Raw genomic sequence first — 57,671 nt, forward strand, 5'->3', positions numbered from 1 at the left:
GCGTTGCATGAGCATGAGCCGATGATGGCGAACGCTGTCCTCGAGGGTCACGTCCGTCTCCCTCCTTCCGAAACCCGCCAGGTCTCGGTTGGAGTATTCGGAGGTTGGACTGTGACCCTCTTGCTGTCACGGGAGGTACCCTTCCAAGTGTCAACACTACATCCAATCAGTACATCCTAGGGGGCGCTCACGCGCCCGCGGCTTCCGTCGCGGACGGCCTCCGAGACGCTCCCAGCGGCAGCGCCACGGTGACCGCGAGCCCTCCCCCACCCCGGTTCTCCGCCCAGATGCGCCCCCCGTGGAGTTCCACGATGCCCGCCGCGATCGTCAACCCGAGCCCGACCCCGCCCGCGTCGCCCGGCCGGCGGATGCGGTGGAACTTGTCGAAGATGCGGTTCAGTTGGTCGTGCGGCACACCGGGTCCGCGGTCGGCAACCTGGATGCACACCTGCCCGTCCTCCCACCACGCGCGGACGTCGATGGCGGTGGTCGGCGGCGTGTAGCGCAGGGCGTTGTCGAGGACGTTGATCAACGCCTGGATCATCAGCACAAAGTCCATCGGGATCTGGGGAAGGTTGGGTTCCACCGCGACCTTGATCTCGCGTCCCGTGAGCGCGTCGCCCATCTGCGTCAAGACCGCACCGACCAGGTCCTCGATGTCCGCGCGCTCCAGCCGAAGCCTGACGGCCCCTCCCCCGAGCCGCGTCATCTCCAACAGGTTGCCGACGAGCCGGTTGAGGTAGTCCGCCTGCTCCTTCGCGGTCTCCAGCAACTCCCGCCGCGTCTCGGCGTCCAGCACCGCGTCTGCGTCGACGAGGCTGCTGACCGCGCCCGTGATCGAGGCGAGCGGCGTGCGCAGATCGTGCGAGATCGAGTTCAGCAGGGCCGACTGGAGCCTCTCCGTTTCGCGCGACAGCTCCAGGCGGCGCGAGACGTCCGCGAGGTTGGCCCGCTCGATTGCGAGCGCGGCCTGACTGGCGAACGCCTGGAGCAGACGCCGCTGCTCCTGCGTAAGATGGTCCCCCTCGTCGGGCGGGCGCGTGATCCCGAGCACGCCGACGACGGCCTGGGCGGTCTTGAGGGGCAGATACCGCGCGCGCGCACCCGGCAGCGTGTCGGTGCCGTACCCGGCGGGCTCGCCGTGCCGGAACGCGTACGTCGCCACCGCCAGTTCGTTCTCGTCGAGCGGAAACTTCGGCGCCATCAGCGCCGGCCGGAGCGACTCCCCGGCCGGCAGGAGGACCGCGCCGTCGCGCCCGAACGTCGCGGCCAGATGCCGAAGGACGACGTCCACGATCCGGTCGACGTCTCGCGCGGCGGCGAGATCGTTGCTGAGCGCGTACAAGACCGTCGTGTACGCCTCGCGGCGCCTGACGGCCTGCGCCTGTTCCCGCGCGCGGCCCGCCAACGTGCTGATCACCAGGCCGACGACGAGCAGGCCCGCAAACGTGAGCAGATACTGCGTGTCGGACGCTCGAAACGAGAAGCGCGGGGGCGCGATGAAGAAGTCGTACGCGAGGACACCGAGCGTGGCGGTGGTCACCGCCGGCCCCCGTCCCCACTGCAGCGCAACGATCACGACGGCGAGCATATACAGCATCGTCAGATTCGCCGCGTCGATGAGCCCGCGGACGAGCAGGCTCACCGCGGTCACCGCGGCGACGATCGCGATGCTGTACAGGTAGGGCCGGCGCGGCTGTGACCGCCGTGCCGGCCGCGCCACCGCGGGGAGCGGGCCCGCCTCGGCCGGGCTGCTCACGACGTAGACATCCATGGCGCCGCTGGCTCGCATGACGCGGTCGACCACCGACTCCCGGAACCACTCGACCCAGCGCGGCCGGTGCGAGGCGCCCACGAAGATCTTCGTCACGTTCTGCGCGCGCGCGTACCGGATGATCTCTTCGGCGGGGTCAACGCCCGGCAGGGTCACGGTCCGCGCCCCGAGTTCCTCGCCGAGCCGAAGTGTGCGGGCGATCCGATCGAGCGCGGCCTCCGACAGCGAGCTCTCCTTGCTCGTCTCCACGTGGAGCACGATCCATTCCGCATCGAGCCCGGCGGCCAGTCGCCGGCCGGCACGCACGAGCCGCTCGCCGATCGGCTCCCCGTTGACGCACACGAGCACCCGCTCGCCCGCGGGCCAGGGCCCGGGGATGGCGTGCGCGCCCATGTACGCGCGCATCGCCTGGTCCACGTGGCCGGCCAGGTAGCGCAGCGCCAACTCCCGCAGGGCCGTCAGATTTCCGGGGCGGAAAAACTTCTGAATCGCCTGGACGGCCTGCCCCGGCACGTACACCTTGCCTTCGCGTAACCGCTCGATCAATTCATCGGGCGAGACGTCGACCAGCTCCACCTCGTCGGCCGTCTCCACGATACGGTCGGGGATCGTCTCCCGTACGGTGATGCCCGTGATCTGCGCGACCACGTCGTTGAGGCTCTCGATATGCTGGACGTTCAGAGTGGTGAAGACGTCGATCCCGGCCGCGAGCACCTCCTCGACGTCCTGACACCGCTTGGGGTGCCGGGAGCCCGGCGCGTTCGTGTGGGCGAGCTCGTCGATGATCGCGAGGTCCGGGCCTGCGGCGAGCACGCCGTCGAGATCGAGCTCCTCGAGCGCGACCCCCCGGTACTCCACGCGGCGCCGCGGGAGCATGGGCAGCCCGGTGAGCAGCGCCTCCGTCTCCGCCCGGCCGTGGGTTTCCACGTACGCGATGAGCACGCGGCGCCCGTGCGCCACTTGCGCCCGTGCGGCCTCCAGCATCGCGTACGTCTTCCCGACGCCGGCCGCGTACCCGAGGAACAGCTTCAGCTTGCCCCGCTGCCGGCGGCGCTCCTCGGTCTCGGCCTCGCGGAGGAACGCTTCCGGACGCGGCCGCTCGGCTTCACCGCTCCGCACGGCTACTCGCCTCGTTCCGAGATCCGGCGGCGCTCACGTTGCCGCGCGCAGCCGATACCCGACCCCGGGTTCCGTCAGGATGTACTGGGGTCGCGCAGGATCCGGCTCGACCTTGTGACGCAGCTTGCTGATGTTCACCCGCAGCAAATTCGTGTCGGGGTCGTACCCGGGGCCCCAGACTTCGCGCATAAGATGCCGGTGGATCAGGACCTTGCCGGCGTGCACCGCGAGCGTCTTCAGCAGGACATACTCAATCGGCGTGAGCGAGATCTCCCGCCCCGACACCGTCACGACGCGATGCGCGACGTCCACGACGAGGTCCCCCGTCGCGATTACGGGCTCTTCCGCCGGGCGGGCGGCGTGCCGCAAGGCCACGCGGACGCGCGCCAGCAGCTCGCCGGTGCTGAAGGGCTTGGTGAGGTAATCGTCCGCCCCGGCGTCCAACGCCGCGATCTTGTCCTCGTCCTGCCCCCGCACGGACAGCACCACGATAGGAATTGCGGACCACTCCCGGAGCCGCCGGGTCACCTCGATGCCGTCCGTGTCAGGCAGGCTGAGATCGAGAATGATCAGGTCCGGCCGCTGCGCCGCCGTGGCCTCTTCACCCTCCTGCGCCGACGCCGCCTCGAGCACGCGGTAGCCGTGCGCGGTCAGCGACACGCGCAGGAACCGGCGGATCGCCAACTCGTCATCGACCACCAGAATGCGGGGTCCGTCCTCACCCATACCGCGGATCTTCATCTCCTTCCGTCCGGGAGCCCCCCGCCCGGCACGGCGCGCCGGGGGTCACTATCCACCCGGTTCAACTCTAGCATAAACGGTCGAGGAGCGACGCGGCCAGCGTCGAACCCCCCGGTATCAGACCCATGAGGAGGGCTCGACGTGCTGGTCGTGGACAGTCATCTCGACCTGTCGATGAACGCGCTCCAATGGAACCGCAACCTGCTCGCCTCGGTACAGACGATCCGGACCCAAGAGAACTACACGCCGGGCAAGGGCCGAGGCCAGGGCACCGTCGCCTTTCCCGAGATGCGGCGCGGGCGCGTCGCGGTCAGCTTCGCCACGCTCATCGCGCGGTCGACGGGCAGGCCGGCCCCTCACATCGACTACGCGACGACCGCCCAAGCCTACGGCGCGGCGCACGGCCAGCTCGCCTACTACCGCGCGCTTGAGCGACAAGGACACGTGCGTATCCTCGGCGACGCCGCCGGGCTCGACGCCCACGTGGCGGAGTGGGAAGCCTGGGACGCCGCGCACCCGAGTGACAGCCCGGCCCCCACGCCCCCGCTCGGGTTCGCGATCAGTCTAGAAGGGGCCGACCCCATTCTCGACCCCGACGATCTCGCCGCGTGGCACGCGGCGGGACTGCGGATGATCGGCCTGACGCACTACGGCCCCGGACGCTACGCGGGCGGCACCGGCACGGAAAACGGGCTCTCCGACCTCGGCGTCGCGCTGCTGGCGCAGATGCAGCGGCTCCGCGTCGTCCTCGACCTCACGCACTCCTCCGACCAGGCGTTTTGGCAGACGCTTGACCGATGGGACGGCCGCGTCATGGCCAGTCACAACAACTGCCGCGCGCTCGCGCCCCATCAGCGCCAGTTCTCCGACGACCAGATCCGCGCCATCATCGAACGCGACGGGGTGATCGGGGCCGCGCTGGACTGCTGGATGATCATGCCCGGCTGGCGGCACGGCGACCCGAACGAGCACATCACCCTGCGTCACGTCGTCGACCACATCGACCACGTCTGCCACCTCGCCGGCAACTGCCGGCACGTCGCGATCGGCACCGATCTCGACGGAGGCTTTGGCCGCGAAGGCACCCCGCACGACCTCGACACGATCGCGGATCTCCAGAACATCGCCGTCCTCCTCGAGGAGCGCCACTACCCGCCGGCGGACATCGCCGCGATCATGCACGGCAACTGGCTCCGATTCCTGCGGGCCGAATGGGCGCACCCGTAACGGGTCCCGGGACGATAGCACGCTGCAGCTTGGGCCGGTCGGCGGCGAAGCCGTGGGGCGTCGGTCGAGTCTCGGGAACGGCCGCGGCGGCGTTTAGGCGTCAGTCGAACTCCCGCCTCGGCGGCGCTTGATCCACCCCCACCCGCCCCGCGGTGATTTCGGCGACGAAATAGTTCTCCCCGCGCACGGGAGCGCCGGCCAATCGCCGCCGGGTCGCGATCTGTCCGACATGCGTCAGCGCGTCGGCGATGGGACCCTGAAAGAGGCGCTCCACCGGAGCACGCAAGGGCGCATCCGAGGCAAGGTACGCGTCGAACGCTTGGAGCGAAACGAAGAAGCGCTCGATTTGCTCGGGCCATGCCAACACATGGGAGTTGTGCCACGCCTGCGTCCCCTTCGCCAGCGACAGCGCCCAATCGAGCAGGTCGCCCATGTGGGCGAGGATCTCCCCCGGGGTCCGGGCCGTGTCCGAGATCCGGAACTCCCCGAAGTCGGCCGGCGCGCCGCGCAGGGCCTTTGCGGCCCGGTACGCCAACGTGGCCACGCAGTGGCGAAGAACGCGCCGGCCGGAGCCGGCGGCCGCCTGTTCGATATCTGTCATGATTGGTCGGCCTCCTTGGACACTCGCGCTCCCACCGCACCATCGACGTGAGACACGCGCAGATAGACGGTCTGCCAATTGCGAGGGAATGCAACGATATCGACGCGTAGTTTAGCAGCGAACCCGCGGATCTCCTGGCAACGCCACTGCCCGTGGGGACGCGACGCCGTCACGTCCCTGCGGCCGACCGGCGAGGAAGGCGCGCTGATTGTGGAGAGGCTGCGCGGCGTTTGGGCGAGAAGCGGTGGAGGCGCGTACACGCCCGCCACAGTCCGCTGCGGGACGGCCGTGCGCATACCACCACGGCAGCGCATGCGCCGTCTCGACACGCGCCAGCGCGGAGCGCTGACAGAACCGGGGAGCCAACGGAGACGGTTGAACGGCGCGAGGATCTCGTTCTGAGCGCGGGGGGAGGTTGAGATGGGAAGGCTGCTCGGTCCCGACGTCCTCGTCCGTCTGGAGGGGCTTGTCGCACTTGTGCTAGCGGTGTGGGCGTACGGGATGCAGGGGGACGGTTGGTTGCTCTTTATCGCGCTGTTCCTCGTCCCCGACGCGGCGATGCTCGGCTACCTTGCGGGGCCGCGGGTGGGGGCAGCCATCTACAACGTGTTCCATACATACGCCCTTGCCGGTGCCGTGGCCGGCCTGGGTGTCGTGACCGGCCGCGATCTCATGGTGTCCTGCGCGCTCATCCTGACGGCGCACATCGGAATCGACCGACTGCTTGGCTTTGGTCTCAAATACCCGAGCGGATTCTAGGAAACGCACCTGCAGCGGCTGTAGCCAACCGGGTCAGGCAGCAGAGTGGGGCCGCCGCGGTCGCCCCGCTACGCCCGTAGTCCGTCGTACACCCACAGCACCGCCCACACATACCACTGCGTCTCTGCGTACGGAGGGATCCCGCCCCAACGCCGCACGGCCCCTCCGCCGGCGTTGTACGCGGCCAGCGCAAGCGGAAGACTGTGGAACTCGTCGACATCCAGCCGCAGCAGCCACGCTGTCCCCATCAGGTTCTGCAGCGGGTCGCGGGGGTCGACGCCCAACCCGGCCGCGGTCTCGGGCATGAGCTGGCCCAGGCCTTCAGCGCCGGCGGACGAGACGGACTGGTGGTTGAACCGACTCTCGATGAAGACGACGGAGGCTACGATGCGCGGATCGATGCCGTAGCGCGTCGCCGCGCTGAGCAGCGTGGAGCCGAGCCACTGCGACTGTGCCGCGGACAGCGACGGGTTCACGGCGTGCACGAACACGGCATACTCTGCGGGTGAGCGCAGGTGCCAACGCGGGCGCGCCACTTCGACGCCGAGCTGCCGGAGCCAGGTGATCGCGCAACTCTGCTCGGCCAACGACGGATGTCGGCGGAGCGCCTCGTTGAACCACGCCAGGGCGACCGCACGATCCCCGCGCGCCATCGCGACCGCCCCGAGCCAGAGCGCCGGGCGCGCCGCCCCGGGCGCTTCGCTTGCCGCCTGGGCGAACGCGGTCCACGCCTCTTCGAGGCGCCCGCTCTGGTAGAGCGATTGCCCGCGGGCCAGCAGCGCCCACATGTCGGCCGCGTCGCTCCGCGCAGCGGCGCCCGCCACGAGAAGCGCGGCGAGCACAACGGCGGCGGCAATGCCGCGCCCTCTCCCCACGTTATCCGGCGACACGGCTCACGTACCAGCGCAGGAGGCTGGGCCCCCACCACAACGCGAGCAGCGCCCCGCCGGCGAGCATCGGCCCGAACGGCACGTAGTCGCGGCGCCCCTTTGTTCGGCTGGCGAGCAGGACGACCCCGACGACGCCCCCCACAAAGATGCCGAGCAGGATCGCGAGCGCCCCGATCGGCCACCCGAGAAAGGCACCGATCATCGCCGCCAGCTTGACGTCGCCGAGCCCCATCGCTTCCGCCCCGGCGATCATGGAGCCCAGCACGGTGACCAGGAAGAGGCCCCCGCCGAGCGCGCCCGCCGTAAGCACCGAACCGGCGACGGCGCCCCACCCCGCCGGAACGGCGCCGAGGATCCCCAGGGCGATACCGGGATACGTGATCGCGTTCGGGATGATCCGGTGATCGAGATCGATGAAGAACACGATGACGAGGAGCGTTTCCAGCACCATCGCTCGGAGCGCCTCGAACCCCGGGCCGAACAGGAGCGCCGTCTGCGCGAACACCACGCCCATGAGCACCTCGAGCAGCAGGTATCGCCGCCCGATCGCGCCGCGGCAGTGGCGGCAGCGGCCGCGCAACAAGAGGAAGCTCAGGATCGGGATGTTGTCGTACCAGCGGACGGGCGCGCCGCACCCGGGACAGTGAGATCCGGGCCACACGATCGACTCATGCCGGGGCATCCGGCTGATGCACACGCTCGCGAAGCTGCCGACGATCGCCCCGAGGCAGAAGGCGTAGATCCAGAGACCGAACGATATCATCGTCTAGGCCGCGGCACGTCCGCCCGACCCGTGCATCCGGCGCCCCGTCGAGGCAGCGGCCGGCCGGGTCACGGGCACTGTTGCACCAGGGTGTACCCTCGGGAGACAGCATCCCACTTGTCGAGAAAGATGACAAGATGCCGCATCGGCGGGAGGTGGCACGACAGCGGGTACAGCTGCTTCGTGTCGGTATCCCCGGCGTAGACGAAATCCGACGCCCGGAACGCCGGGTTGGCCGGCGCCAGCGTGCTCGGCGCGGGCGGGATCACCACGGTCGGTCCGCCCCGCGGTGCCGCCGGCGGCATCGCGCCCGTGTATTGCGAAAGATCCACGCTCAACGCATTCAGCCGATCCCCGGCGTCAAACGACTTGTCCACGTCCCCGGCCGTATAGTACGCCTCCTCCAGCAGCAGCCAGGCGCCGATGTTCTTCGGGTTCAAGGACACGGCGCGCTCCAGGGCGGCGATCGCGCGCTGCAGGTAGTCCGCGCCGTACGAGATCGTCCCGTTTCGGTTGAGACTGGACGCCTGCCAGTACGCCACCCCGAGCCAATAGTACGCGTCCGCGTCCTGATCGGACGCGGCGACGGCCTGCTGGTACACGGCGATCGACTGCTGGAACTCGGCCTCCGTCGGATGGATGACAGTGTCCGCGTACGGAGGCACGGCGGCGCCGGCCGTGGTCACAAACGCGACCACGGCGGCGACGCACAGCCCCACAACCTGTCCGACAGGTGACCTCATGTGCCCACCTTGGGCAGGATGTGCGGGGTGATGATGAAGATCACTTCGTTGTCCTCGTGATCGGTGTTCGTCTCACGGAACAGCCACCCTACGATCGGGATATCCCCGAGCAGAGGCACCTTCACGGTCGTCCGCGTGTCGTTCTTCTGGATCAACCCGGCGAGGATGATCGACGTCCCGTCCTTCACCGTCAGCGACGTCGTGGCTTCGCGGGTGGTGATCGTTGGCGGCACGCCGTTCGAGGGCGGCGTCGCGATCGCGCTGACCTCGGGGTGCATGTTCACCGTCAGGTTACCGTCGCGGTTCACGCGCGGCGTGATGTTGAGGATCACGCCGGCGTTGATGATCACGACCGACGGCACCCCCTGGGAGTTCAGTACCTGGAACGGGATCTGGCTGCCGATGTTCATGGACGCGGTCTGGCCGTCGAGCACCGCGAGCCGCGGGTTCGCGAGCAGCTTGGCCTTGCTCTGCGAGATCAGCAGGTTGAGCTGCGCCGTCACGGGAGCCGTGGTCGAGAACCCGAACGACAGCCGGCCGGTCGAGTTGTCCGTGCCGGTGCTGTTCAGGTTGAACGGAATCGGATTCTCCCACTGCACGCCCAGGTTCTTCGTTTCGCTGGTGGGGATCTCCACCACCGACGCCTCGATCAGCACCTGCGCCAGCGGCAGGTCTGTGCTCTTTTGGAGCGCCGCCACCTGCGCGATCTGCGCCGCGCTCGCGGTGACGATCACCGAGTTGCTGGCCTTGTCGAGCTTCGCAGTCTTGATGACGGCGTCGGGCAACTGCGAGCCCATGAGGTCAAGGAACGTCGAGGCGTCGATGTAGTCGAGCTTGAAGACCTGGGTCACGGTGCGCGCCGACGCGACGTCCACGCCGCCGAGGAGCGCCTGCACCTTGGCCTGGTCCTCGGCCGTCGCCACCACGTAGACCGTGTTGTTCGACGCGTCGACGGACGTCTGCTCCTTCTTGATCCCGGTGACGGGGAGGATGTTCGCGACAAAGTCCGTCGCCAGGATGTTCGTCAAATGGTAGGCGCGCATGAACGGCTTCGCCAGCTTCGCCTGGTTCTCGACGATGATGTTGTTACCCACGGTCGTGTAGCCGAGCCCGTTGGGCTGCAGGATGAGCTGCATCGCCTGTTCGAACGTAACGCCCACGAGCCGCACCGTGATCTTGCCCTTGACGTCGGTGTCCGTGACGATGTTCTTCCCGGTCAGTTTTGCCAGCGCGGAAATCACATCGGCGATCTCGGCGTCGTGCAGCTCCAGGTTGATGGTCTGCGGCGAGGCCTGGGCTTGGGCCTGGGCCGCCGCGGCGGCGGTGATCGGACCCGGGGGCGTCGCGCCCGATGCGGGCGCCGCGGCCGGGCCCGCGGTCACGGTCTCGACCGGCACGCCGACCACGATCGAGCCACCGTCTGCCGGGGTCGTGACCGCGATCTTCGTCGGACGTGCGAGCTCGAGCACGAGGCGAACGACGTCTGGTTGGAACTGACCGATGCGTACCTGCCACACCGGCCCCTTCGCCAGCGGCAAAATGCCGCCCGGCATCCCGAGGACCGCCCCCTGCACGTCGATCACGGCGGTGGCAGAGCCCCCGTTCACGACCTGGTAGTGTACCGGTCCGGACACCTCGGCCGTCACCAGGATGTCGGTGGGCGTGCTGGTCAGCGTGACACCGGTCACTCGGGCCGAGTCGGCGAGCGCCGGCGAGGCCGGCCATGCTGCGAACGCTAGGGCGACGGCGACCCCGATGACCAAGGGCAACGACAGCCGCCGACAATGAGTCCTCACTATCACACACCTCCCAGTGGCAACTCGAACGTCACGCCATCTCGCTTCAGCACAACCTTCTCCGGTTGAATCGACACGACCACCGCGCCGTTCACGTTCTCCCCCACGCCGACAACAAACGTCTGCCCGGCCGATTCAATGATCGCCACGCGCGGCTGATTGCCGACGATCCCCGTCACCGTCATGCCCACGCCGGGTGAGGCCGGCGCCATGCCGGCGCCGCCGGCGCCGGGCGGCAAGGGCAGGCCGACTCCGGTACCCGAACCCGGCGTCGACGTGCCGATCTGCGGTGCGGATCCCGCGGGTCGCTCGGCCGCGAGCGGCACGAACGGATCCGCGCGCCCGGTGGGCCCGGTCGGGATCGCCGGGGTGGCGGAAACGGCGGCCGACGACGCCGTCGTCCCCTGCGCCGGTCCGCCGCCCGCTGGCGGCGTCCCAACCGTCTGCTGCGACGCCGCGGTCTGGACCGTGGCCGACGCCGCAGGATGCGCCGCACCGGTGTACACGAGGCGCGGCGACGAGACGTGCGCGGTTCCCCCGCCGCGTACGTTGACGTACAGCGCGGCGAGCGCCGCGACGACAAGCACCCCGATCAGCCAGGGGAGTGACTTCGTGGACTGTCGCGCAGTCATCGCGCCCCTCCCGCGGGTGCGACGTAGGCCGTGGTCGAGATCTGCATCGACAGGATCGGCGTGGACGACGGCGCCTGCCCCTTGCGGGGTTGCGCGGGCGTCAGCCGGAGGTCGGAGATTGCGAGAAACCGGGGAAAGCCCTCGATCCCCTTCGCAAACTTGAGCAGCGACGCGAAGTCTCCCTCGGCCGAGATGTCCACGCTGAACTGCTGGTACCCGGCGAGCGGTGCGGGCGCATTCTGCCCGGCGGGCGCATTCTGGGCGGCGGGCCGCTGGGCCCCCCCGGATGTCGACGGGACCGTGGCCCCGACCTCCCCAGTGATCGAGGGCACTGGCGTGCCCGTCGCTCCCGGCTGCGGCGCCACTGCCGGCTTGAGCGCGCTCGGCCTGATGGATCTCAGGTCCACGCCCGACTGGTGCGCGAGGGCGTCGAGCTGCAGGAGCAGGGTCGGGATCTCCCGGGCGGAGGGCAGCTTGCCCTGAAAGGCCTGAATGCTGCTCTGCATCTCGGCGATCTGTTGCTGCAACGCATCTTTCCGCTGTGCCTGGCCCTGTAGTTGCGTCAGATCCGCCCGGCTGGCCACGAGGCGCGCGGCCAACTCGGCGTTGACCTGGCCCCGGGGCACGTACACGAACATGTAGAAGACGACGACGAGCACGAGGAGCCCCACACCCCACAGTAGCGCCCGCTCACGCGGTTGAAGGGATTTCACCGCGTCACCCCCTGCTGCGCCTGCGACGTGACGGGATGCGCACTCAGCGTCCCGACCACCTCGAACCGCACGACATTGCGATCACCGATCGAATCTGCGTTCGTGCTGCTCAGATCGACGTTCTCGAAACTCCCGGACGCGCCGAGCTGGACCATGAACCGAGCCACCTCCGGATACGAGAACGCGTAGCCATCGAAGGTCGCGAGGTTCGCTCCCGACGTGGCCATCGACGTCAACCAGACGTTCGATGGGATGACCGCCTGGATGGTCTGCAGCGACTCGGCGGCCGGCATCTCGAACGCGAGCAACTGGCGAACCACCGCCTCCTCTCCCTGGAGCGCGGCCGCCTCCTGTGACAGCTGTTGCACCTGCAGCGCGACCGGGCGGAGCGCATCGGTCTGGTGTGCGACGTCGTTGATCTGCGCTTGAAGCTGCCCGCTGCGGTGAATCAATAGGAAGCTCCACACCAGGAGAATGCCGACCACCGCGACTGTCGCGCCAATCCACAGTTTGCCGCCCGCCGGTGCCGGGCCGGCTCGCCGCCGTTCGGACGCCAGTAGGTTGATCGTGATCATCGTTCGCGCGCTCCTCTCAGGGCCAGCCCCACGGCGACCGCCATCATCGGCCCGACCTCCGCCAGGCGGTCCGGCGGGAGCGCCGCATCCACCTGGTGCGTCTCAAACGGGTTGCCCACTTCGACGGGGACGCCGAGTTCGTCGCCGAGGTACCGGGCGAGGTTCGTGAGCTTCGCCGTCCCACCGGTCAGCACGACCTTGGCGATCGCCTGTCCGCGCGACCGGGCGGTGTAGAAGTCCATGGAGCGGCGCACCTCAGTGAAGATGCTGGTGATCACCGGGAGCATGGCCTCGTGCACGTGCTGTACCACCATATCCTCCGCCCGCTGGCCCTCCACCAAGATCTGCGCCTGCCGCTCCTTGAGCGTCTGGGCGGCGTCGAACTCGATGCTCATCGCCTCCGCGACCGCCTTGGTGACCGCGTTCCCGCCGATCGGGATGTTACGGGCCAGACGGAGACGATCGCCCTCCATCACGATGATGTCCGAGCTCTCGGCGCCGAGATCAACGTAGACCGTCGCATCGCCGTGCGGCTCGGCCGAGTCGTGGGAGCCGTTCGAGCCGTTTGTCTCGAACGCCCGCACCATGGAGAACGATGTCACCTCCATGACCGACGACGACAGGCCCACTGCCCGCAGCGGCGCGAGCTGGCGATCGACCAGTTCCTTGCGCGCAGCGACGAGGAGAATGTCGAGCTGTTTCTCCTCCAAGCTCTTACCGAGCACCTGGAAGTCCCGGCTCACGTCCTGGACGCCGGCCGGCAGGTACCGCTCGGCCTCGAACGCGACCGCGCGCTCCAGCTCGATCTGCGGCATCTCCGGGAGCTTGAGCTCTCGGATGATGACCGCCTCGCCGCCGACGGCCGTGACCACCCGCTTCGTGCGGATCCCGCCTTCCTCGAGCAGCGCGCGAATCGCGGGCGCCAGCACCGCGGGATCGGTCGCCACCCCTTCCGTCACCGCCCCGGCCGGGGTGGGCGCGAGCGCGACGCGAGAGATCTTCAACTTACCGTCGGCGGGCACGACCTCCACGGCCTTCAGCGCATGACTGCCGAGGTCCAGCCCTACCGATGTCCGGTGCCTGTGTAGACCCATTGGCTCCTGTCTCCCTGACGGACCCACGCGGGTCCCAGAATCACTGCTTCTTGCCGCTGCCGGAGCGCGTCCAGAGTGGAACACGCGTTCTCACACCTCTGGCACGTCCCGCCAACAGTACCTGATGCCCAAAAGAGAGGACACATAGACGACACACTGGGTCGATATCCGCCGAACTTTTTACGGGAATCTCTGCGCACTTATGGAGAAATCCGAAAACTCCCTAGGAACGACAAAGCCGAGATGCGTGACGCGGGGCGCGTGTGGTGGCCGTGATCAGTAGGCGCAGGGTTGCCCGCCGGCGGTGACGAGGCACGTCACCTCACCGCTGGCGCGCACCGTGATCGTCCTCGACCCGGCGCTGTTGCTGATCACGACCGTCTGGTCCGTCGTGTACGCCGTGGCACCGGTGTTATTGAAGGGCATTCCGAGACACGAGAACAACAGCTGATTCGACGTGAGCGACGTGCTGTTCACCGTCACCCCGGACGGCAGCAGGTCGTTCTCGGCCGTCGACCACGTGCCGGAGACCGGGAGCGCGCACCGGTTCGTGATGGCGCCCCCGGTCGGCGACAGCGCTTCAACGGCGTACGCCCCGCTCGCCGCCGTAAACGAGACCAGGCTCAGGTAATGTTGCGTACGCGCGCGATCCTCCGCGGCGCGGAGGTCACTCACGAGTTGCTGGCCCCCGAGATCGAGGTTCCTGGACGCCTGGTACCCCGACAGCAACGGGATCGCGATAATAATGAGAAGCGCCATGATGGCGAGCGCCACCGTGAGCTCGATCAGGCTGAGCCCGGCGTCCGCAGGGGCGCTCCCGGGCGTGCGCGGCGTCCACGCCGCGCCACGACTCATGCGTCCCATCGCCCGCGCCTTAGAACACTTCCTGCCACGTCGCGTGGCTGGCCGGCGTATCGGTCAGGCCGGGGAAGTTCGCGGAGTAGTTCCCCGCGACTGGGAAGAACGGCGGCACGATGCCGTTGTTGATCGTGCGCGAGTCGAACGTGATCGCGTTCGAATATCCGCTCACCGCACAGAGGTTGCTGGGGGGATTCGTGCAGCTCCGGAACGTCCCGATGAACCCGGCGTAGTTCGCGATCTTCCCGCCGAGCAGCGTCCACGTGCCGGGGGAAATCGAGTCGTAGTTGTTGACTTGGATCATCCCGGTCGCCGACATCAGGAACGCGTCGGTCTCCAGGTTCGTCGGCGCCTGGTTGATGTTGACGTTCCCGCCGGCCGAGAAGACGCCGAGGATGTTGTTGGGCTGCGTGCCGCTCGACGTCGGCTCCGTCTGGTAGCGCAGGTTCTCGTTGATGTTGATATCGCCGCCCGCGGCCACCGTCATCGCGGTGTTCGAGCTGATGCACGAGCCGACCAGGTTGGTGTTGTTGCTGTTTTGGCCCAGGTCGGTGCTGTCCGACGGGCACGACGACGACGAGCTCTCCGTGCGTCCGCCGAGTGCCGCGATGCTGCCGCTCGTGTAGACCATGCCGTTGGGCTGGCCCGCGTAGGTCGTGGAGTTGTTGGTGACGCTCCCGCTGTTCGCGGTCGACTTCGTCGCGACGACCGTCTGATTGCTGGTCTGGTTGACCGTGATCGTGGTCACGAGATTCCTGACGCCTGAGGACGGGTTCGATTGGGTGACCGTGGTGACCTGATTGCCGTTGCTGTCCAAGGAGAAGCTCATCCCCGTCAGATTGTTGTCCTGGATGTAGATCCCCCCGGTCAGCGTCTTTGAGCTGCCGGAGCCCGTCGACGGGAGATAGGTGCCGTTCGGCGGGGGGTTGGAGCTGCAACTGCCGCTGCACAGACCCAGGTCCTGGTTGATCTCCTGGTTGGTCACGGCGGTCACGGTGTTGGGGTTCCCCCCGATCGCCGCGCGCACCTGGCTGAACGCGTCCGTGGGCATGGGGATCAGGCTCGCCAGCCGGTTGAACGCCGACCCGCCCTGCGCGTATGTCGGGTTGTCCACGTTGCACGTGCCACCCGGAGGCGGCGGCGAGCACCAGTAGTTCTTGTCCTGCGGGTTGCCGTTGTTGTAGAAGTGCACCAGCCCTTGGGCGGCCTGGGTCCCCACTACGCACTGACCGTTACTGTACGTGAAGCTGTAGTCTGCCTGCTCGACCGAGCCGTTGAATGTCGGGTCTCCCGCGAGCTGCATGCGCCCGTTGGTGTGCACCGGTCCGTTGAACGAGTTCGACGTCGTGAAGTACCCGCCGCTCGTACACTGTCCGAAGGTCGGCGCCTGCCCGAAGAAGTTGAGGAAGTACGCATAGTCGGCGAAGCTGCCGGGCGTCACCACCACGTCGAAGTTCTTGCTCAGCTGCACCTGGCGGGTCGCCTGCGAAGACACCCCGCGCGACAGGATCGTGTAGGTAAAGTGGAACGTGTACGTCGGGACCGTGGCTGGGCCCGTCTGTTCGATGTACGTGCCGGCCGGGTAGCTGGCGTTGGTTACGAGCCGCGGAGTGATCGTGACCTTGGTCGCGTACGAGCCGTCCCCCAGCGACTGCAACTGATCGGTCGTATAGGCCGCGAGGTACATCGTCGGGTAGTTCGCGACCTGGGCGACGACCGCGTAGCTCGCGCCGCTCGTCTGGACGGCGCCGGTGGTTGTCCAGGCGTTGTTGGTGATCGTGTTGCAGCACGCGTTCGTGCTGCTCGCGAAGCCCGCGTAGTTGAGGATCGCAAGCGGAGTCTCCCCGCTGGCGGGACTGCCGTTGGCGTACATCGTCGACATCGCCGTCTGCAGCGCGGTCGAACCGCCGGACACCTTGGTGGCATTCGTCGAGAGGTTTTCCACCAACTGATAGACCGACTCGCGCGCGACCGTCGCGCCCCCGTCGGCGAGGTAGAATGCGTCGGTGGCGGTCAGCTGTTGCCGCCCGGAGATGAGCTCCTTCCCCGTGAGGTACATCACGAGGACCGCGAGCAGCGAGATCACAAAGACGATCGACAGCACCGTGATCAATGCGATGCCTGACTCCGAACCTTGCCGTCGAGCCCGGCGGAACCGCGCGCGCAGTCCGGCTGCCGTCATACCTATGCACCTTCCCCCCAAGAGTCCGACTCGCCTACTTGTTACGGAAGAACACGTCCGACGTGAACGTGCGGGTCTGCGCGCCCAACGTCGCCGTGATCGACACGGTGACGCGGTACGCGTTGCCGGCGTTTGCCACGGCCAAGGTATTGGCCGGAACGGCGTTGTCGTAGTAGGTTAGCGTGAACGCCGTGACGTTCGCGGCGACATCGGAGGCCGTCCCGCCGTTCACGGCGCGCGTGATCGTGCTGCTCCCCGTGAGCGCGTACTGAACGGTATAGGCCGTCCCGGGGCTGACCGGATTGTTCGCCGGGATGCTGAACGTCACCGACGGTGTCGCGCCCCCGCTCGCGGTGGACACGCCGCTGGCCCACTGCCCCTCCTCTTCGAACCGTTCCATGGCGTAGCGCGCGTTCTGCTGCACCTGCAGAAAGTTGTTGGTCAGCCGAGACGACTGCGCCTGCGTCGCAAGCAACCCCCAGATGCCGCCGGCCGTAATGGAGAAGACGGCCATCGCCACAACCATCTCGACAAGCGTGAACCCGCGCGTCGAGCGGTGGGGATCCACGGGCCGGGTCATTGTCCGACCACCGTCGTCAACGTCGCCAGCGGCGTCGCGTTGGCGCCAAGATACACGCTCGCCGTGACCGTCTGATAGTTCATCGTGGCGTTCGTCGTCACCGCCGTCTGAAGCTGGTACGGGGTGCCGGCCACGGCGGCGCGGGCCTGTGCGGTGACCGGATACCCGCCGGTGGCGGCCGCCTGCGCCCGCGCCTGCTCCAGGGCCTGCCGCGCGAGGTTCGCCGCCGCGGTCTGTTGGTTGGTCACGGAGGTCTGCCCCATGCTCCAGTCGAACCCGGACATCAGCGGGATGAGGACCACGGCGAGAATGGCGAGCGACACCATCACCTCGATGAGGGTGAACCCGCCCTCGACGCCGGCCGCACGATGCGGTCGGCCCGCCGCCTCCGCGGCCAGCGAGACGTCTTGTCGAGCAACTGTCGATCTTGGAATCCAGCGCCTCACGCCGTGCTCACCTCGTCTGCGACCTCGTCGATGGATGCAGCCGCCGCCCGCGTCTCACCGCGCAGCACGACCGGCATCGTCTTTGCCAGCACGATCATATCCAACCAGAGTGACCAGTTGTTCACGTACCAACGATCGAGCCGCGTCCGCTCCCGGAACGGCAGCGCGTTCTTCCCGCTGACCTGCCACAACCCGGTGAGCCCTGGACGAACATCAAGCATACCATCCTCATCCACGAGCGTCATCTCCCGCGGCAGATACGGCCGCGGCCCGACGAGACTCATGTCGCCCCGTAACACGTTCCACAGTTGCGGGACTTCGTCGAGACCGTACCGGCGGAGCACGCGGCCGACCGGGGTCACCCGCGGATCGTCCCCCCGGAGCTTCCGATAACGGGCCCACTCGGCTGCGGCCCCCCCGTGCCGCGCCAAGTGCGCCTCGAGCCGCTGGTCCGCATCCACGTACATCGTCCGCAGCTTGTAGCACGCAAACCGCCCCTGACCCCGCCCGATCCTGGGCTCGACGTGAAACGCGGGGCCCGCGGAGCCGATCCGGATCGCTGTCGCCGCCGCAGCCACGACGGGGAGGCACAGCACGGCAAGCGCGGTCCCCACACACAGGTCGAACCACCGCTTCACGGCCAGGTTCCAGGGCTTCAACAGATTGTTGGGCACCCGGAGCAGCAGGGCGCGGTCCTCCACGAACCCCAGCACCTCCACCCCCAGCACGGGCACCTCCCACAGATCCGGCGCGATCAGGACGTTCTCGGCGACCGGACGAACGCGCTCGACCAGCGTCAGGAGTTCCGCCCGCCCCAGCGCCGACGTCGTCACGATGATCTCTCGGGCGTCCAGCGCGACCGCGCGGCGCGGGACCGCGGCCGGGTCGGTCAGGACCTCGACGACCTCGTACCCGAGGGTCTTGTGCCGACGCAGCGCCGCAACGACGGCGTCCGCCACAGGCCCGCACCCGAGGAGCAACGCCCGCTTGCGCCACGGGCCAAGCGCGACCAGCGCTTCCTTCGTCGCCAGCCGGAGCAACGGCAGGACCACGAGCAGCCCCGCCCACGCCAGCACCACAACCGGCCGCGACATGTCGTCGCTGATCTTGGCCGCGGAGAGCACCGCGAGGATGACGAGCCCGCTCGCGGACGCGCCGAGGAGGCAGCGCCGCACTTCCTCCCAGTAGGGGTCCCGGCGCGTGTACAGCCCGGCGTACGCCAGGCAGCCGAGATACGCGACCGGGACCCACCAGAGAGCAAGATAGTGCACGAGCGGGTACGTTGGGCGGGCAAACGCCGGCGAGATCACCGGAAGGATCTCGGCGCGTACCGCCACCGCGGCGGCGAGCGCCAGCGCTAGCGCGGCGAGGTCGCAGGCGGCAAGAGACACCGCCGATACTGCCCGCGCCGCCGCGCGGGACACGACCCGTTGCCTCGGCACCGCAACGACGAACTCTCTCATCGTCCCCCTGGTCGGAAGCGCACCCGACACCATTCCGTGAAGCATATGCCCAAAAAGACGACGTTCAGGACCAAATATCGCCGCCACAGGCGGCGCGGCTCGCCCGCCAACCGCCAGAACCACTCCAGACCGGCGCGCCGCATCCACCCCGGGGCGCGCCGTCTCGTGCCCGCGGCGTAGTCGAGGGCCGCCCCGCAGCAGACCGCGACAGGCACGTGGAGTTGGTCCCAATGCTCATGGACCCATGCCTCCTGGGTCGGCGCGCCGAGGCCGACAAACAACACGTCCGGTCGAGCATCCCGCACCGCTCGCACAGCGTCGTCCCCGGCTTCCCCCACCCAGTGGAATCGCTCCGCGGGCGTAAAAGTGCCGGCAACCCGCAGCCCGGGATACCTCCGCGTGAGGGCTTCAGCGGCCTGCTGCGCCACCCCTGACCGTCCGCCACACAAGAAAATGGTCTTCCCGCGAGCCGCCGCGACTCGGCACACCGCCGGGAGGAGGTCAGAGCCGGCGACCCGCGCCGGCAGCGGGCGACCGAAGAAGCGGGACGCCCAGACAAGGGACATGCCATCTGCCAGCCGAAGCGCCGCTCCTTCGCACGACGCGCGGAAGACAGGGTCCCGGCGGAACAGCACCACGTGCTGCGCATTGGGCGTGACGACATACCCGCGGCGGCCTCCGTCGATCGCCCGGAAGATCGCCGCGACTGCACCATCGAGATCCACGTCGTGGAGCTGCATCCCCAGTAGGGGCACGACCGGCGCCCAGTCGTCGTCCTCCGCCCCTGAGGCTCCCGTCTCGGGCTCCCTCCTCGCCGTTGCCCCTGTGGGACGGCGCTCCTCGATTCGGTGCCAGTCGTCGTTGGGCAGGTCCGCGGAACGTCGCGTCATGGCTGTCCGCGTCGCGACGGTCGAGGAATGGGTCGAGTGACGCGGCTCTTTCCCGACACCTTCTCGGCGAGCGCCGCGAGCGTGGCGTCCCTTCTTTCGACGGAGAACCGATCGAGGACGTGGGCCCGCCCCTCGGCTCCCAGCCGTCGTCGAAGTTCCGGATCGCGAAGCACGCGAAGGACCGCCGCCGCGAACTCGCGCGGGTCGTCCGCGACGAGCAGATGTCGGTCGGGCACCAAGTCAAGGCCCTCGCACCCCGCCGTCGTCGAGACCACCGCGAGCCCGCGCGCGAGCGCATGCAGGATCTTCAGACGCACCCCTCCCCCGATGCGGAGCGGTACCATGAAGACCGCAGCGCTGTGGTAGATCGAGTCGGTGTTCTCCACATACCCCAACACCCGGATGCCGCCTCGCTCCGCTGCACTCTGGACGTCATGCGGCGGTCGCGGTCCGGCAAACACAACCTGCGCGTGTTGCAGGTGCGGAGAGACATGTGGGTGCACCTCGCGGAGGTACCAGCGCAACCCGTCGGCGATCGGCGGCCAGTGGTGCGTCCCCAGATAGACCACGTTCCGGCGCTCAGGACCGTCCGGTGTGGCCTCAACCGGGTCCACCGCCGGCGGCGCAACGGTGATCGGGCCACGCACCCCAAGCGCCTCAAGCCGCCGGCGATCTAGGTCCGACAACGCCACGATGGCGTCGAACACGTTGCAACTGTCCCGTTCGAACGCACGGAGGTGCCGCAGCTCGAACTGCCCCGCCCCCGACGCCAGCGGGCCCCGGCGGGAGAGAAACGCCTCCACGAGATGGCTCTCCACGTTGTGCTCCTGCAAGATGCGAGGCCGATCCAGATCCGCGACGTATGGGGCCGTGTACAATGAGTCGGCCACGATCACGTCATACGCGGGCGCCATCTCCCGAATGCGCCGCCGCATCGCGTCCGAGTAGTCCCGCAGGATGTAGTACGGCACGCCGCGGGCCGCGCACAACGGCAGGAAGAACACCCGAGGTGACCGGCGGCGGAGCGGCAGCGTCACCACCCGCCCGGCGACTTGGGATACGTGCTCCATCCCGTCGACCCGGGTCCACGGAGGTACGAACGCGCACAGGTCAACGGATCCCAGGCGCGCCAGACTCCGCAATGTGTCCCACGCAACCGCCTTGCCTCCCGTGTCGGGAGGGTACGGGATGAGGTGGGTGACCAGTAGGGTTCGCATGGGTTGGTTGCGTGTGCATCCTCGCGAGGCAACGACACACGTCAGCAGCATCTCCGACAGAGCATATGCCCACAACAGCGCAAACTCCAGACGGGTCACGGATGTGGCGCACCTCGCCATCGACCAGCGCAACATCCCGAGCATAGGACTTGATCCGCGGAGAGAGAATGTGCGGAGAAGTCTAACGCTCCAGTGAGACGGAGGGCCCATGCCACAGCATCCTGCCAAGTTTGGCGTCGCGCGGCGGCTGTCCAGAGCCATCAATCGGGCGCTGGGCGTCGCTGGCGTCCGCCTGGTCCGGACGTCAACGATCAGAAACCTGCAGGCGGCGCGGGATGCGGCGGATCGGTATCGGATCATCGCGGTTGAAGACTACCTAGTCGATCTGCTGCGACTCTCCCTCCGGCCGCTCGACCCCGAAGGTCTCGTGAGGCTCCAGATTGTAACCGATCATCCTGTCGCGATACATAGTGCCGACCACCTCGTTCCACACGGTGCGAAGCACGATAGTACCCGGCATCCTCGTTTCGTCGTTGCGTGCGGTAAGTTCTTTGGCAAGAAGATCTTTCATCTCGATTTGGGATGTGCCGGAGGGGGGCTGGTGTGGGATTTCCTCATCGCGGGACACCAGTCCTACGGCATCGAGGGCAGCGACTACCCGCTCGTCAACCAACGAGCCCTGTGGCGCGTAATCCCCGATAATTTGTTCACCGCGGACGTGACCGAACCGTTCCATTTCGTCAACGGAGAGGGTGCGCGACGCAGGTTCGACCTCATCACCGCCTGGGAAGTGCTCGAGCATCTTCCGCGAGAATCGCTGCCGCGGTTCTTTGAAAACCTCCGCCACAACCTCGGTGATCGTGGCCTGTTTGTCGCCTCGGTCGCCACCGTGCCGCACGTGGACATGGAGACCGGTACAGTGTGGCATGTTACGGTCGAGCCCAGGACATGGTGGGTCGAACAGTTCGAACGCGCGGGGTTCGAACGCGTCTTTGACGTGTTCGCCCATCGAGACTATGTGAGGGGGTCGGCGAACCCGAGGACCGATGACCCGGACCACGAGGCGGATCCGGACAGAGGGTTCCATCTCGTCGTCAGGGCACCATAGCGCGTTGGGGAGGCGCGAGAACCGGGTAGGCCGCGGATGATCTGTGCGGGTCTCGACAATGCAAAGACGGGGAATGAAGTGTCTTGGTAGCGGCGTTCGTGGGCTGCGTGGCGGCATCGCGCCTTGCCCCGGCGGGACGGGACGGCGACTCCACGCTATGGAGGAGCTGCATGGAGACCACACCGAGTCTGATCTTGTCTAGAGGACGGGGCAGCCGGCTGGGCCCGCGAACGTGCACGTTTGCAACGCCACCGAGTCCAATCGACGCCGGCGTGAGAGACGTCAGCGTCGCCATCGGTCCCGCGACTGGCAACGAGATCCGCAATGCCCTGTGGGACCGGGCGCGCTCGGGGGCACGGTTCACCCACCCCGTCCCGCAGGCCCAGACGATCCAATGGGATGCCGATCACAGAGCGTAGTGGCAGCGAGCACGCCACGCGCGGGACCTGCTAAGAGGATGGCGCACCGAGCGATAAGCTATTCGCCGGCCGACGTTGCCCGCAAGTCGCTGCGGGGTGCGGTCGCGCTCGGGATCCGGCAGGTAATCACGCAAGGCGCGAACGCGGCCGGCAGCATCCTCCTGGCGCGCGTGCTCTCCCCAACGCAATTCGGCTTGGTGGCCGTGCTCACGTTCGGGATCAGCTTCCTCACATCGTTTGGAGGGACCGGGTTTGCTGCGAGCCTCATCCGGGAGCCCGCTGAACCGGTGGAAGATGACTATCGTGCGCTCTTCACCGTTCAGGAACTGGTGGTCTTGGTCATTGCCGCCGCAGTCGTCGTAATCGCCCCCAACATCGCACGTACGTACCATCTCCCTCCCGAGAACGCGTGGCTCTTCCGGCTCGCCGCACTGGCCTTCGCGCTCACATCCCTCATGGTCGTCCCGCAGGTGCGTTTGGAACGCCACCTCGACTTCGGACGATTGGCCGTGGTCGAGGTCGCCCAGGCGCTGGTGTACAATGCCGTGGCGGTGCTGCTTGCCCTGCGTGGATGGGGCGCCCTCTCTCTCGCGGTGGCGCTCGTCGTGCGCTCGGCGATGGGGGCGGCCATGATCAACCTGGTCAATCCATGGCGCCCCGCACTGCGCTGGGATTGGGCACGCGTGCGAACCCATCTGTCCTTTGGACTGCCGTACCAAGGAATCGCGGCGGTGTCCCTGATGAAGGACAGCGTCACCCCGGTGTTCATCGGTCTTCTGCTTGGGACCCAAAGCGTAGGCTATATCAGTTGGGCTTCGTTCGTCTCCACGTACCCGGTCCTCGCCTTGTTCGCGCTTCAGCGGATGTACCTTCCGGTGTTTGCGCGGCTGCAGACCGCCCCCGGGCTGGCGCGCTACGTCGAGCAAACGATCTGGGCGACAAACGCCTTGGTCGCACCGCTGGCCGTGTTGACGCTCGCCTTCATCACCCCGATCACCCATCTTGTGTTCGGCGACCAATGGCTCGGCGCCCTCCCCCTCTTCTATATTCTGTGGGTTGCGAATCTCTCCATCGCCACCGCCACGCCGGTGCTCGGCCTCCTCAATGCGCTCGGCAGGTCGCGCACGACGTTCGCATTCGCGGCGATCTGCGCGGCCACGATGTGGGCGGCGGGCGTGCCGCTGAGTTGGAGATTCGGCGCGGTGGGCATCGCCTGGGCGGACCTCGCCGTGCAGGTACCCACCCTATTGTTCTTCCGCGCTGCGCAAGCGCGCGTCCCGTTTCGCATCCTGCCCGTCGTCGTCCCGCCTTGGATCTGGGCTGCGATCGTCGGACTGCTCCTGTTCGGGGCCCAACATTTCCGTCCGATCACCCGGTTGACGGACCTCGTCGTCTATTTCGCCTGCGGCCTGACGGTCTACGGAGCAGGACTCGCCGGCGCGTACCGGCGCGAACTCGGCCGGGCGTGGTTGTCGTGGAAACGTAGCATCTGGTCCCCAGCATTCTGATGAGCGCGCGCCACGAGGACGCATCTCGACCAATCGGATCGCAACCGTCCATTTCCTTCGTTCTCCCCGGGCCCGGACGGACGCCGATTGGCGGATTCAAAGTCGTCTATGAGTACGCAAACCGCTTGAGCGAGCGAGGCTACGGCGTCACGGTCGTGCATGCTGCCGGCGTCGAGTCCGATACCCCCTTGATGCGGATGCCAATGCTCACGGCACGGTATCTCCGCCGACGGCTGTTGGGGGGATACCGCCCCGATGCGTGGTTTACGCTCAACCCGCGGGTCTCCATCGCATGGGTGCCGTCCCCCGCGGCTCGATACGTGCCCGACGCGGACGTCGTGGTGGCCACGGCCTGGCAAACCGCCGAGTGGATCGCGACATATCCTCCGGTCAAGGGCAAGAAACTCTATCTCATACAACACCTCGAGAGTTGGTCCGGGCCGGCGGACCGTGTCCTCGCCACGTGGCGGCTACCACTCCGCAAGATCGTGATCGCCGAATGGTTACATAACTTCGCTGCCACGCTTGGGGAGGCCGCCGACTACGTCCCAAATGGACTCGATTTTGCAACTTTCGGATTGGACCGCCCGCCTGAACTGCGGGACCCCGACACTGCATTGATGCTGTACCATACCGCAGAGTGGAAGGGCTCGTGCGACGGACTGCAGGCGCTCCGCTTGGCCAAGATCGAGCGCCCGGCGCTTCACGCGACGCTGTTCGGGATCCCCGAACGGCCACGCGATCTCCCCGGCTGGATCGAGTACCGCCGGATGCCGGAGCAAGGGGTGCTTCGGCAACTCTACAACGGCGCCGCGGTCTTTCTCGCGCCGAGTTGGTCCGAGGGGTGCGCCGCGCCGCCTGGAGAAGCCATGATTTGTGGATCCGCTGTCGTCGCCACTGACATCGGCGGCCACCGCGAGTACGCGATTCCCGACAAGACTGCCCTCCTGGCGCCCGCGAAAGACCCGCCCGCGTTGGCACGCGCGCTCGTGCGCATGATCCGCGACGATGCCCTTCGCCTGCAGCTTGCCGGCGCCGGGCATGCGTTCATCCGACGGTTTACATGGGAACGCGCCGCAGATGCCTTCGAACATGCGGTCCGAGCGGCCCTCGGACCTAGGCGGTCGTGACGCCACTAGTGTACGTCGTGATCGTCAACTGGCGCGGCTGGCGCGACACGCTGGCGTGTCTTGCGTCGCTCGGGAAATTGAACTACCCGCGATACAAGATTGTGGTCGTCGATAACGGTTCCGGCGACGACTCGGTCGCCCGCATTCGCGCGGCGCACGCCAGCGTGACGCTGCTTGAGACAGGATGCAACTTGGGATTTGCGGGAGGCAACAATGTCGGCATTCGCCACGCGCTGTCCGACGGCGCGACCTACATCTGGCTCCTCAACAACGACACCGTCGTCGATCCGAATGCCCTGACCGCCATGGTCGCTGTCGCGGAAGCCGACGCCCACGTCGGCGCCGTCGGCGTCGTGCTGCTCGACATGACAAGCCCGGACCGGATCCAAGCGTGGGGCGGTGGCCACGTGAATATGTGGCTTGGGCGCTCACGCTATTGCGCCGCGCCGACTCCGGCGGGGCGTCTCGACTACCTGAGCGGGGCGAGCATGGTCGTTCGGGCCGACGTCTTCCGACGCATTGGCGCGCTCGATGACGGCTTTTTCATGTACTGGGAGGACACCGACTTCGCGTTCCGCCTGCGTCGCTCGGGTTACCGCCTCGCCGTCGCGGAGCACGCCCGCGTATGGCACAAAGAATCTGCCAGCACCGGCAAGAACAGCGCGGTGTTGGACGCGTACTTCAGCGCCTCAGCGGTACGTTTTTTCCGTCGGTACGCCCCGCTCGCCGTCGTACCCATCACGATCGGCGCAGGCAGCAAGATCTTGAAGCGCGTCTGGCAAGGGGATTGGGAACGCGTGCACGCGGTGTGGCACGGCCTTCGCGGACATCCGCTGCGCGGTTCGAATCGTCAGCACCGATCACCGTAGCACGGCACACGGTCCTGCGTCCGTTCGTGGACATCCCGGTGTCGAAACCCGGGCACCGCGATCGCCACGGACCGACCGCACTATGGCGCGGACCGCGGACCACGACCGAGCGTGCCCGCGAACGTTACAAGACGCAGCCCTGCCTCGGTCCGATCATCCGCGACGTGAAAGCGGTACGACGGCGACCCCCACTGCTCGACTGCCTGCGGCGAGAAGAACGGGCCGGACAGCGGGATGTATGTCCATCGCGCCACGTGCGCGGTCGCGAGCCGTGTCACCAGCGCGTGGAAGTCGTTGGGTTGCGCCACGAACATCAGGGATTTCTCGAAGTAAACCGGCCCCGACCCCAGCGTCACCCACTCCAACGGGGTCACAACAACGTCGGCCAGCGCCGCCCGCAACGCCGCGTTTGTCCGTGCGTTGGTGGCCATCATCTCCGCGACCTGATCCACCCCCGACGCCTGGATGAGCAGGCTCACCGCGACTAACCCACCCGCCGCCAAGCGGAGTGAAGGCCAGAGCGCCGGTGCCGTTGCGCGGGCGCGGGCCACCGCCGCGGCAGACAGCCACACCAGCGGAGGCAGGATCGGCAACAGGTACCGGGGCCCCCACTGGAGCCCACCATGCGTCCCTGTAACGATGATGCCGCCGGTGAAGAGGCCGACGACCAGCCACAAAAAGCGTTCCCACCTCGCGAGCGGCCCCGGCAGGAGCGCCAGCAGGAAAAACGGCGCTGCGGGGAGCAGACCTGAGACGTCCGTCCTGCCCGCGAACAGCAACAAGCCGACGGTGACCCCGAGAACGCCGCCGGCCGCGAGTGCGCGTTCGCCGCCTCGCGCGGCCCCCGCGCGCAGCAATAGACCGGCGACCAGGAGCCCGGTCGCCAGCAGCGCGCCGACGCCGACCGCGTGCGGGTTGAACGAATAGTAGTCGATCGAGATCAGCTGGAAGTACGCGTTCCCCAGTTTGTCCGTAATCCACGCCGCGGCCTCGTGGCCCGTTGCGGTTGCCACCACGCCGTGCACGCGGCTCGCGGCCAAGCCCTCGCCTTTCCACCCGAGCAGGCTGCCGCTCAATGCACGGTTCAGCGCCCAGAGGACCCCGACCGGGACGACGAGGCCCGCGATCATGGCTATCGCGCCCCGGACGCGGTCGCGCGCGGCGACGCAAACCCACGCGGCGAGCACTGCCGGAATCAGCACGTATATCTCATTCCGAAGCCACAGCGCCAATCCCAACAGGGCGCCGGCGAGCTCAAGATCGAGCGTCCGACGTGCGGATTCGGAGTCGCACGCTCGCACCGCGAGCGCGAGCGCCGCCGCGCTGAGGAACACGACGGGCGCGTGGTCCCAGAACACCGCGCTGTAGATGGCCAACGGCGTGGCGAGCCCGAGTGCGAGCGCTCCCCACCCCGCCAACACGGGTGCGGTTCGCGCAAGCACCCCGTGCGTCACCCAGACGGTTCCGAGGCCCGCGAGGAACGGGAGCAAGACCAACCCGGCGTTCCCCAGACTGCGGTACAGCGGGGCGACGAGCGCCGGAAAATACGGCGGGTACGAGACATAGTATCGGCCGTGGCGGACAAAATGGAACCACGGGCCAAACGGAAAGTACGTCCCCGCGGGATCGAGGGACGCCGCCGGATACGTCACGGCCACGCCGTCGGCGCCGTGGCGCAGCAAGCTCTCGACCTGCACGAACCGCACTGCGGAGTCCGGGGACCAGAATCCCCGGCTGGACGAGAATGTCAACCCAACGGTGACATAAGCCGCCGCACAGACGAGCAGCACCATCCAGACGGACGCGATACTGCGACCGGTCGTCCTGGCGGCCTCGTTCGGTGCGCACACGGAAGTCAGCTCACGAATCGCTCGTGCATCGTTCACCATGCAGACACCGTCCCTCGTGTACGAGCCGGGGCCGCGAGGACACGCGCTACTGAGCGCGCGCCGCGTCTTTGGCGACGATCAGCGTCACCCAGACGGCCTTGAAGTCGTCGATTCTCACCAATCTGTACCCGGTCTCGAGATCGGATTGCAACCGCTGTTGCATCTGCGGTGAAAACGGCAGGGTCGTGATGACCCACACCCGCGGATAGCGCACGCTGAGACGTCTCACCCACGCCGAGTCGAACGTGGCCCGGCGACTGCCGGAAGGCAGCGCCTCAACAGGGGTGAGATCGAGCGAGTCGTTGTGCCCGCGAAAGTAGTACGTGAACGCGATCTTGGCGGCAGGACCGTTGTAGAGGATGAGATCCCCGGGGCTCACACGAGCCCGCACAAGCTCGGCGGCGGCACGCCAATTGTACAGGCGGTAGTTGGGGTCGAAATAGTACCGCGACAACACGGGTACGCTGTACGCGAGGAGCCCGACGACCATCAGCGCAACGATGCGGTCTCGCTGCCCGCGGAACCGGTCGGCAAGGGCCAGCACGCCCGCGGCCGTCAGCATCGCGTAGAACGGCCCAAGAAACGAGAACCACCGCATGTAAAACATCGGCTCCCGCAGGGACACGATGAACATGATCCCGATCGGCATCACGAACACTGTGCCGACCAGCGCAGCTGCGCGCCCGTGAAACGCGGGGGACCTCAGGCCCCACCAGAGCGCGAGCAGAAACGGCAGTAGAATAGTTAACTCTTCGAGCGGGGGTCGGGAGCCAACCGCAAAATACGTGCCAAGCCCGAACAGGGTCCCGCCGAAGGAGTAGAGCGCCAGCAGGTCGCCCAACATCGACAGCGTAGCCGGGTTCCGGTACCAGGCCCAGACGTGTCCATTCGTCGCCTGATACCAGAGAGATGGCATCCAGGGAAGCACCACCGCCAGGGTCGCTGCAGCAGCCGCGAACCACTGCCAGAATACGCGGCGCTCGCCGCGCAACATCCACACCCCTTGCGCGCCGATCACCAGGGCGCTGAGGTAGTGCGTGTAGGCCATCGCGGCGCTCACCGCCACGTACGCCGCCCAGCGACCCCAACCGCCGCGCTCAACGGCGGTCAAAAGCAGCAGTGTCGAGGCGAGCCCCAGCGTGCCCAGCAGCGGATACATCCGAGCTTCCTGGCCGGCCATGATCTCAAACGGCGAGACCGCAACGATGAACGCCGCGAGCAGGGCCACGCGCTCCGACGAGAGCCGGCGCGCAAGAAGGTACGTCAGCCACACCGAGGCCGCGCTGAAACACGCCGAGGGCGTTCTCAATGCGATCTCGCTGGTGCCGGCGAGCCCGGTCCACTCCTTCATCAGGGCGTAGTACAGCGGAGGGTGCGCGTCCTCCAGGCGAAGATGGAGCAGCATGTCAGACCAGCTCATGCGGGTGATGTGGTACACGAACATCTCGTCGAACCACAGGCTGTTGCGACCGAGCAGGGCGAACCGGAGGAAAATCGCGAGGGCGATCACCGCACCCAGAACCGTGGACGGAGCGAGCTGGATCTCTCGCGCCCACCACGACGCTCTCGGAACCTCCGGCCGGAGAAACTCCGTACCGATCCCGATCTCGAGATGATCGCTCATAGGCGCTCCAAGACACCGAGGGGAGGCGCTCGCCTCCCCTCGGTACCGGATCGAGCCGTGGCTAGAACGACGCGCTCGTCTGCGTACTCCCGTCGCTGCTCAACGTCAAGGTCATCGTCTGACCCGCAACTGGGGTGCCTGTAGTCCCGGTCGCGGTCGCAACGACGCTCGCCGCGGTCCCCGTGCCCACCGTGTACGTCCACTTCGCGTTACCCGGCTGGACGAACCCGATCGACGGGAGTGTCCCGTTCACGAACGTGTTGTACTGCTGGTAGTAGGCCCACTCCATGGTCTTGATCTCCTGGAGCGCGTTGCTCGCCTCGGCCTTGTAGGCCTTCTGGCGGGCGCCGAGGTACAGCGGCACCGCCGCCGCAATCAGAATGCCGATGATCGCGAGCACGACCACCAATTCGATCAGGGTGAAACCCCGATCTTCCTGCCGGATCTTGTCGTGCAGCCACTTAAACATTGCCCCTGTCCACCCCCTCTGATTCCCTTGCGCCGGCGCCGGCCGGTTCGAAGTTGATCCGTCTCGTACATACCCACTCCGGTCAGATTCAGGACATCACTCGGACAGGTACGAGTCGAACGATTCCTGCTAAAACGTGGCGGCCGCGCTCGAACTCCCGTCGCTGCTCAGCACCACCGACATGGATTGATTCGCCACCGCAGTCCCCGTGCTCCCGATAGCGCTCATGGTCACGACCCCGGGGCCGACCGTGGGATTGCCGTACGACCAGATCTGGCTGCTCGGTGGCTGAAACCCTATCGACGCCAGTACGGCCGTAAACGCATCGTACTGCTGGTAGTAGCCCCACTCGAGGGTCTTGAGCTCCTGCAGGACCGTGGCTGCTTCGGCCTTGTACGCCTTCATTCGGGCGCTGAGGTAGAGTGGTACGGCCGCCGCAACGAGGATCGCGATGATCGCCAGCACGACGACGAGCTCGATCAGCGTGAATCCTCCGCGCCTGTCGTTCCGGTGGAGCCGGGACCGTCTGCGCAACGTCGCCCTCCTTCACCGATGACGTCGACTGTGGCCGATGCGTCCGAGCCAACCATCCTTCCCGCAGAAGCAATACCCAAACACGCACCGTTAGGGACATGCGGAGACCGCACCTGGGACAGGGCCAGGGGGGCGTCTAAACTCTTGTCGCGGTTGGGCATGATACCCGGTGGTGGAGACTCACGTGACGTCTCAGGGCGATGCCATGGCCATGCAACGGGCGGCCGGCCAGCCGGCGCCGTCGATGGCAGGGCGTCGGGGCTGGACCCGCGACATTCACATGAGTCCCAGCCTGATCTTCTCGGGTATCCTCGTGCTGGCGGCGGCGCTCCGCGTAGTCGAACTCGGCTGGCACAGCGTGTGGCTCGACGAGGCGTTCGTCGTCAGCGTTACGCGGGAGTCCTGGAGGGGTCTGCTGACGACCCTGCGGGCGGCGGATTCTCATCCTCCGCTCTACTATCTGCTCATCAAAGCCTGGACCGATGTGGCGGGGACGGGAGAAACGGCGCTGCGGTTCCCGTCGGCGTTCGCGAGCGTGGCCACGGTGGCGCTCACCTACGCGCTCGCGCGCCGCGTCGCGGGCACACCGGCAGCCCTCCTCAGCGCGTTCCTCGTGGCCATGTCTCCGTTTGCGATTATGGCCGGACAGGAAGCCCGGATGTACGCCCTCTTGGGCATGCTCGCAGTGGGCTCCACCCTCGCCCTCCGCACCGCAGTCGACGAGGGCGGACGGCTGCGCTGGGGCGTCTACGCGCTGACCGCGGTCCTCATCGCCTACACGCACTACTTGGGCCTGCTCGTCCTGATCGGCCACGGTCTCTGGATCGTGGGGTACGAGCGGAAACACACCGGTGCGTGGCTCGTGAGTATGGCCGTGGTGGCGGCGGCGTTTGCGCCCTGGCTGCCGGCGCTCGTGCACCAGACACTGCACGCCCCCACGTCCGGATGGTACCGGAGCGGCGACCTACCGATGGCGCTCGCGGATCTCGCGGGGTTGCTCGCGTTCGGCGGGTCGCTCGTCGGAACTGCGGGCTATCTCACCTGGTATACGGGCGGGCTGGGACCGCTCGAGACGATCGTCCTACTCTTCCCGTTTCTGGTGTTGCTGTGGTTTGGCGGGCAGGCGCTGCGAGCGCGCCATAGCTCGCTCCCGCTCGTCGCGCTCCCGGCACTCGTCCCGATCGCCGTGCTGTTCGGGATCTCGCTTGTCCACCCCATGTTCGTACCCCGCTGGTTCTCGTTTGTGGCGCCGTTCTACGCGATGGTGGTGGCCGCCGGGGTCTGGCACATCGTGGAGCGCTTTGAGGGCAGGCGGGACCAGGCGATCGTGTTCCTTGTCGCGGCGTTGTTCCTATACAATGGTCCGGCGCTCGGCGAGTACTACTTTGCTCCGGACGCCAGGCCGTTCCAATGGCGACAGGCAGCGGCGGTCGTGGGAGACCACGTGCGTCCCGGTGACTTCTTCCTGTACGTGAGCCCGGCGGATCTGCCGTTTCGATATTACTTCCGCGACCCCTATCCCTCGACCGTTCTCCCATCGCCCGAGGCGCCGGTCGCAACCGGCGGGACGCTCACCGCGCCGGGTGCGCGCGACTTGGCGCGCCGGTACCCACGTGTCTGGCTCGTGGCCACGCTGCCATTCGGCGGTCCGGCACAGGACCGGCTGTTTTCGGCGCTCAACGGCGTCTACGGCATGGTGTGGCACGGAGACTTCGGCGGAGCGCACGTGTTTCTGCTCGAGCGCCGCGGCGCGGCGGTGCGGTAGTCTACCGCATGAAGATCGCTCATGCGCGCCGCGCGACGCATGGCGCGTGGACGCGATGGCGCGGCGTGGGCGCAGGTGGCGTGAGGCGGCGGCACCAACGAGACGGGAGGCCCTGCGGCCTCCCCGTCTGATCGGTCCCGGACTGGAACTAGAATGACGAGCTGGTCGTGACGCTTCCATCGCTGTTGAGCGTCAAGGTCATCGTCTTCCCGACGACGGGGCTCCCCGCCACTCCCGCCGCGCTCGCCACGATGTTCGCCGCCGTACCCGTTCCGATGGAGTAGTTCCAGTTGGCGCTGGCCGGCGCCGCAAAGCCGATCGCCGCCGGAGTCGCGTTCACGAACGTGTTGTACTGCTGGTAGTACCCCCACTCCATCGTCTTAACATCCTCAAATGTGCGGTTGGCCTCGGCCTTGTAGGCGCTGAGCCGGGAGTTCAGGTACAACGGCATCGCCGCCGCCAACATGATGCCGATGATCGCAAGCACCACCACCAACTCGATCAAGGTAAACCCGCGGTCCTCTTGCCGGATCTTCGCACGCAGCCGCCTGTACATCGCGTCTTCCCCCTCCATCCGCGCCCTCGGCCGTCCCGGCCGGTTCGTGTCCTCACCTCCTAGGTACCCGGTCCCGCCGGCGGCCGCGACGTGTCGCTTGAAGGGTTCGAACGGTTCATTGGAGGCCTGCCTGACGCAAAAGGGGGAGAAACGCAGCGGGAGGGGCGCGGACACCCTCTCCCGCTGCCAGATCGGACCCGGCCGCTGCCGGGGAGGTTACTTGATCGCGTTCGCGAGTCCGAAGATGGGGAGGTAGAGCGCGAGCAGCAGGCCGCCGATCACGGCCCCCATGCCGATGATCATGAGCGGTTCAAGGATGGAGGTCAGGCTGGCCACGGCCGCCTCTACTTCGGAGTCGTAAAAGTCGGCGACCTTGTTCAACATATTGTCGAGGGCGCCCGTCTCCTCGCCGACCCGCACCATCTGGACGACCATGAGCGGGAAGATGCCGCTGGCTCCAAGCGGGATCGCAATACTCTCGCCCTCGCGGATGCTCGAGCGGATCGAGTCGACGGCACGCCCCAGTACCGAGTTGTCGATCGCCTGGCCGACCACCTCGAGCGCCCGCATGATCGGGACGCCGCTGCTGACGAGCGTGCCGAACGTGCGGGTAAAGCGCGCCACAACGATCTTCTTGACGAGCGGTCCGAGCACCGGCAGGCGTAGCTTGAGCCGGTCGTACTGCTCGCGGCCGACCCGCGTGCGGACGTACCGGCGTAGGGCGAAGACGGTGCCCCCGATCACGATGGTCGCCAACCACCAGAAGTGCCGGATGATCAGGCTCACCCCGACGGCAATCTGAGTCGGGATCGGCAGCGGCGCGTTGCCCCCGAGCTGTTTGAAGAAGTCGGCGAACTGCGGGATGATGACAATCGTCATGAACATGAGGGCGCTCAACGCCGCGACCGCCAGCAGGATCGGGTAGGTCATCGCCGACTTGATCTTGTGGCGCAGCGCCATCTCCTTCTCGAGGAAGGTGGCAAGCCGCAGTAGGACGTCGTCGAGCACGCCGCCGGCCTCACCGGCGCGCACCATGTTCACGTACAGGTTGTTGAACACCCGTGGATGCTTCGCGAGCGCGGCGCTCAGGGTGGACCCGCCCTCGATGTCGACGCGGATGTGCCCGATCGTCTCCTTGAGGATCGGCTGCGTCACCTGCTCTTCCAAAATCGTGAGGGTCCGCACGAGCGAGAGGCCGGCGTTGATCATCGTCGCGAACTGCCGGCTGAACACCACGAGGTCCTTCAGCCCGACGCCGCGCCAGCGCCGGAAGATGTCCTCGACGTTCTGCGACTTCTTCTTCTGATGGAGCGCCGTGACGAAGAACCCCATGTCCCAGAGCTTCTGGGCCACGATCGCCTCGCTGTCGCCCTCCAGCGCGCCGGCCAAGAGCTTGCCGCTGTTGTCCCGCGCCGTGTACTCAAACACAGCCATGCTGGTGTGCCTCCCTTCCGACCCGGGCGTCCGTCACCGCGCCTTGCGCTCCTCGCTCGTGCGCCGTCCGCCCCCAAGGATCTTGCTCATCTCTTCCGGGTGAATCGCCCGGTTGATCGCGGTCTCGTTGCTGATCAACCCGCGCCGGTGCAGCTCGGCAAGCGCGCTGTCCATCGTCTGCATGCCGAACTGGCCCCCGGTCTGGATCGCGGACTCGATCTGGTGGCTCTTCGATTCCCGGATCAAGTTGCGGATCGCCGGGGTCGCGATCATCACTTCGACCGCAGGCAGACGCCCCACTTCCTCAATTGCGATCCGTGCCCGCTTGATCGTCGCGACGGCCCCATCGCCGGCGACTCGCGCCGCAGCCTGTTCCGCCGGCCGCCGCGCGCCCACATATCGCTCGTTCGGCACGAGTTGCTGCGCGATCACCGCCTCGAGCACCGAGGACAGCTGCGTCCGGATCTGCGGCTGCTGGTGTGGCGGAAATACGTCGATGATCCGGTCGATGCACTGGGCCGCGGTGGCCGTGTGCAGCGTCGCGAACACCAGGTGACCGGTTTCGGCGATCGTCAGCGCCGCGGCGATCGTCTCGAGGTCCCGCATCTCGCCGATCAGCACCACGTTGGGATCCTCGCGCAGCACCCCGCGCAGCGCATTGGGGAAGCTTTGCGTGTCAAACCCGAGCTCGCGCTGATTGACGATGCTCTTCTTGTTCGTGTGCAGGTACTCGATGGGATCCTCGACGGTGACGATGTGGCACGCGCGCTCGCCGTTGATGAAGTCCACCATCGACGCGAGCGCCGTGCTCTTGCCGTTTCCCGTCGGCCCGGTGATCAGCACCAACCCGCGGTGCCTCCGCGCCAAATCCAACAGGATCGGCGGCAGGTTGAGCTCGTCGATCGACGGGATCGCCGACGGGATGGTGCGCATCGCCACGCCCACCGCGCCGCGCTGCCGGTAGAGGTTCACGCGGAACCGGCCGAGTCCCGTGACGCCGTACGAGAGGTCGAGCTCCCAGGTCTTCTCGAACCGCTGCTTCTGAAACGCGTTCAGCATGCTGTATGCGAGCTGGGACGTGTCCTCGGGCTCCAACAGCTCGTGGTGTTCGAGCGCTACGAGCTTCCCCCACACGCGGATCGTCGGTTTCGCGCCTGCCGTCAGGTGCAGGTCGCTCGCGTGCGCCGCCACCGTTTCGCGCAGCAGATCGTCTACGTGCATGCTCGTCCTCCCCCTGGTCCACCGTCTCGCCATGCTCGAACGCGTTCGCGCGGCCCGCGAGGCCCGACCCGCGCCCCCAGGCCGGCACCGATGGCGCTCACCGCCACGCCACCCCGCGATCCGCCCGTGACGAGTTGGCCCGTCCGGCGGGGCCCTACCGCCAGCGTCCGGACCTCAGTCCTCCACATATACTGCCCGTAGTACTTCCTCCGCAGACGTGATGCCCAAAAGCACCTTCGTGAAGCCATCCTGCCCTAGCGTCCGCATCCCGGCGCGGATCGCCGCCTGCCGGACGTCGGCCACCGACGCTTGCTTCGTCACCAAGGAGCGGATCGTGTCGTCGATCGACATGATCTCGAACAGCGCCGTGCGCCCGAGGTAGCCGATGTTCCCGCAGTGGTCGCATCCCTGCGGCCGGTAGAACGTGGCGGCACCGGCCTGTTCGGCCGCCAGCGCCCCGAACCGGTCGAGGAGTTCCGCCGGGGGCAGATACGGCTGTTTGCACCGATCGCAGAGGACGCGCACGAGGCGCTGGGCGATCACGCCCACCATCGACGACGCCACGAGGAACGGCTCGATGCCCATGTCCACGAGGCGCGCCACGGCCCCAGGCGCGTCGTTCGTGTGGAGGGTGCTCAGGACGAGGTGGCCGGTCAGCGCCGCATGGATCGTGATCCGCGCGGTCTCCTCGTCGCGGACCTCGCCGACCATGATGATGTCCGGGTCCTGCCGGAGAAACGACCGCAGACCGTTCGCGAACGTGAGCCCGGCCTTCGGGTTGACCTGCACCTGGTTGATGCCCGGGAGCTGGTACTCCACCGGATCCTCCACGGTGATGATGTTGGACTCGGTGGAGTTGAGCCGATTCAGGATCGAGTACAGGGTCGTGCTTTTGCCGCTGCCGGTCGGCCCCGTGAGCAGGATGATCCCGTGCGGCCTGGAGATCATCGCGTCGAACCGCGGAAAATCGACGGGCAGGAGGCCGACGCGCTCGAGTCCCACGACCGTCGCGCTCTTGTCCAGGATGCGCATCACGACCTTCTCGCCGAACACGGTCGGGATCGTGCTCACGCGCAGATCGTAGTCCTTGCCTTCCGCTTTGTATGCGATGCGGCCGTCCTGGGGCACGCGCCGTTCCGCGATGTCGATGTCCGCCATGATCTTGACGCGCGAGATGACCGCGGCCTGAATGTCGCGCGCGGGGGTCATCACGTTGTACAGCGCGCCGTCGATGCGGTAACGGACCCGCATCCGGAACTCCTGCGGTTCGATGTGGATGTCGCTCGCTCGTTGACGGATCGCCTGCAGGATGATCATGTTGACCAGGCGCACGACCGGGGCCTCGTCGACGAGCGCCCGAAGCTGATCGACGCCCATCTCGTCCTTGGACAGCGCCTTGGCCTTGATCTCCGTGATCACCGTCTCGACGCTCTCGTCGAGCGCGGGATACTGGTTGATCGCCCGCTGAAAATCTTCCGGCGTGATGACCACGGGCTCGATCTCGCGTGCGGTCCGCGTGTGGACGTCGTCTAGCGCCAGGACGTCCAGCGGATCGACCATCCCGACCGTGAGCTTGTCGCCGTCGATCGCGATGGGGATCGTCTGAAACCGGCGCGCGAGATGTTCGGGCAGCAGCAACATCGCCTGCTCGTCGGGGACGGTCTCCCGCAGGTCGACGTACCGGAGCCCGAGCTGCAGCGCCAGCGCCTCGCCGATCCCTCGCTCGGTGGCGCATCCCATGTCGACGAGCACTTGCCCGAGGCCGCGGTGCCGCCCCGCGCGCTTCTGTTCGCCGAGCGCCTCGGCGAGTTGCTCGAGCGTGATCACGCCCGCGTCGACCAGAATCTCGCCGAGCCGGCGGCGGCGCAGCGCGGCCCCCGGGCGTGCCTTCTGCGCGTCGCCAGGAACCGGGATCTGCACCAGCTTGTCGTCCATCGCTCGTGCGGCCATAGTTATCTCCCTTCCCGGTGTCCGGCGGCGGCCAACGGCAGCACACCGGTGTCGATCAGCTGGGCGTAGATGCTCTGCAGCTTCGTGAACGCGTGGTAGTCCGGCCGGTACTCGCGCTCCAGCTTGTAGTCCAGCTCGACAAACTTGTTCAGCGTCACGAAGAACGCATACTGGATGATCGTCGCGGCGTGCTCGGGCGCGTCGCGGTTCTTGTCGAAGTGCAGATTCACGATGTCCAGCTTCGGCAGGAGGTCCGGGTCCACGTTGGCCGCCTTCGCCCGGTTCTCCACGAACTGCCCGAACTCGGCGGTGGCCTTCCAGTCTTTGGCCAGCACCATCGCCACGTCCAGGTCGTACTCCAGGTCGCCGCTCCCCACGCTGTGGTGCATCGTCGGGCGATGGTACTGGGAGTAGGCGTCGTCCTCTTCTGCGGGCCGCTCGTCGAGCCGACAGCCTTCCTTGTCGAGCGGCGAGATCGCCAGGATCGGCACGTTGAGCTCGAGGCTCAGCTCGGCCAGATCGGTCGAGATCCGGTCGGTGCGCGCCTTCCAGTCCTCCAGATGCTCCCCGAGGGGGATCTTCTGCAGGTAGTCGAAGAACAACGCGACCTCGCTGGTCTGGAACTCCTGCATCACGTTGTAGGCGTGTGACCGGATCCGTGCGATCGTGTCCTGGCGGCCCGCCTCGATCAGAAACATATAGGGTGCAAACGAGCCCATCCGCTCCTGGGCCGAGCGCACCGCCGCCGCGACCGGCCGATCGTCGGGCTGCCCGCCGCCCAGAATGGCGGCGGGGCTGATGCCGCTCTCCTTGGCGATCAGGCGCGCGCCCAACACCTGGGCGGTTTGCTCCCACGAGTAGAAGAGTACCGGGATGTGGTTATTCGCCGCGATGTACATCGCCAGCTGGAGCGCTAGGTTCGTCTTGCCGCGGCGTGGCGCCCCGGCGAGCCCGTAGTAAAATCCGCGGCGCATGCCGGACAACAACGTGGTGAGACGGTCGAACGGCGCCAGCGAGTACCCCAACAGCCCCGGCAGGTCGTGACGTTGCTCCGCCTCATTCGCGAGCCGCGCGACCACCTCGGTCACCGGCTGCAAGTGCGCCTGCATCCGCTGCCGCTGCATCTCCACGAGCTCGTGGATGATCCCCGACGCAAGCTGTTGGACCTCGCTGTCCGACCCGCCAGCCCCCCCCAGAAACGTGCCGAGGCGGGCGTGCAACGTCGACAACCGCTCGCGACGCTCGCGGACCCGCAGTTGTTCGATAAACTCCATCAACTGCCCGGCGTTCGGAATCTTCACCGCCGCGACGCGTTGCAGATACCGGTCCATCTCGGGCGTGGCGAGCCCGAGCCGCTCGATCGCCGCCCGGACTGCCACGGGGTCGATCACCGCATCGCGCGTCGCGTAGAGCTCCATCACGACCCGGCACAGCCGGGTCGCGGCGGGCACGCGCAAGAGCTCCTGCTTGAACCCTTCGCGCATGGCGAGGGTCACGAGGTGTCGGTCCCGAATGAACCCATGCAGGATCGCAGCTTCTACGACTTCATCTGGCGTCTCGTACGGCACGGACCGCTCCCTTCTTCCACCATGCGCCCAACGACTAGTCGGCGACGAACACGACGCGAAGCATCTCTTCCATCGTGGTGGTGCCCTCGAGTACCCGCTGGATCCCATGCTGCCGGAGCGTGCGCATCCCCGCCTCCTGGGCGGCCTCGCGCAGCCGGTCCGCCGATTGGCCGCCCAACACCAACTTCCGCAGCGCCTCGGAGACCATCATCAACTCGAACACGCCGATGCGCCCGTGGTATCCCGTCTGGCGGCACGCGTCGCACCCGCGGCCCCGGTAGAACTGCGGCGCGTCGCCCGCCTGGACGGCCCCGATGTGGCGGAGCGCTTCCGCGGGCGGCGCGTACGCTTCTTTGCAGCGGCTGCAGACGACCCGCACGAGGCGCTGGGCGAGGACGCCGATCAGCGATGAGGAAATCAGGAACGGCTCGACGCCCATGTCGACGAGGCGCGTCACGGCGCTCGGGGCGTCGTTCGTGTGCACGGTGCTGAGGACGAGGTGGCCCGTCATCGACGCCTGGATCGCGATCTCGGCGGTCTCGCGGTCCCGGATCTCGCCGATCAGGATCACGTCGGGATCCTGGCGCAGGATCGTCCGCAGACCGTTCGCAAACGTCAAGCCCACCTTGGGGTTCACCTGAACCTGATTCACCCGCGGGATCTGGTATTCGACCGGATCCTCCACGCTCACGATGTTGCGCTCCGGCGTGTTGATGCGCGCCAGCGACGTGTAGAGCGTGGTGGTCTTGCCGCTGCCGGTCGGCCCGGTGACGAGGATGAGCCCGTACGGCTTCGTAATCAGGTTCTCCCACGTGGCCAGCAGGTGATCCGCGAACCCCAGTTGGGTCAGCGTAATCCGGGTGCGCGACGGATCGAGGATCCGCAGCACCACCTTTTCGCCCAACACGGTGGGCAGGCTGCTGACCCGCAGATCGAAGTCCTTGCCGTTCACGCGGAGGTGGATATGCCCATCCTGCGGCAATCGGCGTTCCGCGATGTCCATGTTCGCGAGAATCTTGATGCGCGAGATCAGTGCCGCCTGCACCGCCTTGGGTGGGGTCATGAAGTCCTGCAAGATCCCGTCCACGCGGAAACGCACCTTCACCTCTTGCGCGTGCGGCTCGATGTGAACGTCGCTCGCCTCGGCAAACACGGCCTGCGTGAGGATCTGGTTGACGGCCCGCACGATCGGGGCGTCTTCCACCATCGCGCGGAGATGTTCGACCGTGACGTCCTCGGAGGGCGCCTCGCCGATCGCCTCCGGCTCCACCGTCCCCTTGAGCATCTCCTCGATGTCCGCGTGGCCGCCGTAGATCATGCCGTGCACGCGGGCGAGATCCACCGGGCTCGCAACCATCAAGTCCACGTCGAGCCCCGTGACGAGGCGGATGTCGTCGATCGCGACAACGTTGGCGGGATCGGCGATCGCGACGACCAGCCGGTTGCTGGCGCGCCGAATCGGCACCACCCCGTGGCGCCGCGCGAGATACGCCGGGAGGAGGCGGGCGGACTCGAGGTCCACATCGCGGTCGGGCAGGCTCGTGTACGGCAGATTCCACTGCAGGGCCAGCGCCCGGGCGAGTTGCTCCTCGGTCAGCGCCTGCATGTTGACCAGGATGCGTCCGAGTGGGGCGCCGTTGCGCTGCTGCAGTTGCAGCGCATCCTTGACCTGGTCCCGGGTGACCCACCCCTGCCGCACCACGATCTCGCCCAGGAGATCGCCCCATCGCTGCCGACCTGCCGCGCTCTCAACCGATGGCGCGCCCGCCGCCGCGGATGTCTCGGAGACCGGCGCGGACCCGCCGCTGCCGTTGCCGCTGGGCAGCCGCGCTGCTGCCGGGCCAGCGTCCTCTCGCTCGACGGACGGCGCGCGCGGGACCTCTCGAATCTCCACGATCTCGAGATCGGTCTCGCCCACGTCGGCCGCCGGGGTGGAGGCGGACGCCTGAGGCACGGCCGCTTCGGTTGCGTCGAGGACCGGACGTTCCTGAACCGGCGCTGCGGAAACGTGCCGTTCCCGGGCGGCGCGAATGGCTGTGTCGAGCTGCGGCAGCGCCCGTTTCTGCCCGGCCTGCTCGGTCACCTCGCGCAACGATGTGAGGATGTCCACGTCGTCAGGCGCGAGCTCCGCGGCGCGCGCGAGCGCCCGCGCGGCCTCGTTCCATTGGCCCCGTGCGACGCACCGGTCGGCAAACGCCCCGAGCACGACCACGGCCGGCCGTGCATCCGCCTGGAGGGCGTACACATCGGCTAGTTCCCAGTACGCCCAGGGATCGTCCGGGGCTAGCTCGATCGCCTTCTTGAAGCACGCGACGGCGTCATCGAGCTCTCCGGCCCGGTGGCGGGTCACGCCGGTATGGAACCATATCGCGACGTCCAGGGCGCAGTCCCGCTCGGCCAGCCCCAAGACCTCCCGGTAGGCGGCCAGTTGCTCCCTGACGTCCCCCACGCCGTCGCCGGCGGTCTGTTCCCCGGGCGTCCGGATGACCTCGGCGCGATCTACAGGCACTCGGCCACCATGGCGCGGACGCGCTGGGTCTCGACCCGGATCCGGCCGAGGTTGCAGAAGCGGCTCCCCATCAACACGAGCATGGAATCCTTGTTGACCTGGGTGACGGCGATCGGCCCGGCCGGGAACTCGGCGAGCAGCACGTCAGGCGGACCGGCGGCCTGGATCTCGGTGGCGACACCCTCCCACGCGAGCATGGCGCTGCTCACGAGCGCGCCGACCGCGTCCAAGTCGACTTCCTCAGACTTCGCTGCGTCGATGACGAACCCGTCGCGGCTCACGGCGATCGCGGCGACGATCGCGCCTTTGTGTGTCAAGTCGTTCAACACGTCTTTGAGGTTCAATGTGAGATTCGTTGCCATGGCGCACCCCCCGAGTGACTGTGGTCGATTATCCTGCGACTGCCTCGTTGATTGCCGCAAGCTCCGGTACGTGCCGGCGAAGCTGAACGCGGGCCGTGCCCACGTTGGCCTTGCCGTTGAGGAACACCGCCACGCACCGGTCGGGCGCGGGCGCTGCCACGAGTACCGTGAACCGCTCGCAGCTCATCATGAAGTCGTTGAACCCCGAGGCGTGCAGCTTCCGGCACATGTAGATCAGGAGCTTGGTCAGCGTCGTGATCTCGTGGTTGACCGCTTCCAGCGGAAAGTGCGCGTCGAGCTTGACCACGTCGATCGGCGTGCCGTCCATCGCGATCACGCCTGCGCCCATCGCGCCGGGGGTGCCTGACACAATCGCATCCAAGATCTCGCGCACTCTGGTCATTCACCGCTCCGCCGATCGTCTTGAGCATCGTCCATCGTCCTTGTCGCGGCCTGCGCACCCACACGGCGGTGAGCGCCTACCGATGGTGCAGATCACTGACATGGGTCATGGTGGACAAGCGTTTCAGTGCCGCCGACAGGACCCGCGACACGTGCCGCTGCGAGATCCCAAGCCGCGCGGCCACCTCGCTGTGACTCAGATCCATGTAGAACAGGTAGTAGACGATCTTCCGCTGCAGATCCGCAAGCCGTTCGATGGCCTGCAGCAGCACGATCCGGTCCTCGACCGGCAGCTGAAACGAGATGTACCGCTGGTGCGTGATCATGTCGCGCCGAACGTTCGTCTCGCTGATCGTGTCGTCCATCGACCGGACGTTCGTGGTATCGTAGGCGCGCACAATCTCGTCGACGCCCTTCTCGGTCATGTTCATTTTGGCCGCGATTTCCGCATGCGTCGGGGTCCGCCCCAGCAGCTGCTGCAGTTCCGCGACCGCGCCCACGAGTTCCCCATAGAGTTTACGGGCCCACCGCGGCACCTGTACGGCGTCGGCGTCGTCTCGCAGGTAGTGACGGATCTGGCCCGAGATGTGGCTGTACGCGTACGCCTCGAATTTCACGTTGCGGTCGGGATCGAAGTGCCGGACCGCGTGCATCAGCCCGATCGTGCCAACCTGAGTCAAGTCCTCGAGAGACACCGAAGGCCGCACGTACCGGTGGGCCACCTTGCGCGCCAGCGGCAAGAACCGGCAGACGAGATCTTCGAACAGGGTCGTGTCCCGCGTCTGTCGGTACTCGCGAAACAGGCCGAGGACCTCTTCGTCTGGCGCCTCAGCGACATCAGGCAGCCACGCCGGCCGAGTGGCGGCCGCAGGGCCTTCCGCGGGCGCGTGCCCGGACTGCGGGGTCATCGTCGCACCGCCGACGGACCGGATCGGCCCGCTCGGCTATCCATTGTGCCGCCGACCCGCAGCGACGGCCGCCTCCGGCACGTCACGCGACGTCGACGGGTCCGACGGCTCGTCATCCCCATCCGCGGCGATCGGCTGCGCGGCGAGCCACGCGCCCACGCCCTGCAGGCTCATGCCCTGCTCTTCAATCAGGCGCCGGATCTGGCGGATCAGCTCCAGGTCTTGCATTGAGTAGAGGCGGTGATGCCCCCTGGTGCGAGCCGGTTGCAGGAGACGATACTCCACCTCCCACATCCGCAGGCGTCGAGGTTCGACCCCCGTGAGCGCTGCCGCGGTTCGGATCGGGTAGATTGGTAGATTCCCGAGCCTCGGTCCCATGACACCACCTCTCCTTGAGCCCTGAGAGCCCTGATCTGCGTTATGCACCGCCGGCACCGACGGTCTGCACGAGCGGGGCGAGGCGCTTGAGCGCCGCGGCCAGCAACCGGGACACGTGCCGCTGCGAGATACCCATCAGCTTGGCAGTCTCGCTCTGGGTGAGATCGAGATAGAACAGGTAGTACACAGCCTTCCGCTGGACCTCAGCCAGCCGCTCGATCGCCTGGAGCAGCATCACGCGGTCTTCGATCGGGAGCTGGAACGACACGTATCGCTGGCGTGGCGCGGGCTGGGCGTCGCCGCCGGCCTCGTCGTTGATGCGCTCGACGCGGGTGGCCCCGTAGGCCTGGAGCACCTCCAGGAGCTCATCGTCGGTGATCCGCATGCGCTTGGCGATCTCGGGCAGCGTCGCGGATCGCCCGAGCTCCTGCTGCAACTCGGCGCCGGCGGCTTTCATTTCACCGTAGGCCTTGCGGGCCCACCGCGGAGTGCGCATGAGGTCGACGTCGTCGCGGAGGTAATGTCGAATCTCGCCCGCCACGTGGTGGTAGGCGTACGTCTCAAACTTGACGTTGCGCGCCGGGTCGAAGGTGTTGACCGCGGTCATCAACCCGATCGCGCCGACCTGGATGAGATCATCGAGCGGTATGGACTGCCGGACATACCGGCGCGCGATCTTGCGCACAAGCGGAAGATACTGGCACACCAACTGGTGATACAGTCCGACATCCTTCGTGCGCCTGTACTGATGGAACACTTCCGAAATCGCGGGCCCGTTTGAACCCGAATCTTCCTGAATGGCCATCGCACTCGTGCCCATGCTCCCCCCCCATCCAATGCCACCCGCCGACCACCTGCGCGCCGGTGTCCTGTCTCGGCTCTGGCGCACAGATGCCGGCCCTTCCGTCGCCTCCGCGCTTCCGCGGGGAACGGACCGGCTTATATCGCGGTTGGATCACTCTGTTGGGGGCAATCAGACAGAAGACAGAAGACAGAAAGACAGCGGGACCTGTGGTACGCGGGTGTTTTTGGAGAAAAAAGAAGCCTCCCACGCACCACGGGAGGTTTCCGGTTGTCGCTCCGGCAACCCGGCTGACTTGCCAGCTCGCGCTGGCCTGTCCCGTGGCTTTGCGTCCCCAGATCTCTCTGGGTTTGCCCCTACAGAAGCGGCACAGCTATGAAGTTGTACCTACTAAGTAATCATATTCATGGAAACTTGTCAAGACACTGTCTGAAAGATTATAACCGCCCGTTGACCCAGCCTCTTGAGATCTTCCGCCATGCCGTCACGCCGCTCGGCCGCAGGCAATGCCGTGTCGTGGCGCTGACGGGTGACTCGCGATTTTATCGCGAGGAACACCCGCTCCACGGCACCCCGACGGCGATCATGACCGTCGCGCGTCGAGCCGTGCTTGGAGCACGACGGCCGCTGCCACGCGGTCGCGCGCGTGGCGCCGTTCCTCTCGACGGGCACCCCCGCGGATCAGCGCGCGTTCCGCCGCGACCGTCGACAGACGCTCATCCCACAGTTCCACGTGGAGTCCGGTGTGCGCGCGCAGCCGCTCGGCGAACGCCTCCGCGTCCCTCGCCGCCGGACCGGACGTGCCGTCCATGTTGCGCGGCCACCCGACGATCACGCTCGCAACCCCATGCGCCGCGCACAACGCCGCCACCTGTCCTACGTCCCCGCGCGCCGACCGATGGGGGATCGTCGTCAACGGGGACGCGACGGTCCCGGTCGGATCGCTGAGCGCGATCCCGATGCGCTTCGTACCGAGGTCGACCCCCAGCACTCGGCTCACCGCGGCCCTCCCGTCGCCCCGGCGATCACTTCGCGGACGATCTCCGGCAGCGCATCGATCGCCTCGGCCAGACGCTCCGGGTCACCCCCGCCCCCCTGCGCCAGTTCGGGTCGTCCACCGCCCCGCGTGCCCAGCCGCCGGTTGAGCGCCTGCATCACCTTGGATGCGGCCGCGCCGCGCTCCACGGCACCGGGCGTGGCCATGACCACCAGCTCGATCCGGCCGTTCGCGCCGCCGGCGGCCACGATGACGCCGGCCGGAAGGCGCGGCTTCACGCGGTCCCCAAGGGCGCGCAGCGCCGCCTGATCGGCGCCCGCGACGGTCACGCCGACGACCGCGATCCCATCCACGTCCCGCGCCGACCGCACGAGCGCATCAAGATCCGGAACCGCGACGCCTACCCTGGCGCGCTCCGCGCCACGCTCCACGGCCCGCCGCCGTTGTTCGAGCTGCTTCACGCGCTCGGGCAACGCGTCGGGCGCCACGCGCAACTCGGCGGCGGCCTCCCGCAGCTTCGTCTGGGCCGCGTGAACCCGGTCTGACGCGCCCCGGCCGGTCACGGCTTCGAGGCGGCGGGTCCCGGCGCCGACAGAGCCTTCGTTCGTCACGAGAAACAGACCGATCTCCGACGTCACCCGCACGTGCGTGCCGCCGCACAACTCGCGGCTGTACGCGTCGATGCTGACGACACGCACCTCGTCGCCGTACTTCTCCCCGAACAGGGCCATCGCGCCGGCATCGACGGCCTCACGGTACGACATCACCGCGGTCTCGACCGGCAGCGCGCCCAGAATCTGCGCGTTCACGCGATCCTCGATCCGGGTGAGCTCGTCGGGCGTGAGCGCGGCCATGTGCACGAAATCGAAACGCAGGCGGTCGGGCGCCACCAGCGACCCCGCTTGGCGCGCGTGCTCACCGAGGATCTCGCGCAGCGCCTTGTGCAACAGGTGCGTCGCGGTGTGGTTGCGGGCGATATCGCTCCGGCGCGCCGCGTCGACCGCCAGCCGGACGCGGTCCCCTTCTCGCAGCAGCCCCGCCGCGATGCGCCCGTGGTGCACCCACACCCCGGGCACGGGCCGCTGGGTGTCGCGCACCTCGACCGCCCCCCTCGCCCCGCGAATCTCGCCCGTGTCGCCGACCTGCCCGCCGGCCTCCCCGTAGAACGGGGTCCGGTCGCAGACGATCTCCACGTCCTGGCCGGCCTCCGCCGCGCGCACCCGCCGCCCGCCGGCGAGGAGCGCCACGACGCGGCCCTCGGCCTCGAGCGCATCGTACCCGAGGAACACCGTCTCGGTGCCCGCGTCCCGCAGTTCGCCGTATGCGGTTCGATCCGGGGCATCGAACTTGAACGCCAGCGCCCCGCGGGAGCGTTCGCGCTGCCGCTCCATCTCCGACGCAAACTCCGCCTCGTCGATCTCCATCCCGGCCTCGCGGGCGACGTCCCGCGTCAGATCAGGCGGGAAGCCATACGTATCGTACAGCCGGAACACCTCGGCGCCCGGCAGCGACGACCCGCCGCGTGCGCGGGTCTCGGTGATCAGCGCGTCGAGCCGCTCGAGCCCGGCGTCCAGCGTGCGCTCGAATCTCGCCTCTTCGGCCCCGAGCACGTCGCGGATGTACGGCCGCTGCTGCACCACTTCGGGGTACGCATCCCCCATGACGGCGATCACCTCGTCTGCGACGCGGGGGAGCAGCGCCTGCGGTCCCTCGGTGGCGTGCGTCGATCCCGGATCCTCGGCGATCATGCGCCGGGCGAACCGCATCGCGCGCCGCATGATCATCCGAAGGACGTAGCTGCGCCCCTCGTTGCCTGGCACGACGCCGTCGGCAACGAGAAACGTCATCGCGCGGCCGTGATCGGCCAGTACCCGATACGCCACGGCGTGCGCCGCCCGCTGCGCCGCGCTGTGGCCCAGGATTCTGGTCTGGATCCCGCCGAGAATCGGCAGGAACAGGTCGGTATCGTAGTTCGTCGGCACGTGCTGCAGCACCGAGACGATGCGCTCGAACCCCATGCCGGTATCGACGCCCGGCTTCGGCAGCGGCGTGCGGACGCCGCCGGGCGCCTGGTTGAACTGCATGAACACCAGGTTCCAGATCTCGATCCACCGGCCGCAGCCATTGTCGAGGGCGACGCTGCAGTCCGCCCGGCCGCACGTACACGCCTCGGGCCCCCAATCGTAATGCAGTTCGCTCGTCGGTCCGCACGGCCCGACATCGCCCATCATCCAGAAATTCGTCTTCTCGCCCATCCGCAGCACCCGCGCGGGGGACGCGCCGACCGCGGCCCACGCGTCTGCGGCCTCGTCGTCGTCGTGGAACACCGTGAAGACCAGGCGGTCCTGCGGAATACCCAGCGGACCGGTCACCAGCTCCCAGGCGAACCGCACCGCGTCGCGCTTGAAGTAGTCGCCGAAACTGAAGTTGCCGAGCATCTCGAAGAACGTGTGATGCCACGGCGACGGGCCAACGTTCTCGAGATCGTTGTGCTTGCCGCTCACCCGCATGCATTTCTGGACGGTGGTCGCGCGGAGGTACGGCCGCTGCTCCAGCCCGAGGAACACGTCCTTGAACTGGACCATCCCCGCGTTCGTGAAGAGCAGCGTGGGATCGCCTGCGGGAACGAGCGACGCGCTGCGGACGCGCCGGTGCCCCTGCCCCTCGAAGTAGCGAAGGAAGATTTCCCGGACCTCGGCGCCCGTCTTCATCCGACGCGGACCGTCGTCACGCGCCCTCGACCGCGGCCGCGCGCACCGACGCGAGCAGGCGGTCCGTCTCCGCGACGGCGCCGTCGATCCCGACTGCGGCGCGATCGACCAGGTCCGGCGTGATCGTCAGTGGCGGCGCGACCCTGATGACCTCGGGCTTGTTCAGGGTATAGAAGGTGATCACGCCCCGGTGGCCGGCCTCCGCCGATACCATGAGCGCATAGTCGCTGTGCACGAACTCCACCCCGAGCAGCAGCCCGCGGCCCCTCACGTCGCGGATCACCGACGGATATCGCCGCTGGATCTCGCGCAGCCGCGCCAGGAACCGTTCCCCCATCGTCACCGCCCGCTCGGCCAGCCGCTCCTCCACCAGCACCTCGAGCGTCGCGATCGCCGCGCGGCACGCCAGGGGGTTCCCGCCAAACGTGGACGAGTGAATGTAGGGCTGGCGCTGGAACTCCTCCCACAGGGCGGGCCGCGCGATGAACGCGCCGATCGGGATCACCCCGCCGCCGAGCGCCTTCGCCATCGTCAGGATGTCGGGGACGACGCCGTCGTGCTCCACGCAGAACAACCGCCCCGTCCGCCCCAGCCCAGTCTGGATCTCGTCGGCGATCAGGAGGACCCGACGGCGGTCGCAGATCTCGCGCACCCGCCGCAGGTATCCGGGCGGCGGTACGATCACGCCGGCCTCGCCTTGAATCGGCTCGAGGATCACCGCGGCGGTGTCCGGTCCGACCGCCCGCTCGACCGCGTCCGCGTCCCCGAACGGCACGTGCGTGAATCCCGGCACAAGCGGTCCGAACGGCCCGCGGTAGTACTCCCGCCCCGTCGCTGACAACGCGCCGAGCGTCTTGCCGTGGAACGCCTCCTGCATCGCGACAAACCCGGGACGGCCCGTCGTGAGCCGCGCCAGCTTGAGCGCCCCCTCCACCGCCTCGGCGCCGCTGTTGCAGAAGAAGCTGTACTGGAGGTCGCCGGGCGCAAGCGCCGCGAGCCGCTCGGCGAGCTCGGCCGGCGCGGCGCTCGGCATCGTCCGCACCGACATCGGCATCCGGTCCAGCTGATCGCGCACCGCGGCCAGCACGCGTGGATGACGGTGGCCGACGTTGAAGATCGCGGGGCCGCACGCGCAGTCGACGTACTCCCGGCCGTGCGCGTCCCAGACGATGCAGTCTTCCGCAGCCCACTCGATCGTCTCGGACCCGCCGAACTTGAACAGCCGCGCGAGCCCCGGGTTCACGTACCGGCGGTACCGCTCGATCGTGTCCGCGACCAGCCGCTCGCGTTCCGCGGCGGGAAGCAACGCCACCGGCGGCACGCGAGCGCCCCCCGCCGGCGCGCCGGCGGCGTCACGCGACTCCGGGGTCACCGCGCACCTCCGCCGAGCCCGCGGTCCCCGGCGCCAGCCGGGTCAGCGCCGCCTGGGCGCGGCGGACGACCTGGCGGGTCTCTTTGTATTTGATGCGGTCCAGCGCGTCGTCCAGCGTCACCCACTCGCACCGGACGAATCCCTCCTCGCGCTGCGGGGACGGTTCTTCACCGCCGAGGAACTCCATCAGGTAGTAGTGCACGGTCTTGTCGTAGTATGTATCTTCCGCCTTCCAGAAGAAGACGTACCGCTCTTCGCCGAGATCCGACACGATCCGGACGTTGTGGATCCCGGTCTCCTCGGCCACCTCGCGCCGCGCGACAGCCTCCGGAGTCTCCCCGGGCTCGATCGTGCCCTTCGGGAGCATCCATTTGCCCGTTTCGTGCTGCAGGAGGAGGATGCGGAAACCGTCCCCGGATACGTCTGCCGCGCTCCGCCGGAACACCACGCCGCCCGCGCTGCGAGCGGGCTTGATCTTGCGCCACGGCTGCGGCACCGTCAACCTCCTGCGTGTGCGCGATGGCATCGCCCGAGAGGCGAGGCGGGCCGTCTCCAACCTCGGATACGGGGGCGGCCCCACGAGGCCCCCACCCACGTCCTGCCGTTTCGGCACGCGGCCGGCGGCAACCCGTCGAAACCGGGGTCAGTGGCTGCGCTTGCGTCGAACGGCGCGGCGGCGGCGCTTCTGGCTCGGCTTCTCGTAGTGCTCGTGGCGCTTCGCGTCTGTGAGGATTCCGGACCGCTTGACTTGGCGCTTGAACCGACGGAGGGCGCTGTCCAGCGTCTCGTCCTTGCCAACTCGAACCTCGGTCAACCGGCCCACCTCCAGGACAACCAGCCCTGCGATGCCGCCATTATACACGACCGACACGCGAGTCGCCAAGACGGTCGTGACATCGAAGGATGTCGAGGCGAACGTGAGGCGATGACCTCACGGAGAAGCGCACCGGGCTGATGCGTCGACGGTCGGAGCTCGCGATGCCGCGGCTCCGCGCGGGGACGACGGCTTACTGCGTCGACGCGCTCGCGGGCACGCGCTTCACCGTGACAGACCGGACGACCAGGTTCTCCTTACGGTCGCCGGCCCCGTTGACGGCGAAATCCCAACCCCACGTCTTCGAGAAGTCTGCGTCGGAGATCCGGAAGGTGTAGGTCGTCCAGCCAGCGCCGGCGTCGACCCACTGCCACGGGCCGAACCGGTATCCCGTCATCGAGTCGTACATCAGGTTGAACCCGACCAACTGAGCTGCACTGGCCCGGTGCACCTCGACCGTCACCAGAAAGTCGTAGCGTCCGTCGTTGAAGTACGCGAACGAGTCGTCGATGTTGAAGTAGACGTACACCGCTTCCGAGGTCGGGTCGGTCCGGACGGCGGGGCTCCCGTCCATGGTCACGGCCACCACAGCGCCGGACGGGAGGCCGCGAAGGCGCTGATTGTACAGCCCGTGCTCATCATCCACCGCGCCGAGTTTCACGGAGACCGTGTCCGCGTTGGAAAAGTCGGACGCCGGGTCCCGAGGGATCACGAGCGGTCCCTGCTCCGCGGTCCGGACGGCCTCCTGCGCCACCGCGACACCGGGGTTGGTGACAAACACCGGCTCGGGGCCGAAGGACACCGTGCCGACCGGCCCCGGGGCGGCAATGAGCGGCTGCCCCGTGGCGCCGACGAGCGCCGGTACGCCGGCGGTGACAAGCGGCACGGATTGCGTCCCCGTCGCGGTCCATCCGACGACGACCGGCGCCCCGGCCTTCACGAACACGAGCGCGGCCACACCGGGACCGCGGTCGAGGCGTCCGATGAACCTCGCGCCGTCAAGGTAGCGCATCGCCGTCGTCACCGCGGGATCGACCGTCGGCCAGAACTCACGCGTCACGCCCTCCGCGAGGCCGACCGCGGCGAGCTGGACGGGCGCCCCCCAGGCCTGGACGCTGTTCAACCAGAGCTGGTGTCGCGCGTCGTTCAAGATCCGCGCGCGGATGGTGCTGAGCGCGCGAAGCACGTCCGCCGGCTGTCGGCCGCGCGGGTAGAGCATGATCGCGTCGAAATCGTTGCCGTCCTTCCGGAGCATCGCCTGCACGTAGGGGAGATCGAGCCCGCCGGGCGCCGCGGCGACGACGAGCGCGTTGGGATCGGCGTGGCCCGCGGCGACGCGCACGGCGTGGAGCATCTCTTGATAGTCGCGCGTGGTGCCTCGGAAATCCGCGAGGTCGAGCGACGGCTCCACCTGCCACGCCGCGACCCGCCCGTGGTAGCGCTGCGCCGCCGCGGCGACGAACCCGCTCCAATCGGCGACGCGCTTCGGCGGTTGGTGGCTCCAAACGAACGGCGGGGCGTCCGGGGTCATCGCGGCCCACTGCGGCACGTGCTCGAGCAGCACGACGACGTGGCGGCGCTGGGCATCGGCCTGGCGGATCTCAGCGTCGAGGGCGCCCCACGAGTACACGGCCCGCTTGGGCTCGATCGCCGACCAGTCGGCCGGGATCCGGATCCAATCGATCCCGGGCGGATCCACGACCGCTGCCGCGCCGGCGGCCGCCGCGTCCACACCGAACGCATGGACCGCCGCGGCGCCGGCCACAGGCGAGAGCGCGGACTGCGCCCGCGCCGCAGGTGGGATCGCGACCAAGAACACGACGATGGCCATGACCGACACGCGCACGATTCCCACGATGTCCTCCCCGGTCGGCGGGTGACCCGTCTCGGGAGCACCCGTTCCCCCATGCTAGTATTCTTACCCCGTCTCCGCAACTCTCGCGCAGCCGGCGCGCCTGCCGGCACCACGCGCTTCGAGGCGCGCGGCGCACCGGAGGAGCGGGTGCGATGGGGTGGAATATCTAGCGCCATGTGGCAATCACCGAAGGCGATCTCCCTCGTCGCGGGGCACGGCGAAGGAGGCACCGAGCTCAATGCGTTTGATCGCGCCCTGATGGACGCCGGCGCCGCCGACCTCAACTTCCTGCGTGTTACCAGCATCCTGCCGCCCGGCGCGCGGGTCATCGAGCTGCCGCCGTATCCGCCCGGTCTCTTGATGCCCGCGGTGTATGCCCGCATCGTCAGCACGCGTGCCGGTGACCGCATCAGCGCGGCGATCGGCGTCGGGGTCTCGCGCGACAGCCACGGGGTGATCATGGAATACACCGGCCACACGTCGCGCGCCGAGGCGGAACAGATCGCTCGGCAGATGGTCGTCGAAGGGTTCGAGATACGCCGCCTGGCGCTGGACGAGGTCGTCGTCGCCGCCGCCGAGCACAGGGTTGAACGGGCCGGGTGCGCCGTGGCGCTCGCCCTATTCTGGCCGACGCCTACCGGGCTGCCGCGGTGAAGGGTGCCTGGATCACCGATCAGGGGTGTGTGGACTTCACCTCCACCTTCCAGGTCACGCGCCGTCTGCACGACGAACAAACGCCGTATCAGCACCTGGAGATCTACGAAAGCCCCCGGTTCGGCCGGATGCTCGTGCTGGATGGCGCGGTGCAGACGACCGAGGGCGACGAGTTCGTGTATCACGAGATGCTCGCGCACCCCGCGCTCCTCACCCACCCGGCGCCCCGCCGCGTGCTGATCGTCGGCGGCGGTGACGGCGGGCTGCTGGAGGAGGCGTTGAAACACCCGGTCGAGCGGGCCACGATGGTCGAGATCGATGACGCCGTCGTCCGGACGAGCCGCCAGTACCTCGACCTCATCTCGGGCGGTGCGTTCGACGACCCGCGCACGCAGCTCGTCATCGGGGACGGCATCGCCTACGTCACGGAGGGGCACGACCCGTTCGACGTGGTCCTTGTGGATTCGACCGATCCCGCGGGACCGGCCGTGGGGCTGTTCAGCCAGGCGTTCTACGCCGCGATCGCCCGGCGGCTCGCGCCGCAGGGTGTGGTCGCCGTGCAATCAGGCTCCGCCGTGTACCAGCAGGACCTCATCGCGATGGTGCACCGGAATTTGGCGCCGTCGTTTCCGATCGTGCGCACGTACGTGGCAACCGTGCTGGCGTACCCGGGCGTCGTATGGTCGCTCACGTTGGGCTCGCTCGGCCGAGATCCGCTCGCGCTCGGCGTCGATGAGATCAACCGCCGCACGCAGGGGTTCGGCCTCCGCTACTACACCCCCCGGGGCCACCACGCCGCGTTCGACCTCCCACCGTACCTGCGCGCGGGCATCGGGCCTCGATGACGTTTCTCGCGGCACGCCGCCCGGGCGCTGGGCCGCCCGCGCGGGTGACGCTGCTCGGGGTTCCCTACGACACGACGGCGTCCTTTCGGCGCGGAAGCCGGTTCGGACCGGACGCGATCCGCCACGCGTCGGACAGCATCGAGACCTACAGCCCCACGCTGGACCGGGATCTCGAGGACGCGTCCTTTGTCGACGCCGGCAACCTGAACGTGGAGGGGCTCCACCCCACCGCCATGGTGAGGGCGATTCTGCGGCAGATGCCCCCCGGCGTGCCGTTCTTGCTCGGCGGCGAGCACACGGTCACCCTCGGCGCGGTTCGAGGGATCACACCCAGGTTCCCCGACGTCACGGTGCTGCAGTGGGACGCTCACACGGACCTGCGCGACGCCTACGACGGCCAACACACCGCCCACGCCACGGTGATGCGGCGATTGCTCGACGGGGCGCTCCCGTTGGTCCAGTTCGGCGTGCGAGCGGGAACGCGCGAGGAGTTCGCGCTGGCACGCGAACGGTGCCTCCACTCATCGCGAAGCCTGACGCCGCCGCCCGGCTTGCTGGACATGCTGCGGACCCGATCCCTGTATCTGACGGTCGACATCGACGTCCTGGATCCCGCCGTCGCGCCCGGCACCGGGAACCCGGAGCCCGACGGCGCGGCCTATGCCGATCTGCTCGGCGCGCTGCGGGGCCTTGCCGGATGCCGCATCGTGGGGATGGACTTGGTCGAGGTCGCGCCGGCACTGGATCCGAGCGGCCGAACCGCGATTATCGCCGCGTCGCTCGTGCGCGAGATGCTGCTCCTGTTCGGCGCGTAGCACCCCGCCGTCGCGCGCGCTTCACCGGGACCCGCCGCTCCGCTGACATCCCGGCCGTCCAGTCCTGCGGACAGCGGCACGGCGACGTCCCGCATCGCGGACACCCCCGGGCGTACCGCGCCACCGCCCGGTCGACGTCTACGCCGCACAGCGCCGCCACGCTGAGCGTCCACGCCACGACGTCCGACAGTTCAAGCGCAAGCTCCTCCGGATGCGCACCGCGGAAACTCTTCGCGACCTCGCCGAGTTCTTCGACGAGCCGGCGAAACGTGGCGTCCAGCCCGCGGGCGCGGTCGCGCGCGCCGAACGTCCGCGCGATCTGCGCCTGCAGGGCCCGCACGTCGATGCCGCGCCGGGCGCGGGGCCGCCTGCGGGTCACCGCATCACGACGACGCGGGCTTCGAGGCCGATCGACGTCCCGCCATCAGTCACCGGGACGCCGTACACCGTCATCGGCCTCCCCGACGCCGTCTGCGAGAGATCGGCGCGCGCGCCGCCGCGGAGCACGTAGGTGTCGGCCGAGGTCGAGATCATCGTGTCGGCGACGACGAGGCCGCCGAGCCCGCTGACGAGTTGCTCAACGGGGCCGGAGACCTGCGCGGCGTCCGGCGCGGAGAACGTGACGTCGATGCGGGTGGCCACGAGGCTCCCGTCTGAGTTCAGCGGGCCGGCGACTTGGAGAATATCGTACGGGGCCACCGTGCCCGGCGGCACCGTCAGGCCGTTGACGCGGACGACCGTGGCGGTCGTCATGACGATGCTGCGCCGGCTCCCGACGCTGGTGAGCACGTCGACCGTCGAGCCGGAGCGGCCGACAACCACGCCGGCGCGGGAGATCGGGCCCGGTGTGACGGCGGCCGCGGTCACCTGCGGCGACGCGACTTCCACGATGAGCCCGAGCATCTGCGCGTCCGGCCGCGCCACCGCCCACAGCATCGCGGGTTCACCGGCCCGCACGGCCGCGAGCGGGATCGCGTGGGCCCCCGCATCGAGAATCAAGGTCGCACCGAGGAGGCGGATCGTCCGCGTCCCGGTGAGCGCCACCTGGTGCCATGCCGTCCCGCCCTGAAACCAGTCCACGCGACCGTCGCCAGCGAACGTGAACGCCAACGTACTTCGGGACCGATCGATCCCGGCCACGGTGCCCGAGGCGACGACGCGTCCCCAGCCCTTGGCGAGCGGCGCCGGGCCGCCCGGGGCCGTGACGCCGACGACCGGCGCGGTGAGCCACGCCAGGGCCAGGATCACCCCCGCGAAGATGCCCCTGATCCACGGCGATCGTCTCACGCTACCGCTCACCATCCCCGTCTCTCCGGCCGCCGCGCGCCCACGCACCCACCCGGTCGCCGCTACCGTCGGGGCGGCGTCAGCTGCGGACCGACCGACGACGCGCGGTGGAGTGCGCCGTCCACCGTCTGCTGCAACGCGTCCGGGGTTACGCCGAGATCCCGCGCGAGCCGAGTCGCGGGGAGACGGCCCTGCAAGAACTGCACGGCCGTCGGGACATCCACCTGAAGAGCCTGCGACAACATCACCGCGCGCGTGATCTCGGTAAACGTGAGCCCCTGGCTCCGCAGCCGGCCGACGATCTCCGGATCCACCGCGGCCTTCTCCGAGACGGTGTGCACGAGCGCCTGTTCCTGCCCCGAGACGAATTGACCGGCGATCGCCATCAGCGTGTCGGTCGGCACCGTTCCCACCGCCGTGAGGTGCAGGCCGCGCTGCTCCCAGATCACCACGCGGAAGTAGCCGAGATCGACGAACCGCCCGGGTTGCCCGCCGACCCGGACCGGCTGTCCGAACGCCGGCGCGCCGATCGACCCGGCCGGCGCCTCGAACAGCGACAGCAGCGTCTCCCCGTCGCTGTACCGAAGGTACACGGACGTCAGGCTGCCGAACCGGCTGACGGCGCCGCCGCTGAACGTATAGCCCTCCGGCAGCACCGGCGGGACGAGCACCGGGAACCCCGCCTGTCGCGCGAGCGCCTCCGGGCTCGCCGACTCCGCAGTGGTCGTGAGCATCTGGAACACCCGCGCGCCGGCGGGCAGCCGGAACCGGAAGTACGCGGCCGGAAGGTTCAGGCTGAAGCTGATGCGCGAGAAGTAGGTGGTCAGCACGACGCCGCGCGATGGATCCCGCTCCTCGGTGCGCAACACGGTCCCGGTGGCCTGATCGACCCACAGCTCCCGGCTGACCCCCGGACCGTTCGGCTCGAGCAGCACGACGTACGCCTGACGCCCGATCACTTCCTCGCTACCGAGCCCGGTCACCCGGTAGTTCCGATGCAGCAGGCTGAGATTGCCGCGGAGAGGATCGCCGTCCATCGTCGGGCCGTCGAACGCCAGGTTCAGACGCGGCTCGTAGTGCCACTCCGTGGCGCCGTCGTCCACGATCAGGCGGCCGGCCACGTCCTCCGGCGACAGGTATTCCAGACGCGTCATGTTCGGTCGCTTGTGGAACTCCGCCGCCGTGACCGTCTCGGCGCGCCCGTTGCGCAGCACCGTGATGATCTTCGTGCCCTCATAGTCGATGAGCCGGGGCGCATCCAGCGCGAGCTGCAGCACGCGGTCCGGGGTCACCGGCAGCTGCGGCACCGGTGCCGCGAGATTCGCGCCCGCGCCCAGCAGCACGAGCGTCGCCGCCGCGACGAGTCCCCGGCCGAGCCGGAGCCGGCTCATCGCGCGGCCGCTCCCGCGGGCGTCGCATCGCCCGACAGCACGAGGTCGGCGTCGCCGGTCATCAGCCCAAGATAGGCCCGATCGACGAACGGTTCCGCACTCATCGCCTGCGCATGCTGCCTGACGTAGAGGTCGACGCCGATCTCCGACGCGTGCAGGCGGTCGATCGTGCCCTTGACGAGCGGCGTGGTCGCGAGCGCGAGCGCCACGATCGCCGCCGCAGACGCCCACACCACCCGCCGCCCGAAGACCGGACGACGCACGGCCACAGTGGCCGGACGCGCGCGCTGCGGCGTCCGCACCGCCGCCCAGAACTCCGCCGGCGGCTCCGCGACCGGCAGTTCGCCGAGAAGCGCCTTCGTGGCCCGAAGCCGGTCGTAGGCGTCCCGGCACACCGCACAGTCCAGCAGGTGCTCCTGGACGGCGGCGGTCTCGGCCGCATCGAGCTCGCGATCAAGGTAC

The 57,671-nt window shown here is 68.0% G+C and carries 53 protein-coding genes and 1 riboswitch (1 of these 54 running past the window's edge); of the genes, 10 read left to right on the plus strand and 43 right to left on the minus strand.

Features of this window, described 5'->3' with window-relative positions:
- Positions 1-187: 187 nt before the first annotated feature.
- Together VKZ50_19705 and VKZ50_19710 are read right to left on the minus strand one after the other, a co-directional pair.
- Entirely contained in the window at positions 188-2,893 is a 2,706-nt protein-coding gene (locus tag VKZ50_19705; protein HLJ61958.1) for a sensor histidine kinase KdpD, read from the minus strand.
- A gap of 33 nt (positions 2,894-2,926) precedes the next feature.
- Positions 2,927-3,634, minus strand: coding sequence for a response regulator (locus VKZ50_19710; protein HLJ61959.1), 708 nt, complete (start codon positions 3,632-3,634; stop codon positions 2,927-2,929).
- A 141-nt stretch (positions 3,635-3,775) separates the two neighbouring features.
- Here VKZ50_19710 and VKZ50_19715 point away from each other — a divergent pair, with 141 nt between their 5' ends.
- Positions 3,776-4,861, plus strand: coding sequence for a membrane dipeptidase (locus VKZ50_19715; protein HLJ61960.1), 1,086 nt, complete (start codon positions 3,776-3,778; stop codon positions 4,859-4,861).
- 100 nt (positions 4,862-4,961) lie between these two features.
- Here VKZ50_19715 and VKZ50_19720 read toward each other — a convergent pair whose 3' ends face one another.
- On the minus strand, positions 4,962-5,462 hold the full coding sequence (locus VKZ50_19720) for a hypothetical protein (protein ID HLJ61961.1): 501 nt from the start codon (positions 5,460-5,462) through the stop codon (positions 4,962-4,964).
- 420 nt (positions 5,463-5,882) lie between these two features.
- On the opposite strand from VKZ50_19720, the gene VKZ50_19725 reads away from it, so the two are divergent.
- Complete coding sequence (locus VKZ50_19725; GenBank protein ID HLJ61962.1) at positions 5,883-6,221, plus strand: DUF4260 domain-containing protein; 339 nt, start codon at positions 5,883-5,885, stop codon at positions 6,219-6,221.
- 68 nt (positions 6,222-6,289) lie between these two features.
- Here VKZ50_19725 and VKZ50_19730 read toward each other — a convergent pair whose 3' ends face one another.
- The 15 genes from VKZ50_19730 to VKZ50_19800 form a co-directional block, all read right to left on the minus strand.
- Positions 6,290-7,096: a lytic transglycosylase domain-containing protein gene (locus VKZ50_19730; protein HLJ61963.1), complete on the minus strand. Its 807-nt coding sequence runs from the start codon at positions 7,094-7,096 to the stop codon at positions 6,290-6,292.
- 1 nt (position 7,097) lies between these two features.
- Positions 7,098-7,874, minus strand: coding sequence for a prepilin peptidase (locus VKZ50_19735; protein ID HLJ61964.1), 777 nt, complete (start codon positions 7,872-7,874; stop codon positions 7,098-7,100).
- Between the two features lie 68 nt (positions 7,875-7,942).
- Positions 7,943-8,617 (minus strand): tetratricopeptide repeat protein, encoded by a 675-nt coding sequence (locus VKZ50_19740; GenBank protein ID HLJ61965.1) that lies wholly within the window; start codon positions 8,615-8,617, stop codon positions 7,943-7,945.
- Positions 8,614-10,413: a secretin and TonB N-terminal domain-containing protein gene (locus tag VKZ50_19745; GenBank protein ID HLJ61966.1), complete on the minus strand. Its 1,800-nt coding sequence runs from the start codon at positions 10,411-10,413 to the stop codon at positions 8,614-8,616. The genes VKZ50_19740 and VKZ50_19745 overlap by 4 nt, the downstream gene beginning before the upstream one ends.
- A 2-nt stretch (positions 10,414-10,415) precedes the next feature.
- On the minus strand, positions 10,416-11,045 hold the full coding sequence (locus VKZ50_19750; GenBank protein ID HLJ61967.1) for a hypothetical protein: 630 nt from the start codon (positions 11,043-11,045) through the stop codon (positions 10,416-10,418).
- Positions 11,042-11,758 carry a type 4a pilus biogenesis protein PilO gene (gene pilO / locus VKZ50_19755; protein ID HLJ61968.1) on the minus strand — a complete coding sequence of 239 codons (717 nt, stop codon included), beginning with the start codon at positions 11,756-11,758 and terminating at the stop codon, positions 11,042-11,044. Before pilO ends, VKZ50_19750 begins: the two co-directional genes overlap by 4 nt.
- Positions 11,755-12,333 carry a PilN domain-containing protein gene (locus tag VKZ50_19760; protein HLJ61969.1) on the minus strand — a complete coding sequence of 193 codons (579 nt, stop codon included), beginning with the start codon at positions 12,331-12,333 and terminating at the stop codon, positions 11,755-11,757. Before VKZ50_19760 ends, pilO begins: the two co-directional genes overlap by 4 nt.
- The gene (pilM, locus tag VKZ50_19765; protein ID HLJ61970.1) at positions 12,330-13,427 is read right to left on the minus strand and encodes a type IV pilus assembly protein PilM; all 1,098 of its coding nucleotides are present in this window, start codon (positions 13,425-13,427) and stop codon (positions 12,330-12,332) included. The genes VKZ50_19760 and pilM overlap by 4 nt, the downstream gene beginning before the upstream one ends.
- 276 nt (positions 13,428-13,703) lie before the next feature.
- On the minus strand, positions 13,704-14,282 hold the full coding sequence (locus VKZ50_19770) for a prepilin-type N-terminal cleavage/methylation domain-containing protein (GenBank protein HLJ61971.1): 579 nt from the start codon (positions 14,280-14,282) through the stop codon (positions 13,704-13,706).
- Positions 14,283-14,301: 19 nt separating this feature from the next.
- Positions 14,302-16,467, minus strand: coding sequence for a DUF4900 domain-containing protein (locus tag VKZ50_19775; GenBank protein HLJ61972.1), 2,166 nt, complete (start codon positions 16,465-16,467; stop codon positions 14,302-14,304).
- A gap of 34 nt (positions 16,468-16,501) precedes the next feature.
- On the minus strand, positions 16,502-17,047 hold the full coding sequence (locus VKZ50_19780; protein ID HLJ61973.1) for a prepilin-type N-terminal cleavage/methylation domain-containing protein: 546 nt from the start codon (positions 17,045-17,047) through the stop codon (positions 16,502-16,504).
- Entirely contained in the window at positions 17,044-17,493 is a 450-nt protein-coding gene (locus tag VKZ50_19785; protein ID HLJ61974.1) for a type II secretion system protein, read from the minus strand. Before VKZ50_19785 ends, VKZ50_19780 begins: the two co-directional genes overlap by 4 nt.
- Positions 17,490-18,956, minus strand: coding sequence for an exopolysaccharide biosynthesis polyprenyl glycosylphosphotransferase (locus tag VKZ50_19790; protein ID HLJ61975.1), 1,467 nt, complete (start codon positions 18,954-18,956; stop codon positions 17,490-17,492). The genes VKZ50_19785 and VKZ50_19790 overlap by 4 nt, the downstream gene beginning before the upstream one ends.
- Positions 18,953-19,846 carry a WecB/TagA/CpsF family glycosyltransferase gene (locus tag VKZ50_19795; protein HLJ61976.1) on the minus strand — a complete coding sequence of 298 codons (894 nt, stop codon included), beginning with the start codon at positions 19,844-19,846 and terminating at the stop codon, positions 18,953-18,955. Before VKZ50_19795 ends, VKZ50_19790 begins: the two co-directional genes overlap by 4 nt.
- Positions 19,843-21,162, minus strand: a complete 1,320-nt coding sequence (locus tag VKZ50_19800) for a glycosyltransferase family 4 protein (protein HLJ61977.1) — start codon at positions 21,160-21,162, stop codon at positions 19,843-19,845. The genes VKZ50_19795 and VKZ50_19800 overlap by 4 nt, the downstream gene beginning before the upstream one ends.
- A gap of 109 nt (positions 21,163-21,271) precedes the next feature.
- Between VKZ50_19800 and VKZ50_19805 the strand changes: the two genes are divergently transcribed.
- The 4 genes from VKZ50_19805 to VKZ50_19820 all read left to right on the plus strand — a co-directional run bounded on the left by VKZ50_19805 (position 21,272) and on the right by VKZ50_19820 (position 26,097).
- Positions 21,272-22,171 (plus strand): methyltransferase domain-containing protein, encoded by a 900-nt coding sequence (locus VKZ50_19805; protein ID HLJ61978.1) that lies wholly within the window; start codon positions 21,272-21,274, stop codon positions 22,169-22,171.
- A 457-nt stretch (positions 22,172-22,628) separates the two neighbouring features.
- Complete coding sequence (locus VKZ50_19810; GenBank protein ID HLJ61979.1) at positions 22,629-24,098, plus strand: oligosaccharide flippase family protein; 1,470 nt, start codon at positions 22,629-22,631, stop codon at positions 24,096-24,098.
- A 125-nt stretch (positions 24,099-24,223) separates the two neighbouring features.
- Positions 24,224-25,228 carry a glycosyltransferase family 4 protein gene (locus VKZ50_19815; protein HLJ61980.1) on the plus strand — a complete coding sequence of 335 codons (1,005 nt, stop codon included), beginning with the start codon at positions 24,224-24,226 and terminating at the stop codon, positions 25,226-25,228.
- Entirely contained in the window at positions 25,225-26,097 is an 873-nt protein-coding gene (locus VKZ50_19820) for a glycosyltransferase family 2 protein (GenBank protein ID HLJ61981.1), read from the plus strand. Before VKZ50_19815 ends, VKZ50_19820 begins: the two co-directional genes overlap by 4 nt.
- Positions 26,098-26,177: 80 nt before the next feature.
- Here the strand turns inward: VKZ50_19820 and VKZ50_19825 are convergent, their stop codons facing one another.
- From VKZ50_19825 to VKZ50_19840, 4 genes are all read right to left on the minus strand, one after another.
- Positions 26,178-27,986: a hypothetical protein gene (locus tag VKZ50_19825; protein ID HLJ61982.1), complete on the minus strand. Its 1,809-nt coding sequence runs from the start codon at positions 27,984-27,986 to the stop codon at positions 26,178-26,180.
- A 46-nt stretch (positions 27,987-28,032) separates the two neighbouring features.
- Entirely contained in the window at positions 28,033-29,610 is a 1,578-nt protein-coding gene (locus tag VKZ50_19830; protein ID HLJ61983.1) for a glycosyltransferase family 39 protein, read from the minus strand.
- A gap of 61 nt (positions 29,611-29,671) precedes the next feature.
- The gene (locus VKZ50_19835; protein HLJ61984.1) at positions 29,672-30,079 is read right to left on the minus strand and encodes a prepilin-type N-terminal cleavage/methylation domain-containing protein; all 408 of its coding nucleotides are present in this window, start codon (positions 30,077-30,079) and stop codon (positions 29,672-29,674) included.
- A 129-nt stretch (positions 30,080-30,208) separates the two neighbouring features.
- Positions 30,209-30,613 carry a prepilin-type N-terminal cleavage/methylation domain-containing protein gene (locus VKZ50_19840; protein HLJ61985.1) on the minus strand — a complete coding sequence of 135 codons (405 nt, stop codon included), beginning with the start codon at positions 30,611-30,613 and terminating at the stop codon, positions 30,209-30,211.
- Between the two features lie 184 nt (positions 30,614-30,797).
- On the opposite strand from VKZ50_19840, the gene VKZ50_19845 reads away from it, so the two are divergent.
- Complete coding sequence (locus VKZ50_19845; protein HLJ61986.1) at positions 30,798-32,378, plus strand: glycosyltransferase family 39 protein; 1,581 nt, start codon at positions 30,798-30,800, stop codon at positions 32,376-32,378.
- Between the two features lie 148 nt (positions 32,379-32,526).
- On the opposite strand, the gene VKZ50_19850 is transcribed toward VKZ50_19845, so the two are convergent.
- The 17 genes from VKZ50_19850 to VKZ50_19930 form a co-directional block, all read right to left on the minus strand.
- Positions 32,527-32,952 (minus strand): prepilin-type N-terminal cleavage/methylation domain-containing protein, encoded by a 426-nt coding sequence (locus VKZ50_19850; protein HLJ61987.1) that lies wholly within the window; start codon positions 32,950-32,952, stop codon positions 32,527-32,529.
- Between the two features lie 198 nt (positions 32,953-33,150).
- The gene (locus tag VKZ50_19855; protein HLJ61988.1) at positions 33,151-34,368 is read right to left on the minus strand and encodes a type II secretion system F family protein; all 1,218 of its coding nucleotides are present in this window, start codon (positions 34,366-34,368) and stop codon (positions 33,151-33,153) included.
- Positions 34,369-34,401: 33 nt separating this feature from the next.
- On the minus strand, positions 34,402-35,589 hold the full coding sequence (locus VKZ50_19860) for a type IV pilus twitching motility protein PilT (protein ID HLJ61989.1): 1,188 nt from the start codon (positions 35,587-35,589) through the stop codon (positions 34,402-34,404).
- Positions 35,590-35,763: 174 nt separating this feature from the next.
- Positions 35,764-37,539 (minus strand): type II secretion system ATPase GspE, encoded by a 1,776-nt coding sequence (gene gspE / locus VKZ50_19865; protein HLJ61990.1) that lies wholly within the window; start codon positions 37,537-37,539, stop codon positions 35,764-35,766.
- A gap of 2 nt (positions 37,540-37,541) precedes the next feature.
- Complete coding sequence (locus tag VKZ50_19870; protein HLJ61991.1) at positions 37,542-39,107, minus strand: DnaB-like helicase C-terminal domain-containing protein; 1,566 nt, start codon at positions 39,105-39,107, stop codon at positions 37,542-37,544.
- A 34-nt stretch (positions 39,108-39,141) separates the two neighbouring features.
- Positions 39,142-41,616, minus strand: a complete 2,475-nt coding sequence (gene gspE, locus VKZ50_19875) for a type II secretion system ATPase GspE (protein ID HLJ61992.1) — start codon at positions 41,614-41,616, stop codon at positions 39,142-39,144.
- The gene (locus VKZ50_19880) at positions 41,607-41,978 is read right to left on the minus strand and encodes a roadblock/LC7 domain-containing protein (protein HLJ61993.1); all 372 of its coding nucleotides are present in this window, start codon (positions 41,976-41,978) and stop codon (positions 41,607-41,609) included. The genes gspE (VKZ50_19875) and VKZ50_19880 overlap by 10 nt, the downstream gene beginning before the upstream one ends.
- Before the next feature lie 28 nt (positions 41,979-42,006).
- Positions 42,007-42,381, minus strand: a complete 375-nt coding sequence (locus VKZ50_19885; protein ID HLJ61994.1) for a hypothetical protein — start codon at positions 42,379-42,381, stop codon at positions 42,007-42,009.
- Positions 42,382-42,457: 76 nt separating this feature from the next.
- On the minus strand, positions 42,458-43,288 hold the full coding sequence (locus VKZ50_19890) for a sigma-70 family RNA polymerase sigma factor (protein ID HLJ61995.1): 831 nt from the start codon (positions 43,286-43,288) through the stop codon (positions 42,458-42,460).
- A 36-nt stretch (positions 43,289-43,324) separates the two neighbouring features.
- A complete protein-coding gene (locus tag VKZ50_19895; protein HLJ61996.1) occupies positions 43,325-43,666 on the minus strand; it encodes a MerR family transcriptional regulator in 342 nt (113 codons plus the stop codon).
- Positions 43,667-43,706: 40 nt separating this feature from the next.
- On the minus strand, positions 43,707-44,486 hold the full coding sequence (locus tag VKZ50_19900) for a sigma-70 family RNA polymerase sigma factor (GenBank protein HLJ61997.1): 780 nt from the start codon (positions 44,484-44,486) through the stop codon (positions 43,707-43,709).
- 259 nt (positions 44,487-44,745) lie between these two features.
- Positions 44,746-44,833, minus strand: a riboswitch (cyclic di-GMP riboswitch).
- A gap of 218 nt (positions 44,834-45,051) precedes the next feature.
- Positions 45,052-45,468, minus strand: coding sequence for a Holliday junction resolvase RuvX (gene ruvX, locus VKZ50_19905; GenBank protein ID HLJ61998.1), 417 nt, complete (start codon positions 45,466-45,468; stop codon positions 45,052-45,054).
- Positions 45,465-48,176 (minus strand): alanine--tRNA ligase, encoded by a 2,712-nt coding sequence (gene alaS / locus VKZ50_19910; GenBank protein ID HLJ61999.1) that lies wholly within the window; start codon positions 48,174-48,176, stop codon positions 45,465-45,467. The genes ruvX and alaS overlap by 4 nt, the downstream gene beginning before the upstream one ends.
- Positions 48,177-48,192: 16 nt before the next feature.
- Positions 48,193-49,548: an aminotransferase class III-fold pyridoxal phosphate-dependent enzyme gene (locus VKZ50_19915; protein HLJ62000.1), complete on the minus strand. Its 1,356-nt coding sequence runs from the start codon at positions 49,546-49,548 to the stop codon at positions 48,193-48,195.
- Positions 49,529-50,044, minus strand: a complete 516-nt coding sequence (locus VKZ50_19920; GenBank protein ID HLJ62001.1) for an NUDIX hydrolase — start codon at positions 50,042-50,044, stop codon at positions 49,529-49,531. The genes VKZ50_19915 and VKZ50_19920 overlap by 20 nt, the downstream gene beginning before the upstream one ends.
- Positions 50,045-50,191: 147 nt before the next feature.
- Positions 50,192-50,362, minus strand: a complete 171-nt coding sequence (rpsU, locus tag VKZ50_19925; protein ID HLJ62002.1) for a 30S ribosomal protein S21 — start codon at positions 50,360-50,362, stop codon at positions 50,192-50,194.
- 193 nt (positions 50,363-50,555) lie between these two features.
- Positions 50,556-52,217 (minus strand): hypothetical protein, encoded by a 1,662-nt coding sequence (locus tag VKZ50_19930; protein HLJ62003.1) that lies wholly within the window; start codon positions 52,215-52,217, stop codon positions 50,556-50,558.
- 174 nt (positions 52,218-52,391) lie between these two features.
- Between VKZ50_19930 and VKZ50_19935 the strand changes: the two genes are divergently transcribed.
- From VKZ50_19935 to speB, 3 genes are read left to right on the plus strand one after another with little or no spacing between them, the layout of a single operon-like run.
- Positions 52,392-52,871 (plus strand): arginine decarboxylase, pyruvoyl-dependent, encoded by a 480-nt coding sequence (locus tag VKZ50_19935; protein HLJ62004.1) that lies wholly within the window; start codon positions 52,392-52,394, stop codon positions 52,869-52,871.
- On the plus strand, positions 52,868-53,716 hold the full coding sequence (speE, locus tag VKZ50_19940; protein HLJ62005.1) for a polyamine aminopropyltransferase: 849 nt from the start codon (positions 52,868-52,870) through the stop codon (positions 53,714-53,716). Before VKZ50_19935 ends, speE begins: the two co-directional genes overlap by 4 nt.
- Positions 53,713-54,531, plus strand: coding sequence for an agmatinase (speB, locus tag VKZ50_19945; GenBank protein ID HLJ62006.1), 819 nt, complete (start codon positions 53,713-53,715; stop codon positions 54,529-54,531). Before speE ends, speB begins: the two co-directional genes overlap by 4 nt.
- On the opposite strand, the gene VKZ50_19950 is transcribed toward speB, so the two are convergent.
- The 4 genes in view from VKZ50_19950 to VKZ50_19965 are tightly spaced (at most 47 nt apart) and all read right to left on the minus strand, a layout consistent with a single transcriptional unit that may run on beyond the window.
- A complete protein-coding gene (locus VKZ50_19950) occupies positions 54,482-54,910 on the minus strand; it encodes a MazG nucleotide pyrophosphohydrolase domain-containing protein (protein ID HLJ62007.1) in 429 nt (142 codons plus the stop codon). The genes speB and VKZ50_19950 overlap by 50 nt on opposite strands.
- On the minus strand, positions 54,907-55,833 hold the full coding sequence (locus VKZ50_19955) for a DUF5666 domain-containing protein (protein HLJ62008.1): 927 nt from the start codon (positions 55,831-55,833) through the stop codon (positions 54,907-54,909). Before VKZ50_19955 ends, VKZ50_19950 begins: the two co-directional genes overlap by 4 nt.
- A gap of 47 nt (positions 55,834-55,880) precedes the next feature.
- Positions 55,881-57,209, minus strand: a complete 1,329-nt coding sequence (locus VKZ50_19960; protein HLJ62009.1) for a sigma-E factor regulatory protein RseB domain-containing protein — start codon at positions 57,207-57,209, stop codon at positions 55,881-55,883.
- Positions 57,206-57,671: the 3' portion of a zf-HC2 domain-containing protein gene (locus VKZ50_19965; protein HLJ62010.1), read on the minus strand. Its footprint extends 41 nt past the window's final position; 466 of the gene's 507 nt are visible here — the last part of the coding sequence; its start codon lies beyond the right edge, outside the window; it ends in the stop codon at positions 57,206-57,208. The genes VKZ50_19960 and VKZ50_19965 overlap by 4 nt, the downstream gene beginning before the upstream one ends.

The sequence above is a fragment of the bacterium genome (assembly GCA_035295165.1).
Taxonomy (GTDB): domain Bacteria; phylum Sysuimicrobiota; class Sysuimicrobiia; order Sysuimicrobiales; family Segetimicrobiaceae; genus JAJPIA01.

Coding starts and splice junctions, on each gene's coding strand:
- VKZ50_19860 (HLJ61989.1), bottom strand. CDS start 35,589: ATGCACGTAGACGATCTGCTGCGCGAAACGGTGGCGGCGCACGCGAGC.
- VKZ50_19900 (HLJ61997.1), bottom strand. CDS start 44,486: ATGGGCACGAGTGCGATGGCCATTCAGGAAGATTCGGGTTCAAACGGG.
- speB (HLJ62006.1), top strand. CDS start 53,713: ATGACGTTTCTCGCGGCACGCCGCCCGGGCGCTGGGCCGCCCGCGCGG.
- VKZ50_19825 (HLJ61982.1), bottom strand. CDS start 27,986: ATGGTGAACGATGCACGAGCGATTCGTGAGCTGACTTCCGTGTGCGCA.
- VKZ50_19835 (HLJ61984.1), bottom strand. CDS start 30,079: ATGTTTAAGTGGCTGCACGACAAGATCCGGCAGGAAGATCGGGGTTTC.
- VKZ50_19850 (HLJ61987.1), bottom strand. CDS start 32,952: ATGGAGGGGGAAGACGCGATGTACAGGCGGCTGCGTGCGAAGATCCGG.
- VKZ50_19935 (HLJ62004.1), top strand. CDS start 52,392: ATGTGGCAATCACCGAAGGCGATCTCCCTCGTCGCGGGGCACGGCGAA.
- VKZ50_19960 (HLJ62009.1), bottom strand. CDS start 57,209: ATGAGCCGGCTCCGGCTCGGCCGGGGACTCGTCGCGGCGGCGACGCTC.
- VKZ50_19720 (HLJ61961.1), bottom strand. CDS start 5,462: ATGACAGATATCGAACAGGCGGCCGCCGGCTCCGGCCGGCGCGTTCTT.
- VKZ50_19740 (HLJ61965.1), bottom strand. CDS start 8,617: ATGAGGTCACCTGTCGGACAGGTTGTGGGGCTGTGCGTCGCCGCCGTG.
- VKZ50_19890 (HLJ61995.1), bottom strand. CDS start 43,288: ATGACCCCGCAGTCCGGGCACGCGCCCGCGGAAGGCCCTGCGGCCGCC.
- VKZ50_19710 (HLJ61959.1), bottom strand. CDS start 3,634: ATGAAGATCCGCGGTATGGGTGAGGACGGACCCCGCATTCTGGTGGTC.
- VKZ50_19735 (HLJ61964.1), bottom strand. CDS start 7,874: ATGATATCGTTCGGTCTCTGGATCTACGCCTTCTGCCTCGGGGCGATC.
- VKZ50_19750 (HLJ61967.1), bottom strand. CDS start 11,045: ATGACTGCGCGACAGTCCACGAAGTCACTCCCCTGGCTGATCGGGGTG.
- VKZ50_19770 (HLJ61971.1), bottom strand. CDS start 14,282: ATGAGTCGTGGCGCGGCGTGGACGCCGCGCACGCCCGGGAGCGCCCCT.
- VKZ50_19855 (HLJ61988.1), bottom strand. CDS start 34,368: ATGGCTGTGTTTGAGTACACGGCGCGGGACAACAGCGGCAAGCTCTTG.
- VKZ50_19775 (HLJ61972.1), bottom strand. CDS start 16,467: ATGACGGCAGCCGGACTGCGCGCGCGGTTCCGCCGGGCTCGACGGCAA.
- VKZ50_19880 (HLJ61993.1), bottom strand. CDS start 41,978: ATGGCAACGAATCTCACATTGAACCTCAAAGACGTGTTGAACGACTTG.
- VKZ50_19895 (HLJ61996.1), bottom strand. CDS start 43,666: ATGGGACCGAGGCTCGGGAATCTACCAATCTACCCGATCCGAACCGCG.
- VKZ50_19795 (HLJ61976.1), bottom strand. CDS start 19,846: ATGACGCGACGTTCCGCGGACCTGCCCAACGACGACTGGCACCGAATC.
- VKZ50_19805 (HLJ61978.1), top strand. CDS start 21,272: ATGCCACAGCATCCTGCCAAGTTTGGCGTCGCGCGGCGGCTGTCCAGA.
- gspE (HLJ61990.1), bottom strand. CDS start 37,539: ATGGCCGCACGAGCGATGGACGACAAGCTGGTGCAGATCCCGGTTCCT.
- pilM (HLJ61970.1), bottom strand. CDS start 13,427: ATGGGTCTACACAGGCACCGGACATCGGTAGGGCTGGACCTCGGCAGT.
- alaS (HLJ61999.1), bottom strand. CDS start 48,176: ATGAAGACGGGCGCCGAGGTCCGGGAAATCTTCCTTCGCTACTTCGAG.
- VKZ50_19780 (HLJ61973.1), bottom strand. CDS start 17,047: ATGACCCGGCCCGTGGATCCCCACCGCTCGACGCGCGGGTTCACGCTT.
- VKZ50_19790 (HLJ61975.1), bottom strand. CDS start 18,956: ATGAGAGAGTTCGTCGTTGCGGTGCCGAGGCAACGGGTCGTGTCCCGC.
- VKZ50_19725 (HLJ61962.1), top strand. CDS start 5,883: ATGGGAAGGCTGCTCGGTCCCGACGTCCTCGTCCGTCTGGAGGGGCTT.
- VKZ50_19810 (HLJ61979.1), top strand. CDS start 22,629: ATGGCGCACCGAGCGATAAGCTATTCGCCGGCCGACGTTGCCCGCAAG.
- VKZ50_19885 (HLJ61994.1), bottom strand. CDS start 42,381: ATGACCAGAGTGCGCGAGATCTTGGATGCGATTGTGTCAGGCACCCCC.
- VKZ50_19830 (HLJ61983.1), bottom strand. CDS start 29,610: ATGAGCGATCATCTCGAGATCGGGATCGGTACGGAGTTTCTCCGGCCG.
- VKZ50_19760 (HLJ61969.1), bottom strand. CDS start 12,333: ATGATCACGATCAACCTACTGGCGTCCGAACGGCGGCGAGCCGGCCCG.
- VKZ50_19955 (HLJ62008.1), bottom strand. CDS start 55,833: ATGGTGAGCGGTAGCGTGAGACGATCGCCGTGGATCAGGGGCATCTTC.